The following is a 57,671-nucleotide window of genomic DNA, read 5'->3' on the forward strand; positions in this document are numbered from 1 at the left end:
GGCTGCAGGTGGTTTTCATATCCCTGGCCATTTTGTTCTTCCTCCTGGCTGCAGGAAATATAACCGGTTCCCAGACCCTGATAACCATTGCTGGATATGAGGGCATATTTACCGGTGCAGCCGCCATGTATGTGGGACTAGCCCAGGTAATAAATGAGACCCATGGAAGAGATGTTCTTCCTATTTAATTAAATTAAGATGACGCCTCCACGTCAAAAAATAGCCTGTTAATGTATTCGCGACATTAATAGGCTAATCTTTTTATTTAATGAATTTAAAATAAATTTTTTAATCTAATAATGACTTTTTTAGTAATTATTTAATAAAACATGATTTATTATACTTTGATGTGCACTCTACTCAACTTGTTTACTATTTTGAGTAGTACCTTTAATAATAATAGATAATCCAACTCATATAATCTATGTAAACTAATTACTATTATTAATTAGGAAGGGATTCTTTAATCTGACAACTGTTTTTCAAGTTGTATTTTATTCTCATAAAATGATTATTTAAAAACATTTTTTTTTAGAAAATTTCTAAAATTAAACTCACTTTTTTAGTTTTATTGAAATTCCTTAATTTGTAATATAAGAAATTCTTATTTCTTTTTTGTAATAATTTCGGATGAATCTCACTTAATAAATAATAAATTTTATTTTAGAATTTTTAAATATTCCCGGTATATTCCTTATTTTACAATGTAAATTAAGATTATCCGGCCTTTAATTATATTTAGGTTAACAAAAATTTTATAAGCTCTATATTTATATCTATAATCATGATTATTTTAGGTGAACCTAATGTCAGATAATGAATCTTTAAGTGAAAACATTGAGGAGTATCTGGAAGTTATTTATAAGGTTTCTCTGGAAGATAAAAAGCCAGTAACCACTTCTAATATATCAAAAAATCTTAATATCGCTCCAGGCAGTGTAACTCAAATGTTAAAAAAATTAGATAAACGGGGATATGTTCAATATTCTCCTTACAAAGGTGCAGTTCTTACTGAAAAAGGCCTTAAAGTTGCCAGTAAAATAACCAGGAAACACAGGTTACTGGAACGCTTTTTAAATGATATACTAAAACTCAAAAAAGATAAAATTCATTCTGAGGCCTGTCAAATGGAACATACTCTATCTGATGATGCGGAAAGGGCCCTATGTCAGTTACTGGAACAACCAGACCAGTGCCCAGATGAGGCACCTATCCCTGCTTGTGATTTCAAATTTAACACCTGTGAAGAATGTCTGGAGAGAAAACATGAAGACATAGAAGAAGTAGGTGCACGTGATGAAAACCTTATTTCAGTTACCAGCCTGGGTGAAAATGAAGTGGGTCGGGTATCATTCATTAGAGGGGATTATAAAGTAATTAGAAGACTGATGGATATGGGTATAACCATAGGTGCTATGGTCAGTGTAATTAAATTGGCCCCTTTTAAGGGACCTGTGGAAGTATCAGTCAGGGGATCCAAACTTGCTCTGGGTAGGGATATTGCCAAAAATGTCTTTGTTGAATTAATTGATGATGAAAGAAAGAATGAAGATGGAGCAATGGCCCATGGTTAAGTCCGGATTTCAAAAAGAGAAAGAATTTGATGCGTCATCCAGTTCATCTAAGGACGAATTTACCATAGCCCTTTCGGGAAATGCCAATGTGGGAAAAAGTGTTATTTTTAACCAGCTTACTGGTTCTAATCAGATTGTAGGTAACTGGCCTGGTAAAACAGTAGAAAAGGCCCAGGGAAAACTTTATTTCCAGGGACAAAAAATCCATGTAATTGATCTACCGGGAATTTATTCTTTCTCTACTTTTTCCATGGAAGAGATAGTGTCCCGGGAGTATATTGCCTATGAAAAACCTGATGTGGTTATAAATGTTCTGGATGCATCGGTTCTGGAAAGGAACCTTTTTTTCACTTTACAGTTAATGGAAATGGAAGTACCACTGGTGGTGTGTATAAATCAGGTGGATATTGCCCGGCAAAAGGGTATAATCATCGATGAAAAAAAATTGGAGAAAGCCTTAGGAGTTCCCGTAGTTTCTACAGTTGCAGTTAGAGGTGAAGGCCTTAGAAAATTAATAGAAAAAGCGGTAAAGGCTGCTGAGAATCCAGAAAATGTCCCGGAAATTATTAAATATGGGGGAGAAGTAGAAAAAAGAATTCAAAATTTATCAGAAATGATAGAATCTAAGAAAATTTCATTAAAATATTCTAATCGATGGATGGCCATTAAGATACTGGAAAATGATCCGGAAATAATAAAAAATATCAAAAATGAATCCCCGGATATCATTTCTTATGCCAACCAGCTTGCCTACCAGATTGAAAAAATTCATCAAGAGCCTTCTTTTGCTGTAATGGCTTCTGAAAGATATACTTTGGCAAATTTTATTGCCTCTGGTGCCCAAGTTCAGACTAAAATTGACATCCCCTTCTCGGAACGTCTGGATAAAATTTTAACTCATCCGGTTTTAGGATATTTTACCTCTGCTCTGGTTATAATTGGATTACTTTTATGGACCTTTACCATTGGGGATTTTCTGGAAGGGATCCTTTCCAATGCTTTTAGCTTTTTTCAACCTGTTGATCCTCAATTTTCCGGTGCCATCACCGCTATACTCTGGAATGGTGCATTTGGGGGAATTGTAGCTGGTGTTACACTAATAATTCCCTTTGTCATCCCTTTTTATCTGATGTTATCCTATATAGAAAATTCCGGCTTATTAACCCGGGTGGCCTTTATGATGGATAGCTTCATGCACAAAATAGGATTGCATGGCAAGGCACTGATACCCCTTATATTAGGGTATGGATGTAATGTACCAGCTATAGATAGTACCAGGATACTTGAAACTCGAAGAGAACGACTTTTAGCAGCTTTTGCCATAACTTTTGCTCCCTGTGCTGCTCGAACCATTTTAATACTGGGTCTGGTGGCTATATTTGTTAATATATGGTGGGCCCTGGCCCTTTATGTGCTGGATTTGATAATAATAGTTATTATGGGTAGATTAGCCCTTAAAGCAACTCCAGGAGAATCAACTGGTCTTATAATGGAGATGCATACCTTAAAATTGCCTTCGTTTTCAGTAATCCTTAAACAAACCTGGGCGAGAACCAAATCACTAATTTATCTGGTTTTTCCAATTTATATCGTGGGCAGTGCCCTGATTCAGGCTTTCTATGCTATGGGAGTTTTAGAACCTGTTAGTAATTTCATGGCCCCTCTTACAGTGGGCTGGTTAGGATTACCTGCATTTGCAGGAGTACTGCTTATTGTGGGGGCAGTTAGAAAAGAATTTATCTTATTAACTCTGGTGTCATTTGTGGGCACTGATCTCACCCTGGCTTTAAATACAACTCAATTTATCGTACTGGCTATAGTGGGCATGTTATATCTGCCCTGTTTTTCCACCATTGCCATACTTATTAAAGAATTCGGCTGGAAAGCAGCCAGTTTGATTACGGGAGCTAATTTTACAACTGCTCTTGTTGTAGGAGGTTTATTTGCCCACATATTACCCTATTTTTTATAAATATTCCCTTTGTAGGAGGAGTGATTAATGAAGAATATCAGGATAGTATCATGGAATGTCAATGGAATTAGGGCCATACAACGAAAAGGATTTTTGGACTGGTTAAATAAGGATAAACCGGATATATTATGTATTCAGGAAACTAAAGCCACCCCTGACCAGCTCCCCCGATCTTTAAAAGAAATCAAGGGGTACCATGCTTATTTTAATTCTGCTGAAAGGAAGGGTTATAGTGGTGTAGCATTGTACAGTTTTCTTAAACCAGAAAATATTGAAAATGGTTTTGGAATAGATAAATTCGATCGAGAAGGCCGCATTCAAATTGCAGATTATGGTGAATTTGTATTATTCAATATCTATTTTCCCAATGGTAAGATGTCTGAAGAACGACTTAAATATAAATTAGATTTTTACGACGCATTTTTAGACCATGCTAACCAGCTGAGGGACCAGGGAAAAAATATTATTGTTTGTGGAGATCTAAATACAGCCCACAAGGAAATAGACCTGGCACGCCCTAAAGAAAATAGCAACATATCTGGTTTTTTACCAGTAGAAAGAGCATGGATAGATAAATTTCTGGATAATGGTTATGTGGATACTTTCCGTATGTTTAATTCAGATGAGAATCAATATACCTGGTGGAGTTACCGTACCCGGGCACGGGAAAGAAATGTGGGATGGAGACTGGATTACTTTTTTACCAATAAAGAATTCACCGACCACATAGAATCATCCTATATATTATCGGAGGTAATGGGATCAGATCACTGTCCGGTGGGACTTGATATTAAAATATAGCTAAAAACCTTGATAAAATTTTATTTAGTTCCCCTAGTTTTTAGATGACATTCCTCCTAACTGATTTATGAAATGTTCCAAATAGTAGAGTGATTTTTCATGGGAACTCAAGGCAATAGCTAATTTTTTAATAACTTTTTCTCCTTCCTTTTCTCCGGACCTTAAATCAACATAAAGAACGATATTGTAATAAATTTTTTTTAAATCATATTTGATTTGAGGGGGAAACCCCCATAAATTGAGTAGTGCCCATTCCGGGCTGGATTTTCCTATTTTTTCTAAATCCAGTTCTTCATTATTAAAAACTTTATCCTGAATGAATTTTAATAAATTACGATTTTTAACGGACCAGAACTTAAAATCATCATATTTTTCATGGTAAATTGAAATTTCACCACATAAATCGTCTCTTATTTTAATAAATTCTTCTTCATATTGATTAAGATAATAAATTGAATCATCTGAAGGATTAAAATTAATATCTGCTCCGTATTTATCTTTTAACTTTTTTCCAGATTCGATATGCAGTATTTCATCATCAGTTAATTTACGATATTCTAAAAGTTCCTTTTGCATTTTTAGTTCTTTTTTCCATTCTTTTTCTTTTTTTGATAATAAAATCTTCATTTTTGACTGGAAATTCTTCTCCAATATTTTTAGAGCATATAACCTTTTCCAGCTATCATTTTTTACTAACTGATTAATCAAAAACTGCATTTCCACCGGATCATCAGAATAATTCCGGGGTAGGGATAAAAAAATATTAGCAATAAATTGGGGAAATAAAAAAGGGACTATGCTAACCATAATATAAAATAAAATAGATATCAAAAGTGAAATAATCAGGGGAATAATGAATATCTGATAATCCAATCTAATACCTTCTTCTTATAATTTTAAATAAAATTTATACCGGTTTATTCGTAATCTAAAATGGTTTTTCTTAACTCTCTTTCGGTCTCAGCTATGATTTCTATCTTTTCAAAATCCACATTATTATCTTGCAGACTTTTAGCCAATTGAGTGGGTGTTAGAGTATCGTCCCGGTCTATAAGAATAGAATTAGATTCAAAGGAAATTGATCCTGACGTGTCAGTGGAAAGAAAATCATAGGCGTTATCAATATCACTGGTTATAACACGGAAGGTTCTGATTTTTTTGGTTACCTGTGTTATGTCAATATCCATGCGCTGCAGGGCAATCAATACGTGTTTATTGAGAGCATCTTCCAGTACCTGTATATCCACCCGGTTTTTATTCATGGAAATACGGGCTGCCTGACATATTTGAGCAATATCACGAGCATGAGCATAACTGGGCTGTAAACCTTCGCCTCCGTCTTTAAATTCAGTATATACCTTTTCAAATCTTTCCAGAACTTCATCATCATAGTCTTCTTTTAATAAATCAAGATTCATTTTAAATACTTTGGAAACATTTTTTACAGGAGGATTACGCAGAAAAATATGTAAAGGAGCTCTTCTAAGGTGGGCCTCATCCATAATACTAACATCCAGATTGGTGGAAAAAGCAGGAATAAAATGGCTGAAAACCACTACTGGAACTCCCCTTACATAAATCATATCCTTCTTATTTTCCATGGGTACGATGAGACGATTTAAAATTATTTCATGGTCATCTCTTTGCCTTCCCAAATCGTCCACCAGCAATATTCCTCCATTAGCTTTAATCATGGGGGAAGTTTCATATACGCCCTTATTAGGGTCGTATACGGTTTCTAATTTATTCAGGTTCAGTTCAGCACCAGTAAAAACGAATGGGGCATGAATTTTAACCCACCTTGGGTCTGCTGGCTGTTCCGGGCATCTCCTGTGAAAATCAGGATCGTATAATTGTATAATCCTGCTTCCAAATTCAATGAATTTAGGTATAATGAGAGGTGGTAGCAAATCGGAGGTTTTACTGATAATGAATGTTTTTCCTGTACCTGGAGAACCATATATAAAAATACCTTTTCCAATAGTGCAGGATTCTATAAGACATTCTTTAGCATAATCAAGTCCTACCACATCGTCGAATGTTTTTTCAATTATATCTTCCGGGATTTCAACCGGGTGCCTTCCTTTCATTTGGCATTCCATTATTTCCCAGTAAAAATCGTAGGAAACAGGTGCCAGACCCATATATGGATTTTCTTCCACTATTCTCTTTGTTTTCTCCCTTCCTTTTTTGGTAATGGTATAATCTATACTTGAAAATAGGAAACTACCTCCTACCTGGGCACAAAGGCCATCTTGCTCCATTTTACGAAGAACCTCTTCTAAAATGTCCCAGTGTATACCTGTAACTTCATTTAATCTTTTAGTTTGCACGGTACCATAGCTAGAAATGATTTTCAGAATCAAATCTCGAACAAATACTTCAGATAATCTAAGTTCTTCCAAAGTTTTAGGCTGTCTAAGTCGCCTGATAATTATTTCCATTTGTTCATTGTGATAGTAACTCATAAGTTTACCTCTAAAAATTTATAATTTTCTAAATGGACACATGAATTAATTTAAGGTATTTTTTGCCCTGGATAAATTTTTAAATTATTAATCCCTGGATTGAAAAGTTATAAAATTTCATTCAATTCACTTATATCAGAAATAACCTTTACATCCAGTTTTTCCTTTTCAATATACTCTTCTTCTTCAGGTGTGAGCTTACAATTTACCAGAATAGCAGACATACCTGCATTAACCGCACCCATCATGTCTTCTGAAAATTTATTACCAATCATAATTGATTTTTCAGGGGTGCAACCCATGCGACTTAAGGCTACTTCAAAAATACGATGGTGGGGTTTTTCAAAACCAATTTCATCCGAGGTCACCACTTCGTCAAAAAAATGGTGTATGCCCAGACGGATTAATTTCTCCCATTGTTTTATGGTTATACCATTGGAGATAACACCCAGTCTGTAACCTTTACTTTTAAGGTTTATCAGGGTGGAGGTGGTTCTGGGAAATGGTCTAAGTAAGGCAAATTTAACATTATGATAATTGATCATTCCCAGAGCAATTAAAAGAGGTTTTTCCTCTCCAAAAACAGTTTTAGTTAGAACATTGAAATGTTTATCATAATTAGATCCTTTTTGAGCAATAATCTCTCTTAAAAGCTTATATGCTTCGGTAGAATCAAGGGGTAAACCGGCATCTATCATCATATTTAAAGCTGCCTTTCGGGCCAGCTTGGCAAAACCAGAAGTATCATAAAGAGTATCATCAATATCGAAAAAAACTGCCTTGAGCATAATTTCCACCTGAATGATTGCCACACAATCAATTTTTTAATTCTTCCTTATTAACTATCAGAATTTCTCCAACAATTAAATGAAATATATTATACTCTTAAATGGGGAACTATAAAAATTTATCTAAAAAATATTAATAGAATTAAAAAAAAGCATCTAAACTACTTTGCTGTTCATCACGGGATAATTCTAAAATTTCATCACTGGAATAGCCCAGTGAGCTCATTATTCTTGAAACAGCAGGTATAACTTGATTTTCGATGTAGTAGCCCGGGTCGTATTCTTTACCTTCTATATCTTCCAGGGGTTCGGCTCTTTGACTTATAGAATTTTTGCCCTTTACTATTACATAGCGTATAATGGAGCCTCGTTCTATTTTTCTCCCTTTAGATAGTGATTTTTGGGCAGCAACTACATGGGGTCCAATTTGTTTATATTCATTCAAATTTTTGGTGATCTGGGTATGTATAACCAGATCCTCCATTTTAATCTGACCTTTTTTAATATCCTTTATGGCATTTTTTATGATTTCTTTAGCTTTATCTGGAGAACCATCCTTCAAAATAGCCATAAGTATATTTTGCTGAGTTTTTTTAGCAATATTGGCCCAGTCCCGCCTTACCAGCTCCAGGCCTTTTACCACTATATTTCCATCCTCCAGAAGAGCATATCTTTTCTTGGTAACAAAGAAACCTCTACTATAGAAACCTTCATACTCCAGTTCCATACCTTGCGGTAAGTCAGGATTAATATATTCTAAAAATTTAGAAACCTGAACTTTAATTTCAGATTCTAATTCACTCTGCAATCAGCACACCATTTATTACACCGTCTTGACCAGGCCGGGAAGTTACACGAACTTTACCAGAGCTGGTTTCAACAACTGCACCTTTTGTAATTATATTACGTCTTACAAAGTTAGGATTAGCCAGGTTTTCAACAACATTTAAAATTTCAGCTACTTCCACCTTATTGGTTTCAGGATTAACCACATTAATTTTGGTATCAGTTGCTAATCGAACTTTTAAATTTCCTCCCTGGGTTCTGATTTTTCGGATTCTCTTAGGGCCTATTTTAGTTTCTGCAGCTTCTCTTCCCAGTTCACATTTTTTCTTACCGCGGTTCATTTTCGCTCTTCCGCCGGTAGGCTTTTTCATAGATTTACCTTGCCATATAGCCATTATTTCACCTTGTTAGTTTAATTATATAATTTAACCCATAAAATATAGGTTAATGGAATCTGAATATAATTAAGATTCCAAAATCAGTAAAAAACTGAATTTAAAGCACAACTAAATTAAATGTTTATGTAGTAACTATTCATTAGTCATCAGGCTTTAAAAAGATTTTGTTTATTCTCAAATTTAATAGTTACTAATTTATATCATATTAACCATTTTAAGATTTCTTAAATCCTAACTTGAGATTAATCTAATACTATTTTGCTAACATCATATTTAAATATTTTAAATTGTAATGATGAATTACATATAATATAATTTAAATAAACTTATTTTTAGATTTTAAAAAAACAACATTAACAATCAACAGGTGTAGCAATGAAGATAGGGATGTCTCACGGTGCTGGCGGAGAAGTAATGCAGAATCTGATATCAGATATAATTCTCAAAAACATTAAAAACAAGAGAGTAAATGGGGGAGTAGGTTTAGATGACCTGGATGATGGTGCATCCATACCTTTAGGAGACCTGGAAATAGTCCTGAGTACTGATGGCCATACCGTGGACCCTTTATTTTTTCCAGGTGGAGACATTGGTAAACTGTCTATTGCCGGTACTGTAAATGATATTGCGGTTATGGGTGCTAAACCTCTGGCCATTACTAATGGAATGGTTATTAGAGAAGGTTTCCCTGCTGATGATCTGGAGACTATTGTAAAATCCATGGATGCTGTTTGTCAGGAAACCGGGGTTTCCATAATCACTGGTGATACCAAGGTCATGGAACAGGGTAAACTGGATGAGATGATTATTACTACTACCGGTATTGGAGTGGTAAATAAAGGAGAAATAAAAAGAGACTCTTCTTTAAAGGTGGGGGATAAGATAATCCTATCGGGTAGTGTAGGTGATCATGGGATGGCTCTAATGTCCTACCGGGAAGGATTTGGATTTGACACCGATCTCCAATCAGATGTGGCCCCTATATGGGAAATTGTGGAAAAAGCACTGGCCATAGGGGGAGTTACCTCCATGAAAGATCCCACCAGAGGTGGCCTGGCCAATGCATTAAATGAGATAGCTAATAAATCAGGAGTAGGTTTGCTGGTTGAAGAAGATAAAATTCCTCTAAAAGAACCGGTAATTGCTGTTTCAGAAATGTTAGGAATAGATCCTTACGAAGTTGCCAATGAGGGAAAGGTAATTATAGGGGTTGAAAAAGAACTGGCTGATGAAACTCTGAGTGCTATTAGAAAGACCAGATACGGTGCTCAAGCCCAAATTATAGGAGAAGTGACTGAAGATAACCATGTTATTTTAGAAACTTCCTTAGGGGGAAAAAGGATTTTAGAAGCACCTATTGCAGATCCAGTGCCGAGAGTATGCTAAAACTTATCATTTAGCAAATTTTAAATACTTCTTTTAGTAATAATTTCCATATTAATCTTTTTATTTATTAATACATTTTGAAGGGGTTATAATGGAAACTATAACTAAAAAAAGAATTGTAGCTTTTATTCTGGACTTTTTAGTAATCACATTTTTTATGTGGATTCTTAACCCAATTATTTATCCACTGGTTATTGTCACCGGGATTTATGGAATTTTTAACTATAGCTTAGTTTTTCTAGCAATTATAATAATGGCTTACTTTACTTATCTGGAGAAATCTAAAACCAGCACCCTGGGAAAAAGTATTATGGGAATTCACGTAGAACCTGAACAGGGCGAATTAACCTACCAGAAAACATTTATTCGTAATTTATCTAAAATATTATGGTTCCCCTTACTTCTGGATTTGATAGGAGGATATTTATCAAAAAATGATTCCATTAGACTTTTAGATAAATATGCAAAAACAAAAGTTGTTTTAGATAAACATTAAAATTTATATTTATCTCTTAAATTGATTTTTTTATATAACCTGTACTTATTTTACATCTATCAGACTTTTTTTACATTTTTTTTATATTTAATAAATTAAATAGCAGAATTTTATATAAAGTTCTTACATAATCTATAACAATTTTTAATATTTTCAGGGGTGAAAAGATGAAAGATGAAGTTTCAGAAGTAAAAAGCCAGGTACTGGATACAATTGCAACATTAGTGACCACTGCATTTGGTTTAATTGCTGCTTTGGCCTGGAATGAAGCAATCCAAGCATTGATAACTCAATGGCTGGGTGAAACAGATGGTTTAACAGGCCTTTTTATTTATGCAGTAGTAATCACCATCTTAGCTGTTATTGCTACCATATTAATAGCCCGTTTAATTGCAAAACCAGCAGTACAGGCAGTAAGAATTGTGGAATGATTTTTATTCCACTTTCTTAATATTTTCTGTGAAATGATATTATAATTAATTGGTGGAAAAAAATTCTGAAATTATTAAAATTGAAGGTACTTATGAAAGCAATAGAGACCATAAACCTGGGGAAAAAATTTGGCAAGCTAACTGCTGTAGATAAAGTGAATCTAAAGGTAGATCAGGGGGAAATATTTGGATTACTGGGTCCTAATGGTGCTGGAAAAAGTACATTCATCTCCATGTTATGCACTATTTTAAAACCATCATCTGGAACCGCCCAGGTGGAAGGTTATGATATTATTAGTGAGGCAGCAGATGTTAGACGATCCATCGGTATAGTCTTCCAGGATCCCAGTATAGATGATAAACTTACCGGAAGGGAGAATATGGAATTGCATGCTGATTTATATAATGTACCCCGTGAGGTGATGCACTCCCGTATAGATGAGGTACTGCACTTAGTTGAATTAGAGGATCGTGCATCCAGCTATGTTAACACCTATTCCGGAGGCATGAGGCGTAGGTTGGAAATAGCAAGGAGTCTAATACATTATCCTAAAGTATTATTTTTGGATGAGCCCACTTTAGGTCTGGATCCTCAAAGTCGAGACCATATCTGGGATTATATAACCAATCTAAAAAAAAGGGAGAATATTACCATTATTCTTACTACCCATTACATGGAAGAAGCAGATAAACTCTGTGATAGGATAGCTATTATTGATAGGAGCAGTATTATCGCTCTGGATACTCCTAAAAACCTTAAGAATGAGTTGGGAGGGGAAACTATTATCATAGAGACCAGTGATAATGATATTTTAGCAAATAAACTCTCTGAAGTTGAACTTGCTGATAATATTTTTAAAACAGATAAAGAACTAAATTTGAGTGTTAAAAATGCCCATACGTCTCTGGCACGTATAGTCGAATTATCAGTCTCATTAGGGGTTTCTATAGAAACTATTTCTATTCGAGAGCCGGATTTAAATGATGTATTTATGCATTTTACTGGTCGGGAAATCCGTGATGGTGGTAAAAGTGAGGATCTTACAGGAATGGGTGCAAGAGTTATGGGGCGGGTAAAATAAGCGAATTTCGAGGTATTTATGCTTTGTGGCGCCGTGAACTTAAACGTTTTATTCGGGATCGTACACGGCTGGTTAGTTCAGTAATTACGCCTATACTGTGGCTGGTAATCTTTGGGACGGGATTGGGATTTTCTCTGGAGTTTACAGGTTTTGATTATACTCAATTTTTGTTGCCCGGTATTATTGCCCAGACACTTCTTTTTACATCCATATTTCTGGGCATATCTGTGATTTGGGATCGGCAATTTGGCTTTATGAAGGAAATCATGGTTTCACCAATTAGCAGAGCCTCCATTTTTGCCGGTAAAATGTTAGGAGTGGGCACCGCTGCTATTATACAGGGAGCCATAGTGATTTTACTGGGATTTATTATTGGAGTACCTTTGACTTTACAAGCAGTAATCCTGGCCCTACCTTTAATGATAATTATTACAGTGGGCCTTACCTGTATTGGTTTAGTTATCGCCAGTCTCATGTCCAGCTTGGAAAGCTTTGGAACTATTGTAACCTTTGTTAATCTGCCCATGTTTTTCCTGAGCGGAGCTTTATTCCCGGTTACAAATTTGCCTTCCTGGATGAGGTGGGCCTTTTATATAAACCCTCTGACCTATGGTGTAGATGCTTTAAGAGGGGTTATGATAAGTGGATGGCCCACTATTGTACCCATGCAATATAATATTTTGATTATATGTGCCTTTGATGTGGTTATGATAGTTTTGGGAACCTATCTCTTCAGTAGAAGACAATGATTTAATCTCAAAATAATTGTATTAAGGGTTATAGAATAAAAAGAATGATTTAGATGGGTATTTAAGTCCAGCTATAAGGATTAAATTCAGAAGGCGGAATATACATGACTTCTGCATAGCCTTTTTTAAGTAATTCCGCATTTATATTGGTATTTCCTACATAAACCACGGCTAAAACACGTCCATAGCGATCATTATTTTTTTTATCATCAATATCCAGATAAATCAGTTTTCCAAGACATTTACTTTTTACAAAATCTTTGGCTTCCTGATATCCAGGTTCTCCCCTTTCGGGAGTATTGACTCCCACCAACCTTATTCTACCTACTCCCTTTACATCCAGGGTATCCCCATCCACCACATAGGTACATATACCGCTTTTCTCATAATGAGGGGGTATTTGCGCTTGAGATTCATTAATAAGGTTTATTTCACTTTCAATTGAGGAATTATTTAGAAGAGATTCAGGGGATGAAATATTTAAGTCAACTTCATCCAGAGGAATTTGTGAAATACTATTATCATCTACACAGCCGGCAATAGAAATGGATAATAACATTATAATCAGTACAATATGATATTTTTTCAATGGATTTTTTGGTATCATGGACATCTACCCTATATTATTAAATCAATAACATATAATTTTTATTATTAATAAAAACAGGTAAAGCTTTCTTAAATAAAATCAGAATTAATAAGGAACTTGTTTTTTAGTTACTTTTAGCGCTATAATCACTGCTCTAATTTCATGAAATAAAACTGTTTTCTATCGATTCAAGTAATGAATATTAAATAGATTACATATATAATAAAATGAATTAGAAATCAAAAATAACATGCCGTTAAGTCAGGTTATTACATGGATTGGAAATCAATAGATTGGAAGGAACTCCTGGTTGCTTTAATCCTGGGCATATTACTGACCTTATTTCTAAGGTGGGGGTTTTAATGATATATGTTGATTATTTCATTAATAATTCAAATAACTTAAATAAAAGCTTTAAATTGAATTGAGGTATTAAATGCAGCAAATAGATGCAAAACCCCATCCTTCCATAAAAGGAGTTATGATTATAGATGGAAAAAATAATTTTCCCATCAGCTGGCTCAATAAACAGGGCTACTGTGAATACAGTATATATTTAGAGAATGTAAGGGGTATTGAAACTGAACCCACCATTGAAATGAAGCAAGGCCAGGCTATTCACCAGGAACTGGAAAATGAATTCAAAAAAGGCGCAGAAATCATAGACTTTAATGAAATGATTGACCTTTCCCAAACTCAGGAGATCCTGAGTAGAGAAATGTTTGTATCATCTCCTAAATTTGGAATCAGAGGTTTAATAGATGAAATATGGTTAACTCCCGATGAATTTATTATAATTGATGATAAACCGGGATCAATTGCTTATAATTCTTCCATTAATCAGGTCTGGGGCTATTGCCTGGCATTTAAAGATATTATTGGCTCTGATGATAGAAAAATTATGGGGGCCTTACGCCAGAGAGGAAGCAGTAAAATATTCTGGATGCAGGAATTTAATGAAAATGCTCAAAAGACCATTCAAAAATTACTGGATAGGATGCAGGACCTTTTTAATGGATCTAAACATTTTTTACCCACCAATAATCCTAGAAAATGTGCAAAATGCAGATTTAATAGCTTTTGTGAATTTGGATAAAAAAATAAAGTTCTTGCCTATAAACATAAAAATCAACAATTAAAGTTCTTAGCTATATAAATGATTATTAGATGAAAAACCCCCAAGTTTTTTTTTACAGTGTCCCGGCAATATCTGCTTGAAAAATGTGAGGTTAAATTAAATGGATTTTAATTCAGATTCCATTAAAACCGATGTTCTAAAATCAACTTTATCGGCCTTACCCTACATGGTTTTTTTAATTGATAAAGAAGGCCGAATAATATTTTTTAATCAGAAAGTAGTAGATTGTCTGGATGGGGATATGGAAGAATTTATAGGGAAAAAATGGGCTGATCTGGATTTTTCCCAGACAACCACTAAAATCAATAAAAAGATAATTAATGTACTTCAAACCCATAGAACACAATCAGGGACAATTACTTTATCCTTAAAAAAAGGTTTAAAAAGTTTCAATTACGTTTTTAACATTATTAAAGTTGATAAAGGTTCTTCAATAGGAGTTTTAGCTGTTCTGATGGATTCAAATCAATTAAAAAATATATCTTCTGATGAAAATTTGAATGAAGTTCGTTTAAAAGCAATGATCTGCCTCTATGAAATGTCAGACTGTTCTCTGGGGGAGATAACTGATTATGCTCTGGAACAGCTGGTAGAGATTACAGGTAGTAAATTAGGATACTTGAGTTTTTTAAATGAAACTGAAGACTTATTAACCATGTATTCCTGGTCCAAAGAGGCTATGAAAAAATGTGAAATAAATGATAAACCTATATATTACCCGGTTCATGAAACGGGATTATGGGGAGAAGCTATACGTCAGCGAAAGCCAATAATAATCAATGACTTTAAAGCCCCTAATAAATTAAAAAAAGGCTATCCAAAAGGCCATGTTCATTTAAAAAGGCATATGAATGTCCCTATATTTGATGGGGATAAAATCGTGGCCCTGGCAGGGGTGGGCAATAAAAAAGAATCTTATATTGAAGAGGATATTACTCAGATTAGAATTTTAATGAACTTTTTATGGAGTATAATCAAGCGTAAAAATTCAGAAAAAGCACTGAGAAATTCTCTAAATGAGAAAGAAGTCATGCTAAATGAAATTCATCATAGGGTTAAAAATAACCTGCAGGTTATATCCAGTCTCCTGGCCCTTCAAGCAGATTTCATGGAATCAAATGAAGCAAAAAATGTTTTATTAGAAGCCAGGGGGCGTGTAAAATCAATGGCCATGACTCATGATAAATTTTACCATGCTGATGACTTATCAAAAATTAATTTCTCCCAATACTTGAGAGAATTAGTTGACGATATTTTATTAAGCTCCCTGCAGGACTCTAAATTGATTAATTTGCAGATCGAATTGGATAATTCCCTATTAAATCTGGAAATAGCACTTCCTCTGGGTTTAATTGTAAATGAAATCTTAACCAATTCCCTGAAACATGCCTTTGTAGAATCTGATGAGAAGATAATATTCATCTATCTACATAAAAATTATGATGAATTTGAATTGATATTAAAAGATAATGGTGTGGGCTTTCCCGAAGATATTGATTTTAGAAATACAGATACTATGGGTATGCAATTAGTAATGTCTTTGATTATGCAAATTGGTGCTCAGATAGAATTAAATATCAATCAGGGTACAGAATTTATTATAAAATTTAAGAATGAAAGTTTAGATGAAGATTACTAACTGCTTTTTTTTAGTTTTTATAAAATAATTACCTAATTTTATCTGGAATTAAGAAGAACAGGGTATAGTTTAAATGTATTAAATACTAATATAAATTATAAGAATTAATTGATTTTGGTTATTTTGCTATTTTTAGTTATTCTAATAAATTGAGCTGAATAATTATAATCATATTTTTTTAAATAATTAAGGAAGATATTATGGATCAATTACTATTTGAAGAATTAGATTTATCTAAAGAAATGAAAAAAGCTATTGAAGATATTGGTTTTGAAGAAGCAACACCAATCCAGTCACTTACTATTCCCCATGCTTTAGCAGGGGAAGATGTTATTGGCCAGGCCCAAACCGGTACTGGCAAAACCGCTGCATTTGGGATTCCTGTATTAGAAAAGGTTTATGTCCCTGATAACTCAGTACAGGCTATTGTTTTATGTCCCACCAGGGAGCTTTGTATACAGGTAGCAGAAGAAATTGTAAAGCTATCCAAGTACATGAAAAAGGTAAAAGTACTCCCTATATACGGAGGACAACCTATAGGAAGACAGATTCGCGCCCTAAATAAAGGCGTACACATTGTCATTGGAACCCCGGGAAGGGTAATGGACCATTTACAAAGAGGTACCCTGAAACTTGATGGGGTGGAAATGGTGGTTCTGGATGAAGCAGATGAAATGCTAGATATGGGATTTAGAGAGGACATAGAAGAAATTTTAAGATTTGTTCCTAAAAAAAGGCAGACTTTACTATTCTCTGCAACCTTGTCCAAGGATATTCTCCGATTAACTAAAAAATACCAAAAGAATCCTCAATTCTTAAAAGTACCTCATCATCATCTTTCTGCTCCTAAAATAGACCAGAGCTATTTTGAAGTAAATGAGAAAATGAAAGCAGAGCTATTATCCCGTTTAATGGATATCCATGATATTAAACTGGCCCTGGTTTTCTGTAACACTAAAAGAAGAGTTGACCGTTTAGTAAAAGACCTCAAAACCAGAGGATATTTTGTGGACGGTATACATGGTGATATGAGGCAGGCTCAAAGGGACAGAGTAATGAATAAATATCGAAATGGTAAAATTGACATCCTGGTGGCAACTGATGTGGCTGCTAGAGGAATCGATGTTCCGGATGTGGAAGCAGTATTCAACCACGATGTTCCTAATGATACCGAATACTATGTACACCGAATAGGTAGAACTGGACGTGCTGGTAAACAGGGAAGATCATTTACCTTTGTATCTGGTAAAGAAATATACAAATTAAGGGATATTCAGCGTTATACCAAAACCAAAATAAAGCAGGAAAGAATTCCTTCTCTAGGGGATATTGAAAAAATAAAAATTGATCTTTTACTGGAGAAAGTCAAAAACAGTATCCAGAATGATAATCTGGACAGTTATATCCATACCGTGGAAGGTTTGATTGAGATTGGTTTCAATTCACTGGATATTTCAGCTGCATTATTAAAAATTATTAAAGAAAAAGAGCTCTAGATTCCCTCAAAATCTAATCCTGGATTTATTTTTTTCAGGATGTAATTTTTTTTTTTTTATTTTGAAGTAACTTTTTAGCCACTATTTTTTTTATTTAGAAAAAATCAGTTTTAATCTCTATTAATTAATTTTTAAGTCAAAAAAAATAAGGTATGGGTGATTAGATAAAATAACTCTTATTTTACCTTATTCAACCATTTTTTTAATATTTTAAGCAAATATAGCATCTAAGGCCGCTACTATTGTTTTACATTTTTGAAGTAAAACAGATTGTTCAAATCTCCAGTCAAGCTCTAAGAGTACTGTAGGTATTCCTTTTTGAGCTATGGGTATGGTTATTTTAGGGGGGCTGCTACCTTCGATATATAAATATCCAATAAGGCCATTACTTTTGGTAACTAGCTGATTTGCAAAACTGGTTGATAAAGCACCCTGACTGGGAGCAAATATGAAATCAGTAAGAGCATAGGTACCCCGGTTTCCATGCACATCCATGACTAATTGATAACTACTATCAATAAGAGGGACAATGTACTGACTGGCCAGATATTCTCCCTGGTTACGGCTTTCATCCATCTCTCTACCATCATAAACCACTACCTGGAATATATCCAGCTTGATATTATTGAGCTGGGCTGCTTTTATAGCATCTTCCATGGCTACATGAACTGCTAATTCATGAGGGTGTACCCCTATAATTATGGCTACCTTATTGGATCCAGTTCCATAAGATTCAATCTTTTGTACAAAACCATAGGAGGTTTGAGCTATTAAGGTGGTGGTTACCTGTGAGGGAGGGCTTGAACCGGTATTGATTTTTATGCCGGGTATGATGGTTACGGTGTTGGGTAGGTATTTGTTGGTTTGGTAGAAGTCCAGTATTCTGCTGAAGGCGTATATTTGTGTTTCGTAGCGTGTGGTTCCCAGGGTGGTGGTGGCGAAGTTGGGGGCGTGGTTGTTGTTGTCCATGAAGGTTTTTATTCTTTGTGCCAGGTCCAGGTAGGCTGTTTTTGTTATTGTGCCTTGTCTTGCGTTTTCTGATGGGTTGGGTGCTGTGTTGATGTTTTTGGGTGTTATTGGGGTGGTTTTTCCGGTGTTAAGGTTGATGGTTGCGGTGGTTAGTAGGTATAGGAATTGGTTTAGGGTTATTTGTTGGTTGTTTATGGTTACGGTGGGTGGTAGTTTTTTGTTGGTGTCGTAGTATTTTTTAACGTTGGTGGCTGCTGCGTTTATTTGGGCCAGGGTGAAGTTGCTGGTTACCGGGTCTGGTGTTGGAGGGTTTATTACTGGTGGGTCTTCAGGTTCAGGTGTTACTGGAGGTACCACAGGAGGAGTAACACCGGTATTGATTTTTATGCCGGGTATGATAGTTACGGTGTTGGGTAGGTATTTGTTGGTTTGGTAGAAGTCCAGTATTCTGCTGAAGGCGTATATTTGTGTTTCGTAGCGTGTGGTTCCCAGGGTGGTGGTGGCGAAGTTGGGGGCGTGGTTGTTGTTGTCCATGAAGGTTTTTATTCTTTGTGCCAGGTCCAGGTAGGCTGTTTTTGTTATTGTGCCTTGTCTTGCGTTTTCTGATGGGTTGGGTGCTGTGTTGATGTTTTTGGGTGTTATTGGGGTGGTTTTTCCGGTGTTAAGGTTGATGGTTGCGGTGGTTAGTAGGTATAGGAATTGGTTTAGGGTTATTTGTTGGTTGTTTATGGTTACGGTGGATGGTAGTTTTTTGTTGGTGTCGTAGTATTTTTTAACGTTGGTGGCTGCTGCGTTTATTTGGGCCAGGGTGAAGTTGCTGGTTACCGGGTCTGGTGTTGGAGGGTTTATTACTGGTGGGTCTTCAGGTTCAGGTGTTACTGGTGGGTCTTCTGGTTCAGGTGTTACTGGTGGTACCACAGGCGGATTATTTGCTGGTGTAGAACTACCTGCTTCCACTTTTAAACCAGGAATAATGGTGGCAAAACCAGGTAACTGGTTATTACTCTGATAAAAACTCAAAATTCTAGAAAATAAGTAAATTTGTGTTTCAAAGCTGATGGTGCCCTGGGTGGTGGTGGCGAAGTTGGGGGCGTGGTTGTTGTTGTCCATGAAGGTTTTTATTCTTTGAGAAGCATCCAGGTAGGCTGTTTTGGTTAAAGTCCCGCCCCGGGTATTTTCTGAAGGGTTGGGTGCAGGATTAACATTTTTATAATTTACCGATGCACTACTGCCCTGATTAACATTATTAACACTTGAAGTCATTAGATATAATAATTGGGGCATTTTAACTGCATTATTATTGATATAAACGGTTTCAGGTATTTTATTGTTGGTTTCAGTATATGTTTTTACATTTGTGGCAGCATTTAAAATATCAGCCTGGCTAAAATCAGTAACGGCATTTTCTGAAGCAATTGTGAACTGCTCATCTGTATCTTCAGCATATACAGAACCCATACTCAAAAAAAGAAAAATTGCCAGGAAAACTGTAATTGTAATTTTTTTACTTTTCAATTTATCACCAAATTAAATCTAATTTTTTAATCATAGTCTTCCATCTCCACCACATCGGGTACAGTGTGTACCACCAGTACCTCCACAACTGGAACATCTTACCCATTTACCATCATCCCAGTAACCTCCACTCCCACTACAGGCATTACATATTACCTTCCCGGAGTTACAGTTGGGGCATACTTTTCCAGTATTATCTTCTTCTGGTACTGATGGGTTTTGAGTACTTACATTGGCATTGTTTTTAGAATCAGGGGTATTTTTCAGGGTTGTATTAGATGGAGAACTATTGTTTACAGAACTATTATTTGATATAATTGGATTGTCGGCATCTTCATTAGAAAAAATAGTTATTGCAAAAGCAAAACTTCCTAAAATAGCCACTATAACTATTCCAACCAGTAAAATAGATTTTTCTTTCATTTCCTCAACTTTTATTATTTTTAATATTAAGGCTCCTTAATATTCGATATATATTATCAGTGTTTAATTAGTACTTAATATATAATTTTCGCTATTTATCATTTTCAGATAGAAATAAATTTATTTAGATCATACTTTAAAATAATCATTAAGATGGGGGCAGGTTTTTAAAATGATTGAAAAAAATAAGCTGGTGGATTTGATAGAAAAAACAGATTTAGAAAGGGTGCAATCTGAAAAAGATATCTGGGAAAAACACATCTTCTTAGAAGATAATAAAGTCCTGATAGTTGGCTATGAAGAAGAAGAAAAATTTACCAAACAAGACCCTGAGGAAGAAACAGTAAATACTTTTTACTGGTACTGGGAACTAAGAAATTCCCAAACATGGGAAGTACTATTTGAAAATCATGAGAATGATTATAGCTTCTGTGAATCCCAGCTAGAGGACTCTGGAGATAATGACCAGGTTGAAGACATTGTGGGAGATATTGATGAATCTGATATCTGCACCTGGAGTGATCATGACTGGATTGAAGATATCTCAGAGACCATTGCCCGGGAAGTATTGAAATGGCTGAATAAATAATAAAATATTTTTTTATTTATCCAGGCCCCATTTTTTTCTAAATTTCAATTTTTGACGGGCATTCATCCAATGGCTGCCATCACAGTAGGGCTTATTTTCAGACTTTCCACACTGACACAGGGTAACCCGGTTACGGGTTTCATATATGCTACCATCTGCAGATTCAATGGGAATCCCTCCCCGTACCCATATTGGACCTTCACAATTTTTTTGAGGATCATGAATCATGACAATAGATGGTTCAAACTCTTTTTCAAAGGGGGTAGCTGTCTTTTTATCCCATAGAACTAAACGACCAGAGGGGCAAAGTTTAGCTTCTTCAATGGCTAATTCCCGGGCTTGCGGATCATTTGAATTTTCAATGAGTTTTCTTATTCCCCCTGCCCTTAAACAAAAGCGTGAATGGTCGCAAAATTCATGGACATCGGTTAATTTCAGATCATCTCCTTCAAAAACTTCTGCTTTTTCCATATAGGGCTTTTTACTGGCAGTTTCAGTTCCATCAAAACTGATTTTAGTATGAGTGCCATCACAATATGGTTTATTTTTTGATGCACCACATCGACATAAAATATAAGATTCCTGGAGGGGATATTCTGATACATCATCCAATTTTACGGTGTGACCTGCTTCATCTGTTACTAATTTCTGTTTGTAGAGGGGTATGTTTCCCTGAACCAGATAAGGTCCATTTTTCATGATTTTTATTTTCATCTTATCTTTTTTTCCCACCATTTTGACTTTTCCTCCGCAATTGTCATTTAAATATTTTAATTAATTTATTTTTCTATCAAATCATTCATTTGAGTTAATATTCCCAGTAATTTATTTCCTTTTTCAGTTATCATATAATCTCCCCGGTCATGACGTTGAATAATCAAGTTTTTATCAATTAATTTCTGGAGATGGTATAATAAATTACCTCCACGAAGACCGGTAATCTGGGAAAGGTTAGAAAAAGTTTGAGTACTGGAAGATAGTGATTTGATTATTTGAATCCTTTGTTTATGGGCCAGGGGTTCTAGAACTTCTTTTACTATTGATTCTTCAGAAATCAGGGATATTCCCTCTTTATTATTTCCATTGTTTTGATAAATATTAAGGGAACGAATCAGTTTCACCTGTTTCTGGAAAAGATCAAATACTTCTGAAAAGCATATTTCACACTTATCGAAGGGGGCTTCGGTTTTCATTTTTTCTAATTCATCTCGATGATGGTTAATTTTTTCACCGGGAAGTTGATCCTCATTAATTAGTGATCTATTTTTATTTAAAAATTCAGTAAAGTTTGCTTTACAAGTATTTCTCATACCACATTTTTCTACCATACTCTTATCTAAATTAGACTCATTATCCTCACTTAAATAGCTATTAATTGCATAAATAAAGTCCTTTTTTAAATTAGAAATCACTAATTCTAAATATTGTTGATTAGATCTTTCTTTAATCAATTTTACGTCGCGATGGATTTTATTTAATTTTTTTTGTATATCTTTATCCACTGCCACAAATTCAGTTCCTGATTTCATAAATAATATTTATAAAACTTATCCTAAAAAGGTTTTTGTTCTGACTTTTAAAGTTTCATTCATCCCGGCTATTTTGGAAGAATCGTGAAAATTAAGGTAAATATATTATATTTAGTATATTTTCCTGACGATTAAGTATATAATTTTATCAGCATATAGTATGGCTGGTGATAAAAAAGGTCGATGGCCATGAAAATCTAAAAAAAAATAATATACTGATAAATTCTTAAATTTTAAAAAATGCAGTTTTTTATCTTTAAAAAATATATAGGAGTTATAAAATGAATATTAAAGAAGAAATACACAGTCAAATTGTAGGAGCACTAGCCGGTGCCACTTTTCCCATAAAAACTCCGGATGAATTATTTGATGCACTCCCTGATGGTGCTAATACCACTTGCAGAGCAGGGGATGTGGAATTAAAAGCATCTGATGCTGGAAACGTATTAAAATCTGATGATTTTCCATTTAAAAGTGCTAAAGAAGTGGCAGACATTATAGTGGATCGTGCAGGACTATAAATTTTATTCTTTTATTTTATTTTTTTTTAGAATGGCTTAATTTTCAAATATCTAAAAGAAAAAAACTTTTAAAGCTAGCCTTAGATTTTAAAAAGTTAAAGATTAACTAAATTTCAATATTCTGCTTTTTTTCTGTTTCTTTTAGCCAGGGATGCAAATATTCCAGTAAAACATAGCACGCTGAATAATATAAATGCCACCTGGGTACTTTGCAATAGAGCGGGATAAAATTGTGGGGAAATCTGCACCCGGCCTATTATAAATGAAAATATAAGGGTAACCATGCCCAAAGAGAAAGACTGGCCAATCAAACGCATGGAACTAACGGTGGCAGATGCTATTCCGTAATATTTACGCTGCACTGATCCCATTATGGCATTGGTATTAGGTGAAGAGAACAACCCAAAACCAAGACCCAGTATTACCAGGGACAAAATTATAAATGTAATACCTGTATTTTCTGAAATAAAAGCCAGGGCAAAAAGTCCGGTGGTAGTTATGCCCATCCCTATAGCGGCCAGTAATTGTGGATCTTTTTTATCAGAAAGTCTTCCTGCTAAGGGGGCTACTATGGCCATTACTCCCGGTTGGGCAACCAGTATTAAACCAGTTGTCTGGGCATCTAAACCTTTGATATATTGTAAAAATAAACTCAAAAGTAAAGCAACGGCAAAGGTGGCAGAATAATTGATTAAGGCCGCAAGACTTGAAAAGGCAAATGTAAAATTTTTAAATAATTTCATATTGAAAATGGGGCTGGGATGGTAAAGTTCCCATTTTACAAAACCAACCATAAGTACAATTCCCATTATAATTAATCCTATTCCGTTTAAATTCGGTAATGTGGAAAAACCATACATTAACATAAACAGGGCAAGGCTATATAGTACTGAGCCCACCACATCGAATTTTTTCCCTTTTTGATTGGCCCATTCTACTTTAACTTTCCCCAGAACCATGATAATAGTTAAAATACCTATGGGAATAGTTATCAGGAAGATACTGGGCCAACCAAAATTTCGGGTTAATATTCCACCTAAAACAGGTCCCAGAGATAGACCTGCATATACTACTGCTATTGTAATACCTATCGCTTTTCCACGTTCTTCAGGAGGGAAAGCTTCACTAATAAGTGCCAGAGAAGTTACAAATATCATGGCTGAGCCCACTCCCTGCACAATCCGGAATATTATCAATTCCATAGCCGAAGGAGCAATAGCAGATAAAAATGAGGAAATGGTAAAAATAATCATTCCCCATGTGAATACTTTCTTCATACCATAAATTTCAGAAATACGGCCAAAGGGCACCGCGAAAATGGCAGCTGATAGCAAATAAGATGCAGGTATCCAATTTTGCATGATAACATCTATTTGAAACTGGTTAACCATGGCTGGCAGGGCAACATTTACCGCAGAGCTCATGAAAGGGGTTAAAAATGATGCTAATGCTGATATAATGAGCACGTAATCTTTTAATGAAATTTTTTGCATTTATTTACTCCTGAATTTAGCCTTATAATGCCCTGATGGGTTTTAATAAAAAATTCATTTAATTATATGTTATAACCTATATAAATCTCTAAAATGTATAATAATATATGGAATTCAGGATTACAACTAATTTTTAAGGGATGAGTATTATGTTTAAATGTGAAAAATGCGGGAAATTATGCCTTAAAAAAGATCATTCACCAGAAAGTGGTGATAAAAAACAGGATTTATGTGAATGCGGAGGTAATTTGATTTATTTTCAGGGTTTAATGGACCATGTACTGGATGAGATGGATCCCTTTAATGAAATTATTATTTCACCAGATTATACTATTTTAAATGAAAATGAAGACAACATATCTGTATCTGATAAAAGAGAAGCATCTTCTTTGCAAAAAAAGAAAAAAAATGATTAATTTTCCTGTGGATAATTTATTTTAAAAATTAGAAAAAAAGACAGCTTTAAACTATCTTTTTTTTTAACTAATAACGGACCGGAGCTTCCATTCCTGCCATTTTTACACCGGTTAAAGCGGAGGCTTCAATACTAAGTGATCTAAGGTCGTCTTTTTCCAGGTTTACCACATTGGTATTACCTGCCTGCTGGGTGAGCATGCATAGCTCTTCGTTCATGGCTTCGATGTAACGGGCCACTTTCTTACCACCTTCCACATAGTCCAACCTTCTACGTAGCCGGGGATTTTGGGTTGCGATTCCTTTTCTACAAGTACCGGTGTAACACTTCTGGCAAACCCGGCAGCCAATGGATACCAGAGCAGAGGTAGCCACATATACTGCGTCGGCACCTAATGCCATGGCTTTTGCCACATCAGCACCATTTCTTATTCCTCCTGCTGCCACTAAACTTACATCTTCTCTTAAATTGATTTGTTTCAGGGCTTCATCAGCTTCTACAATGGCGGCAATGGTGGGAACTCCTGAATGCTCGGTAACCACATCTGGTCCAGCACCGGTACCTCCCTGCATACCATCCACTACAATTATATCTGCCCCTGCTTTTGCAGCGATTTTAACATCATCACTTACTCTTCCAGAGGTGAATTTAACCATAATAGGGACTTTCCAGTCACTTATTTCCCTTAACTGGGAAATTTTCATACTCAGGTCTTCTGGACCTACAATATCCATGTGACGGGCAGGACTTAAGGCATCGGTTCCTTCGGGTATCATCCTAATTTTAGATACCTCTGCTGTTACCTTTTCACCTAAAAGGTGACCACCCATACCTGATTTGGCTCCCTGACCGATTTTAATTTCTATGGCTTCTGAATTATTTAAATAATCAGCAGATACTCCAAAACGACCTGAAGCATATTGTGCAATAAGTTTTGAAGCATATTGACGTTCTTCAGGAAGCATTCCTCCTTCTCCGGTATTGGTAGCAGTCCCGGCCAGAGTGGCACCCATGGCCAGGGCTATTTTCGCTTCTTTACTCAAAGCACCAAATGACATGGCAGCAATCATAATGGGGGTGTCCAGTATCAGGGGATTTTCTGCATATCTCTTACCTAAAACCACCCGGGTATTGCATGGTTCCCGATATTTATCAATAGGTGGCCGGGATACCTGGGCCGGTACTATTACCAGGTCGTCAAAAGTGGGTATAACCCGGGTAGCTCCACATCCCCTGACCTTATATGATCCTTCATTGGATTTCCTTTGAATTTCAACCAGATCTGAAAATGACCAAACGTTTCTTCTATCTTCTGGAACTGCATTAACTTCTATTGCATCGTTAGGACACATTTCTTCACATATACGACATCCTACACAATTTTCATGTTTCACCGGGTATGGTTCCCCACCAATAATTTCATAAACTTCATGAGGACAGTTATTGTAACAGGAATAACAGTTTTTACATTGATTTTCATCCCGATTATCACATAAATACCAGCAACAACCGTGACGGTCAAAATTTCTCTTACAAAGTTCTGAACTTCTTTCTACTTTGAAAGGCATTTTTCCCCTCCCTATTCTATTTTTTTCATGGCTTTAAATATGGGACAGGCAGAATATTTGGTTCCTGCTGCTTTTACCACATCTTCTACATTTCTGGTGAGTTTTGCTTCAGGCTTCCAGGGTTCTTCAATATTTTTATCCACCACTAATGCTTCATCAACTACTTTATCTGCCAGAGCATAGCTCAATAAAGCGGTGACAACTCCTCCGTCCTGACCATGGATTATGGAAGCCTTTGCAGATATTATTTTGATATAATCTCCAAAAGGGGATTTTTCCCCGCGAGATGATATATTTTCAGGGACATAAGTACGGGGGCATGCCACATAACAGGCATTGCATCCTGGAGGACACTCACCACTAATTTCTGGTTTCCTATCCTTGATTTTTACGATATCTTCAGGACAGGCTAATAAACAAGCCCCACAAAGTACACATCCTCCTATATCTATCACATCACCTTTTAGATCTATAAATTGGCTATCAGATACTTCATCTAAGTAATTTTCAGAGGGCATAACTCTCCAGTATAGCACTGGCCTACTTACATTTTCTCTTTTCTTAATTTCAGATAAATTTTCAGACTTTTTCTCAAAGGCCAATCTTTCCATTAGTTTTAAACCTTTATCAGTCACAGGTTTGGTTTTTATGTAGCCCTTTTTTTCAGCATTATCCACCAGATTTCTTCCTTTTTCGCTTCGTATTATAATGGTGGACCAGCCCTCTGGTGATCCAACAGAACCCACTGAGATATCAGATTTTTCTGAAGTAAAGTCCATACAAATTTCACAGCTTTTTCTGATACATCGCTTAGCTTCATCTAATGAAATTTTAAATACCTGGTTTTCTGCTAAGTAAAACCACATAAATCCTTTTTCAATACGGCACTCCTTAACATCTTTAAGGTCAATTTCATATTCTTTTAAAAGCTCTTTCAGGTAATTATATGAGAAATTTTCCATACAGAAAAGACCTATCTTAAGATCCACATTATGCTTACCTGTATAATCAGAATATTCATTCATTAGTGTGGAGGCAGTAATCTGGCAGGGAGTGCCTACCATGGCTACTTTTTCGGCACTTTCTTGTTTAACAGAATTATTACTCATTATCCTTCCTCCGATTCCTGACCATAGAATGGCCTTTTGCTTCTGGGAACTATCTTTTTAAATTCATTATATTTGGAATCTTCTAAATGGAAATCATATGCAGGCAGGAGTTCTTTCAAGTCTTTTTTATCTTCTTTGCTGATTTCCACTACTTTGGCGTTTTTTCCCAGACTTTTAATTTCTCCCAGAACGTAAATAGCCCCTCTGATGATTGATTCTCCTGCATCTTCTGCTATATCTCCTAAAACTATTATACGTCCTCCCATCATGAAGATACCACTCATAAAACCAGAGCTACCGCCGATGATAATGGTCCCGTTTTTCATTATCTCGCCAGTTCTGGATCCGGCATCTCTTCTAACTACAACCGTACCTCCATAGATTCCCTGACCCACTCCGTCTCCAGAAGAACCTTCTATTATTAACTCTCCCTGGGTCATATTATCTCCTGCAAACCAACCGGCGTTTCCCTTAATTTTTATACTGGCCTGATCAATCATGGTCCCTGCAAAATAACCTGCTGATCCATCTATAATAACTTCCACCGGAGTGATAAGCCCGGCTGATAGATAGTGTTTGGCATTGGGATTTTTAATTATTATACGATCATATTCCTTGGCCAGGGTCTTTAAATCGCGGTTTATTTCTCGTGGGGTTTTGGATTCAGCATCAATTTCTATTTCCCGCATTAAATCACCTTATAAATTTTTATTTAAATTATATTTCATAGACCCTGACTTCCCCGGGGGATATCTGTTCCACATAAGTAGTATCCATGACCTCTCGCAGGGAAACCTCTTCTGATGCTATGGCAAAAACATCATCAGTTTCCGCCATAACTCCTGGTCTTAATCCTAATTGATCTTTAGCTATTCCTACTCCATTAGGAGTTCCCACCACATATGAATAGGGTCCATCCATATCTTTTACTGACTGCTCCAGGGTTTCCTCTAAAGAATATCCCATGGATAGTTTATCGGCAACATAGTGAACTATACATTCGGTATCATTATTGGTTTCAAAAATATGGCCTTTTCTTTCCAGAGGATCCCTTATATTCCAGTAATTGGTTATCTGCCCATTGTGGACCACGGTAATATCTGGTATTATATAACTCTGGAAAGGGTGGGCGTGATAACGATCCACAATACTTTCAGTGGAAAAACGGGTGTGTCCTATGGCATGAGTTCCCATTTTAGACCAGGTATCATATCTTTCGGCAATATCCAGAACATATCCTACATCCTTAATCATTTCAAAGGAATGACTCCCATTCAAAACCACAACATCTTTTATCTTGTCAATATCCATAATCAATGGTTTTAGTTGTGAAAATGATTTTAGAGATATCTTACAACGATAAATAATGAAATTTTCAACAGAGGGAATAATCTCTTCACTTTTAATAGGGCTAACTACTTTAACTAATTCTTTAACAGAATCCAAGAGCCCTGGCTTTTCTTTAATTTCAATGTTTAGCAGATATTCATTATCTTCCAATCCTAGCCCACCATATATTGAAAAACCAGCAGAATCTGGTCCCCGGTGTTGCAGGGCATCGAGCATTTTGGTCATGTCGCTTCCTACAGGATGGAGTTTTTTATCTTTATATACTACTCCAGCTATTCCACACACTTCAATACCTCCTTTATAAAGTACTCATGTAACCTGGTGTCTTCTGTAAGCTCGGGATGAAATGAAATGGCTATGTTATTTCCTTGCTTAACACCTATTATTTTATCTTCCAAACGGGACAGTATATGAACATCTTCACCCACCTGATCCACTGCAGGCGCTCTAATGAAGATTCCATTAAATTTATATCCTAATATATCAATTTCTTTTTCAAAGGACTCTTTTTGCCTTCCAAAGGCATTTCTTTTTACTTCCATATCAATTAAATTCAAGAGGGGTTGTTCATAATCTGTTTTTGAAGCTGATAGTACCATACCCGCACAAGTTCCAAAAACAGGTATTTTTTCATTTATTATTATATTATTAATCCCGGTTTTTTCCAGTAATTTTCCTATTACTGTACTTTCTCCACCTGAAATTATTATACCATCACAACAAGAAGCTTCTGCGGAGTTTCTGACTTTAATAACACGCGAATCATTTTCAAAATTTTTTAATGCTTTGGTGGTAATTTCAAAATGTTCACTAACATTTCCCTGTAAATCTAAAATGCCTATGGTTAACATGTGATTCCTTCAAAATTTTTATTTTAAAAATTATCTATTTTAACTTAAAATATCATATCTCAATAATCTTATATAAACCTACCGGAAACATCTTTCCGAAATGATAGATTTTCTGAATATTGAATTCCCATATCTAATTTTAATATACAATGTTCAAAAATTTAGATGTATATAAACATTTATTGAACATTTATATAAACTTTTTCTATTCTAAATTCCTTATCAAAAATATATAAAAACCATCTAAATTAAAAAAATTAAGCTACATATCCGATGAAAAAATGAATATTCAAACATTTAAATTGCTCTGTGACTGGAAATATTAATAAAATGATAATTTAATCATTTCATAATGGAATAAAATTTGTAAATAGATTTAAATAGGGAAATTATTCTCAAGATCTATCATTATATCCTTAGTTGACTCATGAATGAATTTAGCAGCATCAATAAATGCTTGTTTTTCATTTTGATCCATTTGAACAGGTACTACTCCTTCAATACCATTGTAACCTAATTTAACTGGAACCCCTAAACATACTTCATCAACACCTTCAGCGAGATCTTCTACCAGCGTGGAAACAGTAAGTATCTGATTTTCGTCGTTTAATATGGTATTGACTATATTAGCTATGGCAAAAGCAGGTCCATACTCCGTGGCACCTTTTTTACTGATAATATAACTTCCTGCATTTATTACATTTTCAATGGTGTGTTTCAGGTCAAATGATTTGTAATCTGTGAAATAATCATGGGCAGAATAGTATTCAATAGGGATTCCTCCAATGGATGTGGAACTCAGTAAGGGAACCATGTAAGGTCCGTGCTGACCAATGACTCTGGTGTGAATTTCACTTACATGTACATCAAAATGCCGGGCCATGTAATTTTTTAATCGCAGGGAGTCTAAATGATTACCCAATCCTAAAACTTTTCTCTTATCAAAGCCAGAATATTTTAATGCCACATAAGTCATTACATCAACCGGATTACTCACCACCAGAATTATTGAATCAGGAGCATATTTAGCTATTTTTAAAGAATATTCGGCTATTATTCTGGCATTTTCTTTTCCTAATTCCATACGCTCCATATCAGGGGTACGGGGAATACCGGCGGTAATGACCACCACATGGGAATCTTTAAGATTCTCCAGATTAGAGGAGGTATTAATTTTTACTCGAACACCTTTAGCAGCAAGAGCATCATTTATATCTAAAATTTCTCCTTTATTCTGCTCTAAACTACTCTTTCGGGCATGGAGATATAACTCCATAACAGACTGCTCTTCAGCCAAACAAAACGCCGCTGCCCTGCCCACTCTTCCAGTTGATCCTATGATACTGACCTTCAAATTAACACCATTTCCTTTTTTAAGATTATTGCTCTCCACCTGAATTATATCCATAACCAGAGTTACTGCTATTATTTCTGCAGCAACTAATAATGGGAGTCAGGATTACAAGGCAAATATTACATAGATAGAGTATTACAATACCTGGTAATATTATTCTAAATTTTTTAATTTTTCTGCTGCCACTTTTTTCACATACCCACTTTTATCATCTAAAGCTTTTTTCAAGGGTTCTATTGCTCTTTTATCCCCAATACTTCCTAAGGCCCAGGCTGCTCCCCCTCTAACAAAACCGCTTTCATCATTTAAAGCATCTATAAGTGGTTCCACTGCTCTTTTATCCCCAATACTTCCTAAGGCCCAGGCAGCTGCACCTCTAACTTTCCAGTCGGCATCATCAAGTATTCCTAATAGAGGATCAACAGCACTTTCACCCATTTTAGAAAGTGCACCTGAAGCTTCTCTTCTTACCCACTTGTTATCATCTTTTAAGGTTTCAATTAAGGGAGTTATAGCTCGAGGATCTTTTATTTCCCCTAAAGCTTTTGCAGAACCAATTCTAATATTTTTTTCTCCACTGGAAAGAGCTTCAATTAATTGTTCCACTGCTGGAGAACCTATTTCTTCTAAAAGCTCTAAAACTTGCACTCTTACATGCTCATCATCTTCTTTAAGTGATTCAATTAATCGTGCTACATTTTCTTCTTTTTCCATTTTTTCACCTTAACTATATGTAAGTGCATTTAGATTATTAGATTTTTCCATTCTAAGTATAATTTATTTAAATATTGATGTTACTTCCTTAATTTGACAACATTTCAATAAATTTTATGGCCTGGTTTTCTTCTTTTTTAAAATTATGTTTATGTAAAATATTCAGTGAATTTCTAAAAAACATGTACATCTCATCTTTTTTATCAAAAATGTAGTAAAGAGCACCAATAAGTAATAAGGAGATGGCCTCGCCTTTTTTATTGCTATGGTTTTCAAATATCTTCAAAGCACTCTGGAACTGCTTTAAAGAATCAAAGCTATTTTCCAGCTTCAAATAGTTTTCACCCATCATCAAATGAATTATACCCTGACCATCCCAATCTTCAATAATTTCAGCACTTTTTAAAGCTTCCTGAAGCATTTCATGACTATGAGGATCATTGTAATAAAGTGAATACAATTCAGACTGATCGAGAAGTAATATAATTTCTTCTATTTCAGATGCTAGCTTTTTCAAGTCAAAATTTAAATCTTTTTTGGGGTGAATCAAATTTTCATCATCAGAATCAGGTTTATTGTTTAAAGACTCAATAGATGTATTTTCCTTTTCTTCCAGTTCATCTATAAAATCTTCAGGAACTAAAGATCCAGTTACTTCTTTATCTGTATTTAAAGCAGTTTCTATTTGTTTGACTTCCCGAATCTTTTCTTCCATCTCACTTTCCAGGTCAGAATCAATCTCTGCATATATTTTTAAGGCCTTCTGGTAGTTTTCCAGGGCTTTTTTGGTATTTCTGGTGGTCAGGTATGTGTCCCCAATAAGATCATATGTGTAAGCTTCTCCTTCGAGGTAATTTAATTTTTCATATGTTTTAAGTGCTTCCTGAAGGTTTTGAAGTGCTTTTTCGAATTGATCATCTTCTAAATATATTACTGCGATATCTATCAGGGTCTCTGCTTCATGTTCCTGATATTCATATAATTTTTTCTGATAATTTCTCAAAGCTCCTTTTTTACCACGAAAAGAATCCATTAATCCTAAAATATGAATAACATTTTTAATGATTATTAAAACCCCCTGAATTTATAAAAGGGTTATCACCATGGTTCATTGATTTAGATGGCTGATTTTTATTCTGATAATTGTTCAACACATTATCTTTGATGTCATGGTCAATTAATTGTATATGGTTTAAAATTTTATCTGAAATTTCAGTTCCCCCAAAAGTAATTAGATTATGATGATAGTAATAAAAAAAATTTATTAGTTGCTTATGGGCCTAATAAACATTTTATAGTTATTTTATTTTTATATTATGTGGTAGTAACTTTCTACCCGCATATTACATATAATTCTTAAGAATAGATATATTTTATTATATACATTTAAAACACATTTAATTATTTTAATTTAATATCGGTGCTAAAATGATAAAAATCACGATTATACCTGGTGATGGAATTGGTAAAGAAGTCATGAATGCTGCTACTCATGTTTTAGATAGTTTAGAGTTAAACCTGGACTATATATATGCATCTGCAGGTTATGAATGTTTTCAAAAAACTGGTTCCACCATACCGGATGAAACCATCAAACTAACAAAAAAAACGAGCGCCACTCTTTTTGGGGCTGTTACGACTGTTCCAGGTCATAAAAGCGCCATAATCTCCCTAAGAAAAGAGCTGGATTTGTATGCTAATATTCGTCCTGTTAAATCCTATCCTGGTATAAACTCTCTTTTTAAGGATTTAGATTTTGTAATTATACGGGAAAATAGTGAAGGTCTCTATTCCGGTTTAGAAGATTACACCCGGGAGGGTGCTGTGGCCCGGAGGGTTATTACTCGTCGGGCTTCAGAGAGGATATCCCGGTTTGCCTTTGATTATGCTAAAAAAACCGGGCGAAAAAAAGTAACCGCGGTACACAAAGCCAATGTTCTTAAAAAAACAGACGGTGTATTCAAAGATAGTTTCTACAAAGTAGGAGAAGAATACCCTGATTTGGAAAAAGAAGACTTCTATGTGGATGCCACCGCCATGTACTTTTTAACCAAACCACAAATATTCGACGTACTGGTTACCACCAACCTCTTTGGAGACATACTCTCAGATGAGGGAGCCGGACTGGTAGGAGGACTGGGACTAATACCATCAGCCAACATAGGAGACAAACAAGGACTATTCGAACCAGTACACGGATCAGCACCTGATATTGAGGGTAAAGGAATTGCAAACCCGGTAGCCATGCTATTATCAACATCAATGATGTTAAAATATTTAAAAATGGAATACGAAGCAGAAAATTTAGAAAAAGCAATCAGCGCTGTTTTAAAAAATGGTAAAGTAGTTACTCCTGATTTAGGAGGAAATTATTCCACCATGGATATGGCCCGGGAGGTGTCAAAACAAATTAAGATTCAAAACCACTCTTAAATAATCTTTTATAAATTTGATAAGGTTTATTTTATCAAATTTATTTACTTATCATAGTTCCTATCCCTTTTTTAGTGAATATTTCAAGCAAAATGGAGTGCTGGATTCTTCCATCAATTATATGGGCTGATTTAACACCATCCTGCAGTGCCTGGGCACAGGTCATAGTTTTAGGTAGCATTCCTTCAGTTATGATCCCGCTTTTTACCAGTTCTCCCACTTCACTTATATTTATTTTCTTTATGAGTGTATCGGGATTAGCAGGGTCTTCCAGGATACCTGGCACATCAGTTAAAATTATTAGTTTTTCAGCATCAACCCGGGATGCTATTTCTCCTGCTACCGTATCTGCATTTAGATTCAAAGTCCGGGCATTTTCATCCACACCAATAGGCGAAATTATAGGTATATAATTATTTTCAGTGAGCATCTCAATTACTTCTGGATTAACCGACTCTATTTCACCTACCAATCCCAAATCCACATGTTTTTTTTCACCAGTTTCCCTATTGGTAATTACATGAGGGTCTTTTTTTCGGGCCATGATTAAACGGCTGTCTTTTCCAGATAAACCTATTCCTCTCCCGCCATGTAGACATATTTTTGAGACGATGGTAGTATTTATTTTCCCCACCAAAACCATTTTGACGATTTCCATGGTTTCTTCGTCAGTTATACGGAGTCCTTCTATGAACTGGGGTTCTTTACCCATTTTATTCATTGAACGAGATATTTCAGGACCTCCACCATGAACCACTATAGGTTCCATTCCTACATACTTCAAAAGAACCGTGTCCCGGGCGGTGGATTCCATGGCATTTTCATCTATCATGGCGTGACCGCCGTACTTAATCAATATTTTCTTTTTATGAAATTTTTTAATATAAGGCAGTGCTTCAATTAGTATGTTAACTGTTTTCATATCATAACCCCGGGTATCAGCATTCTAAAAATTTTTATTATCAGGTAGTATACTCTGCATTGATTTTAACATAGTCGCAACTTAGATCACAGCCAAAAGCCGTGGCAGAATCATTACCCTCTCCCAGATCAATCACAATTTTTATTTCTTCCTTTTGCATTATTTTTTCTGCAAGGTGTAATTCCTCTGTATTTTCAAATGCTTTTACTTTACCCTGATCCACGATATTCACTTCTTCACTATCAGATGAGAGAATAACACTTATTTTTTCTGGATCCACCCTGGCTCCAGAATAGCCCACGGCAGCCACTATACGTCCCCAGTTAGGGTCAGAGCCAAATACAGCAGCCTTTACCAGCGGAGATTTCACCACGGATATAGCTGCTTTACGGGCTTCTTCTTTATTATAAGCTCCTTTAATAGTAACCTCTATTAATTTAGTTGCTCCTTCTCCATCACGGGCTAAATCTTTTGCCAATTCAATACAAAGGAAATTTAAAGCTTTCTGGAAGTTCTCATCTATTTTTCCAGACTTTCCATTGGCCATAATCAGGACGGTATCATTGGTACTCTCATCCCCATCCACCACCACCATATTAAAGCTTTCATCAGCGGCTTTTTTTAGCGATGATTCCAGTTCCTGGGGGGTGGCCTGGATATCAGTGGTGATAAAACATAGCATGGTGCCCATATTAGGAGCTATCATACCAGAACCTTTGCAGATTCCCCCAATTCTAACTTTATTACCATCCTTTAATGTAGTTTCTACAGATAATTCTTTATAATATGTATCAGTGGTCATTATGGCTTTTGCTGCATTAGCTGATGCTTTAGCACTGTGTTCTAAAGCATCAAATCCTTCTTCTATTAACTCACCAATAATTTCCATGGGCATTTCTCTTCCAATAACTCCGGTGGAACTTACTCCCACCTCTTGAGGGGTGATATTCAATTTTTCAGCTAATTTTTCCGCCATTTCACGGGAATCTCTTAAACCTGGTTCTCCGGTAAAACAGTTGGCATTTCCACTATTGGCTACCACTGCAGATATTTCACCGTCTTGAATATGTTCTCTGGTTACAATTACTGGTGCGGCTAAGACTTTATTTGATGTGAAAATAGCCGCGGCCTTGCTGCCTGGATTTGATATTAGGGCCATACCATATTTGCCTTTACGAACACCTGAAGCTTTCACTCCATCAACTGAACATAATCCGCCTTTAATAATCTTCATAAAAATCACTATCTCTATAATATAAAATACATTAATAAAAAAGAATAAAATTCAAGGGTTTATTGCCTTATTTATAACTAATTATTTCATTCACTATTATTGCCAGGCCGGGTGGTATTTTTATTACTATTAGGTATATACACTTCTTCTGATCCAAGGTTATCCTGTGATCCTGATGGTCTTTGTTCCTGCAAATCCGTCGTTTGAGGGTTCATTACTGGCATTTGAGGGTTTTCTTCTGTAAAATTTAGTGAAAATGGTGAAGTAGTGTCATTTTGGGAAATAGCTATTACTATGCCCACTCCCGAGCCAAATCCAAATGCAATTAAGGAAATAATAAGTGCAACCATAATTTTTCCTTCAGTTTCTGGACTCATAATATCTCCCGCTATATTTTCTATAATTAACCCTTTAAATAACTTTCCTTTATGTAGTAATGGCGTAGATAACAGCTAGGATAATTGCCACTAATCCGAATTGCCAGTATCCTACATTCCACCCTATGAAGGTAGCAATAAACACCAAAAAGAATATTAAAAACATGGTAGATTTTTTATATGATAAAAATTCTATTACCGATCTGGTAAACTCAGAGGGGATGAAATATCCGTAAATACCATCTGCCAGATCAAATACTATTACGGAACTGGGGTTCCAAAGTTTAATACTATCTGCTAATTGAGCTCTTTCTCCAGCTTCTCTTCGGCTCCTTCCTATGCCTGAACGTATCTTTGCACCGTTATTTAAACCATGCCATGAAGAATCTATGGCCGCCCTTAAAGCAGCATCTTTGGTTGGTAAATTGGCAATAAGGTCATCTCCACCTTCACGATAACCCTCTATTTTACCTTTACACTCTTTTTCAATGAAAGCCTTAATGTCATTCATTATCTCCACCAGGGAGTCTCTTCCATTTTCAGCTATAAACTGGGTGGAGTCAATCACATCAATGAATAAATAATTATCATAATAAACCGGTTCACCTTTCAATTTTGAGAATTTGGAAGGGAATACTATGGCAAATTCTCCACCTAATTTAGTAAAACCCACACCTGAAACTTCACCTATTTCCTTATTTAAATTTATAGAACGCTCGATGGCAGCAGCACCAGTCATTCCTGCCGAAGCTCTTACACTTATATCTTTATCGGCCCCTAAACGAATTAATTCAATGGCCACCCTGATGGCATCATTCTTGGATAATAGCTTGGCAACTATTTCGCTGGAACTCTGTTCTATGATGGTACCATTTTCTTTTTTAATGATGTCTGCGAATTCCTGGATTATCTTACCCTGATTAAATAGTTCCACGTAAAGATAACGATCACTACCCATTACAATGTTACTTAAAAGAGCGTATTCATCTACCTTATCTTCTGCAGGCTTTAATTCAATGAATCTCCTGTTGTCTGGAATATTTTCAGGCCCTAATTCATTTATTAGATTTTCAAATATTCTATTGGTAGTTATATTGGCTTTTTCTATCTCCAGAAGCATGGTCTGGGTATAGTTTATCATTTCCACATATTCCCTTTCTGTGGAATTGGTGGGATAATATTTAGTACCAATACTCAAAACTTTGTTTTTAAGGAAAAAACTAAACAAGCCTCTTAATAAGTAGTTCACCATTAATCAGTTCCTCCCTTTTCAAGAATAATTTCATATTGACCTGGCTTTTCCATTAACATACTGGGTTTTACTGACACTATAGGAAACTTCCAGGTTCCAATTCGTGCAGCAACTGTACTGGCAATATTTCGGGAGTTTTTCTTGACAAAAGAGTAATCATGATCATTTATAGTAATATTGACATTATAGGGAGATTCTTCCACCACTTCATCAGAATAAATAATATTCAGTTCAAAACTCCCGGCTTTAGTAAATAAATCATTACGAACTGCTACTAAAGGCGCATGATCAAGTTTTAAGCGGTCTCCAACAGTAACAGCAATATTACCTGCATATTTTACCGCGTCACGATAGTCTCGTGGGTGCACCAGTACGAAAATGATGAAGTTACTGGTTTTTTCGGCTTCTTCTACCATGTTCATAACTTTTTCAAAAAGAGGCAATTTCATTAAAAGTCCTTCCAGTTTAGGTTCAATTCCCTCTTCCTGGCTGCGATTTATACGATCTATAACTTCTTTGGCCACGGCAATTCCACTAAGCTTTTTACCTCTTTTGGTGCGGTAAGAATCTACATTTTTCTTTTCAAAGTCATAAAGTATATCTGAAGAAATTTTCTGGAGTATGTTCTTAACTTTCTTGGGTTTGGAAGAACTACCTATTTCTATTTCACCATCTTTTAATTGGTAAGGTATTCTCCGGCTGTTTATATCCTGAAATTCATCAAAATATTCCCGGAAAACATCATTAGATAATATTTTAGCATCTTCCTCTTCAGCTAGTTTAAGAATATAATGATCTGCAGTAGTACCAGAAGGTACCTGTTGTACTTTACCATCATCTAGAAGCTGATTAAATGATTCTTTTTCATCTATTTCATGACGTAAAGATGCATCCGCTATGATTATTACTTCATAACCTAATTTTTTCAATGCCTCAATTGAACTTGAGATATTTTTTAAGCGAGGCTTATCATCTGCCCTTTTTCCATAATGGGCTACATTTGATGCATCAATGATTACTTTCAATTAACCACCTTCACAGATTTATAATTATTATATATAAGATTGATTCATGGTAAAATACATTTATTATCATAACTGGCCATTAAATAATTTTTACCCTGCACCTGTTTTAATTTAATTTCTATTTTATCCTCCTGGATATTATAGATATTATATGAATTAATATCCTTACCTCGAAGCTTTAAGGAGGAAACAGATCCAGCAGTAACAAAAGTGGTGTTCTCTAAATGCCAGACATGAGGCACGTGTTTATGTCCGGAAATTACCAGATCTGCGTTTTCATATATTAAAGATTGTAAAATATCTCCGGCATCAGTTAGCACATTTCTTTCCCGTCCGGTTTTAGGTACTGGAATTATATGATGATGTAGAGCTATAACTTTGTACTGCTTAATCTTATGTGCTTTTCTTAATTCGTTTTCCATCCAGTACTGCTGGGAACGACCTACTTTACCATAATCCAAATCTGGTTCACTACTATCCAGGCCAATAATCTTTATTTCACCATCATTAGTACTTAATGTACCATGGCGGTGTTTAATTATTTCTTCAAAGCTTTCATTTCCAATATGCCGTGAGTCATGATTTCCCGGTACCACCATCATGGGATTTTCAAATAGCTCCAGATATTCTGCCACCTGCAAATATTCATGATAATATCCATTTTCAGTGATGTCGCCAGTTATAACTACTGCATCTGGATTTAAATTATTAACCTGTTTTATTGCTTCGAATAAAATATCTTCTTTAAAATTTATAGCACCCACATGAAGATCTGATAAATGGGCGATAATGGCCATTAACTCAACCTCAGTATAGCTTCGGCTAAATCTCCCTTTGTTTCTTTCAATGCTTTTTCTGCTTCTTCAGGAGTTACACCTGTTTGAGTTACTACCAGCTCAATATCATCAGCAGGTATTACTAATTCACTTTTAATGGCTTTTTCTTTGGGTTTACCAGTAATCTGGTAGGTCTTTTGACCCATAAAATCCATTATATTGACTTTAGGATTTTTGATGATTATTTCCTTATTTTTCAATTTTATGATAACCTCAGTAGCTCCATGGACTTCTTTCATGTCCATTCCCATCTGTTTCATGCTTCTTTGCATTTGTTTCAATTGTTTCGGGTTCATACCCATTCCTGGTATCATCATATTCCTCCTTTTCTAGTTTTAATTGCTTGGCCTACTTTGAAATCTAGTATTTCAGCACTATTTAGTAATGACTTGCCAAATGCTAAAAGTTCATCATTTTCATTTACAATTAAAACTTCTTCACTTGCTCTAATATTCCTATCACAATCTATAACAAATTTAGCAAATATACTTTTTCCTTCCCGGGCAAATGGTTCCGAGTCTTGATTCACCACCACTCTATTTTGAGGATATTCCATTCGGGAGTGAAGCCTCCGGGCTCCTTCTTTACTTAGAACAAAAAAGCCATCTGAGGCCCGCATGGTGGCAATTAAATTTTCAGCATCATCATAAACATGTCTTATTTTTCCTGTTTTTTTACTCTTAACTATATCCAGCTTACTTTCAAATAATGCCGCACCTGCTCCTTTTCCAAATTGATAATCAGCTACAGAAGTTATTTTGTCTTTTTCATCCAGCTTTAGTTTTAATTCTTCTTTAAATTCATATTCACAATAGAGACCCAGATCAAATTTTTCATTTAAATTACCTTCAATGATAACTTCCTCATAATCCTCTGTTACCTGTTCAATCAAATTTTTTATGAATTCACAGGCGGTTTCATCGGTAATAACTGGAGATTCATTCTGAGCCAGAGGGTAAACCTCATCTAATTCCAGGGGTATTAACCCAAATGGAATATCAACAAACATTATCTGTAAATCTTCATCACCTGATTTTGTGGAGGTCCCTATATGGTATAACTTCCCCAGTTTTTCAGGCAAATAGGTTGAATAAGGCTTTCTACTGGAACTTAAAATAAGCAGTCTGCTTTTTTTAGGCATTTTATCAAGTTTATTCAAATATCGATAAACTTCTGCTCTTTTTAATGATTCAGGGCCAGAATAGAAGAATGCTGATTTTTTATAAAGCGGGTCATATTTTTCGATATCATCCACATAATTAGCTAAATGTCGGTAGGCCTCCAGTAATCTAGGATGGGCCCGGCATCGTTGTTCAACCAGTTCCATTAGATTTCCATCGGCTATGGCTTGTTTTATGATTCTTATTTCAGCAAAACTAATATTGAGATTATGTTCAGCAATTAAAAGTTTCCTTTCCTTTTTTTCCATACTTCTCAAATCATCAGGTGTGTATTTGCAGCATATTTCGCATGAACAGGGCATTTCCTGCAAATTTTCCAGTTTATACGTTCCAGATGGACTTAAAAATCGATCATCTTCTGCATAAAGTATATAAGCGGCAGAATCGAATAAATCACATCCCATAGCCACAGCCAGGGCAAATATCATGGGGTGTCCTGCACCCATCAGGTGTCGTGGTCGGGAATCTGGAAGGTGGGTTACCGAAGACATCACCACATCAACCAGATCGGTATACCGGTAACTTTCCATTAAGGGTACTACTGCTCCAATGGGATGCAGTTCCACATCCAGTTTTCCCAACTCATCCGCACAGTATGATCTTAAATCGTTGAAAGTCGATCCCTGAACCACCGAATTTAAGAGGATTTCTTTTCTATATTTTAAAGATTCCTGGGCCCTTTCTATAGTTATTTCCAGTTCTTTTTCGGCCTGGTTTCGAGTAACATTCGGTGGGGTGGGTATGTCCAGGGAAGTACCAATATCTGTTCCAATCAGTTCCTGAAATTCAATAACTTCCGGATTAGTTATATCGATATCACCGTATTCTGATAGCTGGAAAGAACCGGAATCAGTCATTATAGGGCCATCAAAATTAATTAATTTATGTACTCCCTCCAGGGAAGCTTTTTCTCGAAGTTCTTCGTTTTTATAGATTATATATGCATTGGTTATTACTATTTCGGCCCCTAACTTTTTAACATTAATTTTTTGTTTTCCTGGATGAATTACAGGCATTAACGCAGGTGTTTTAACTATCCCATTTTTTGTTTTCAGAATTCCAGTTCTTCCTAAGCTGTCTTTATTTTTAATTTGAAACATTTTATTGTCTCCTTAATGGAGGATAATCTAAAATATAAATTATTGAGCTCTTAATCCGGATATTTATACGCTGATTCATGATTATTAGAAAAAAGAGCCAGGCATTTTCTTGGTTATACTAGGTTTGCTGGTTAGATATTAAAGTTGTTGTTTTAATTAATGGAATAACCACTTTTTTAGATTCCTCCCTTACTGTGTATTAAACCAAGCTATTATGATTAATACACTACAAACTTAATATTCATAATATTTATATTTTTCTTAATACCTGAAGGTAAAAATTAAAGGTGACAACAATATTGATTCCCGGGTCTAACTAATCCCTTCACGGTGAAAAATTTCCAGAGGAGTGCAAAAACAATCTATCTTTCATCTTAATTATTCTATCTCGGGAATTGTAAATTCTAGGTTTCCCACATCCACATGCACAGTAATCATATTGAAAACAAATTAAATAAAATGCCTCTTTTGACTTTAAGTTAGCAATATTCATTTTCTTAGTATTTCTAAGTATTCGCCGGCCTAATCTGTCTTTTTCAATATCTTTTCCAAGGAATAGCGGAGTTTTCACTGCTGAAGAAAATTTAAAACTACCCCTGACGATTTTCCTTTCTTTTGAACGATTCAATATTAATTCAGATCCATTTAAATTCATATGGGGGTCACGAAAGGGGATTCCTGCATCAGAAAGTGCAATCATCCTCTCATCATCTCTTGAAATATCTTCTTTTATATTTTCAAGTGATAAAGAGGCTACTGTACCCCCGGATTTTCTACCAAAAGAGGGTCCTTCACCTATATGAAACCCTGCTTCAACAAAAGCAGCCCTGACTGGAGCAGCAGAGGTATAAGTACATATTACACCGTCATTTTTAATAATTTTCTTCAATACTTTTAAAAATTCAACAGAGTAGAGTTCCGGGGCTTTAGAGGGGCTGAAAGGGTCTAAAAAAATGGCATCATAATAACCCTCTTTTAGATTAAGTACCACCTGGCGGGCATCCTCTATAATTACATTTAAAAATAAATTAGAGGGTATTTCATGTTCCACCTCACGGGATCTGGCAAATTTTTGTTTTATAAGCTCTTCTTCATAGGCTTTCTTTATATTAAGATGAGATTGCACCGGGCTGGGAACCAACAATCCTGCAGCCACAGTTTCTGTGGAAATTTCCACCATATCCAGACTTAAAACTATATCCTCCTTTGAAAGAGGATCTAAATAGTCTATAAGAGCAGCAGCATTATATCCCAGGCCACAACATATATCCAGAACCTTAATATTCTTTTTATTTTCTAAAAGAGATGGTTTAACAAATTTTTCCACAGATTCGGTGATAGCACCGTGGTGAGTGTGCATGGTCTCGGATTTTCCTGATACTTCATTTGAATTTAAAGTATAAGAACCATCTTCAGTTTTAATTAAGAATTTTTTAATTTCTTTTTGCCCCTTAATCCGTGCAAGAGAGTCCCCTTCTATTTCCTTTTTAAAATAATGTTTTATAATATCCATGGCCTCTTTTTGAGGCGTTAATGAAGTATCAACCTGCTTTTTTGTCATTTTATCCCTAATTAAAAACCTATAAATATTATTCTAATTTTAATAAACTATAAAGTATATCTCTTAAAATAAAATTTTATCCTAAATATGATTTAAGGTTCTGGATGAGTATCCCCATGAAAATAGCCATAGTATCTGATTTTTTTGTTCCTCATTATCAAGGAGGAGGAGAAAGGCGCTACTTTGAAATTGCTAAACGTTTAGTCGCCCAGGGACATAGGGTAGATGTAATCTGTATGAAAATAGAAGGTACACAAAATCAAGAAACTATTGACGGAATAAAGGTGTATCATATTGGACCGGTTATTAAAAATCCTCCACATAGGAGTTCCCTGGATTTCATGAAATTCATATTAGCTACTTTTAGATGGATTATCCAGCATAATTATGATGTTATCGACGCACAGACCTATGCTCCTCTTTTTCCTTCTTTTATGGCTGGTAAACTAAAAAAAACACCAGTGGTGGCCACCATTCACGATGTAAGTAGTGGAGGTGATGATCAGTGGATCCAATCTTCTAAAACTGCGGCTATGGTTGAAAAATTTTTATGCAGGCTACCTTATGATAAAATAATCACGGTAAGTAATGCCACCAAAAAATCACTCATTGAAAACTATGGAACCAATGAAAACCGGGTTGAAGTAGTTTATAACGGGGTGGATCTGGAATTAATTGATTCAGTAAAAATTAGTAACCAGCAGGAGAATAACTTAATATTCGTGGGACGTCTAGTACCCCATAAACATGTTGACCATTTACTGAGAGTAATTAATTTATTAAAAAATGAAATCAGTGATATTAAACTCGTTATTGTGGGCCAGGGTAGAGATAAAGAAAATCTAATTAATTTAACCCGCCAAATGAATCTCCAGCGTCATGTTAAATTTTTGGATAACCTTAGTTATGAAGAATTAATAAAAGAGATAAAAAAATCCAGTGTTCTGGTATTACCCTCCACCAGGGAAGGTTTTGGCATGGTTTTGGCTGAGGCTGGGGCCTGTAAAATTCCAGTGGTTGCTTATGCATCTGGGGGGGTCCTTGAGGTTGTGGAAAATGGTTATAATGGTTATCTACTCGAACCTTATGATTTAGAGGGATTAGGCAAGAAAATCAAGCTCCTATGTGAAAACCATTCAAAATCCACTAAACTGGGATTAAATGGATATGAAAAGGTTCAAAGATATTTCACCTGGGATATTGTTCTTAAATCAATATTAAACATATACCAAAATTTTTAGGAGTTTTCCATGCCTGAGACTTATATCATAACCCCGGATTACAATGGAAAAAGATTTTTAGAAAATTATTTTTCTTCAATATTATATCAAAGTTATACTAATTTTAAAATTATATTGGTGGATAATTCACCAAATAATGATTCAATTGATTTTATAGGTGAAAATTATCAAGAAGAACTTCTCTCGAATAAAATTAGAATTATAAAAAACTCTATAAACCATGGATTTGCTAAAGCAAACAACCAGGGAATAAATGAAGCATTAAAAGACCCTGAATGCAAATATATTATTTGTTTAAACAACGATACTGAAATAAAAAAAGATTTTCTGGATAAAATAATCTCTTCTGCCCGTAAACACCCTCAAGCAGGAAGCATTCAACCTAAAATGATATGGGGACAACAACCGGATTTAATGGATTCTGCTGGCCTGGAATACTCCAGAAATGGACTGGGATTTAATAGAGGTGCCTATGAGAATCCTGAAAAATATGATGTTGAAGAAGAAATTTTAGGTTGCTGTGCTGGAGCCTGTTTATATCGTAGAGAAGCACTGGAAGATGTTAAAATTGATGGGGAATATTTTGACGAGGATTTTTTTGCCTACTATGAAGATTTCGATCTGGCTTTGAGTTTAAGATGGGCTGGATGGTCTTCCTGGTACTGCCCTGAAGCTGTGGTTTGGCATTACAAAGGAGGGACTAAGCTACCACAAAGTGACTTTACAGTATATCATAACTGGAGAAATTATACCTGGACACTATTTAAGAACTTACCTTATTCATTTCTCATATGGAATTTCCCCCTAATATTGATTGCAGAAATTTCCCAGATTGCTTTAAATTTAGTTCGGGGGAATTATATTATACTTAAATCTAAAAAAGATGCTTACATAGGATTAAAAAGGTTCATAGATAAAAAAAAGAGAATTAAAAGAAAACATCCTTTTAAGGAGATAAAAAAATTTTTTATTTTAAAGTGGAGACCTTAAGAATCCATTATTTATCTATTTTAATTACTTTTTTTTATTTAAAATGAAAACGCACTGGTCTCCTAAATTTTTATTATTCAATTGTTGTGCTTTCTTTTTAAACTCCCTGATTTCTTTTTTGGTGAAAATACTTTTTTTGGGATTTATTAAATAAGATTCATCATCCATAAGGGCTATACCTCTTTTATATTGCTCACTTCCATAAAAAAAGAACTCATCTGAATCATATACTATATCCTGAAATTTAAGGTTACTTTTCTTAAGGAGGATATCAAAACTCTGCCGGGTATGCAGCAGAATATGGCGTGGAGCATCAATCTGAACCCAGTTTACACCATAAATATCCCAGATATAATCATTTTTAATGGGCATGGCTATTATACATGTTCCACCAGGAGATAATAGATCATGCACCTTTTTTAGTATGCTGGAGTGATCTATTAAATGTTCAAAGGAGTGATCAAATAGTATTAGATCAAATTCTTCCGAGTTACTAATCTGGTGTATATTATTTTTTTTTATACAACCTGATTCATTTTTTACATAAGGATCTATACCTAATGCCTTTTCAAAACCCATATCATTTAATGCTATTATCAGGTCACCGCTTCCACTTCCAATATCCAGAATTCTAGTTTTTTTATCAATATTTTGAAGTGCCAGAATATCAAAAAAACTTTTTTGAAATTTTAAACTAAGTAATCTGCCTATTGAACTATTTTTAAATAAGACATACTCCACCCACTTTTTTTTGAGCAGCCGCTTTAACCTTCCGTCGTCTTTGAAGGAATAATAATCATCAAAGTTATAATATCTACTGAAATCATCAGGAGGATTTATTAATTCCAGGCATCCGCATTTAGAGCATTCCATATACTTAAAATCTTCATTAAAACCGAACATCATTTCTTTAACTAAAAAAACTTTGTTTTTTAGATTATTTTCACATATTTTACATTTCATTAATAAACCCTTCAAATTTTATTCCATTATTAAAATGAGTATATGATGACCTATTAAAATATATTGAATGTTATACTATCCACTTATAGGGCTACTAAAAAGATTAAGGGCGTGCAATGAATAAAAAAATATTATATATTCACCAGGGATCTCATCCGGTTCATGGGGCATTTGCATCTGTTATAACATCTAATTATGTTAATGCAGGTAATACTTATTTTCAAATGTTTTTAAGATTATTTAATTCAATTAAAGATATTAATTATGATATAGCTTTTTTAGAAGGTGGAATGTGTTTGCCCTATGCTTACATTAAAAAGCTTTTTAATCCGCGTATGAAGATAATTCTTTTAAATGCAGACAATTTTTTTTATATTCTACCACGTTCTAATTGGATAAAATTCAATATAATGATATTTTTCTTGTCTTATGTTGATAATATAATTGCTATTTCGGCCATGAATAAAATTGAAGCATCAAAATACTTTGCAGGAGATATTAAAGTAGTAAATTCATTTGGAGTTAATAACTATTTCCATAACAATCCCCATCTTAATTCTAATAAGTTACTATTTATTGGTAGCCATAGATTAGATAAAAGATATGATTTACTCATTAAAGCTGTAGAATTACTAAATAATGAAAAATTTAAATTTGAATTGTATTTAGTTGGTTCCTGTTGTGATAATATTGATGTTGATTTTCCTTGGCTGCATAAGGAGGGTTTTCAAAAAAATATTAAATATTATTTTGAAAAATGTTCGATGTATATACATCCTTCTGATTTTGATCCGTGTCCTGTAACAATATTTGAGGCAATGTCTGCAGGTATTTTAACATTAATCACTAAATGTACAGGACAATCCGATATTTTTAGTAAAAATAATCTGGGATGCTTAATTTTAGAAGATAATGACCCGGAAATAATAGCTGAAAAAATTAACGAAATTTACCAAAAACCATTTTCATGGAAAAAAAAAATTTCCCGGCAATGTGTTAATACCAGTAAAAAATACTCCCAAAAAAATCAAACTGAAAAATTTTCAGCAATTTTTAAAAAAATATGTCAGGATTATTCAGATTAAATAATATTTTTTCTATTCCCCTATGTTAAATGTATGAGCTTAAAAAAAGTCATTAGCTTTAAAAAAGGGTAAAAATAGGAGAGATTTATTAAAACTGATTTTATTTTAATATATTACTCCACTGTAACACACTTTGCCAGATTCTTAGGTTTATCTGGATCAATACCCCGGGCCACACTCATATAATAAGAAAGTAGCTGTAAGGGCACCACATAAGGGATGGGGGACATAATTTCATCAATAGAATCATCCACTCCAATCACATCTTCTGCTTCTGACTGGAGATTTTCATCACTTTCTGCCCCCACGGCAATTACATGGGCTCCTCGGGCTCTTACTTCTTCTACATTACTAACGGTCTTATCATGGCTTTCTCCTGGTGGAGTAACTGCAACCACAGGTACTTCGTCATCAATTAAAGCCAGGGGGCCGTGTTTTAATTCTCCAGCTGCATAGCCCTCCCCATGGATATAGGTTATTTCTTTTAGTTTCAGGGCACCTTCCAGGGCAGTAGGGTAGGAAAATCCTCTTCCAATAAAGAAAAAGTCCTGGGCATCCCGGTATTTTTGAGCTATAGCTTTAATGTAATCTTCATTATCCAGCATGTTCTGTATTATCTGGGGTATTTCGTGTAGTTTATCAACCAGATCACCATGCTTACATAATAATCCTGCCAGCATATATATGCAGGTTAGCTGACTGATATAAGTCTTGGTGGCCGCCACTCCAATTTCTGGGCCTGCCCGGGTGTAAATTATGTAATCTGCTTCCCGGGTAGCGGTACTTCCCAGAACATTTACGATAGCCAATGTTTTTGAGGTATTTTTAGCCGTTCTAAGTGCTTTAAGAGTATCTGCTGTTTCCCCTGATTGGCTGATTAATATAACCAGAGTATCTTTATCCAGAGACCCTGCAGAATATTTAAATTCAGAGGCCAGTATAACATCGGTGGGTATTCCTCCCAGACTTTCAAACAGGTATTTGCCAATTAAAGAAGCATGATAGGATGTCCCGCAGGCTACAAAACAAATCCTTTTAACATTTCCCATTTTATTAACTATTTTTTCTATATCTGTTAATTCCATAAGGGTGTTTTTAATAGCTTCTGGTTGTTCATGTATTTCTTTAATCATGAAATGATCGTAACCTCCTTTTTCTGCCATATCAGGAGTCCAATCAATTATGTGAACCTCTTTTTTAATTATTTCCCCTAATTTATTCTTAATAGTGATTCCCTTTTTCTCCAGGATTACCATCTCATCGTCTTCCAGGTATATGATGTTTTTGGTATGCTTTAGGATAGCAGGTACGTCTGAAGCAAGGAAATACTCTCCGTCTCCTTTTCCTACAATTAAGGGACTTTCTTTTCTAACCCCAATAATTTTTCCAGGTTCTAAACTTGACATTACTGCAATAGCATATGATCCATGAACATATTTTAAAGCAGCCCTTACAGAATCCTCTAAATTGCTGCCGGATTTCATGTACTTTTCTATGAGATGCGGTAAGATTTCTGTGTCTGTTTCAGATTTGAATACATGTCCCTGGGAAATTAAATCTGATTTAAGTTCCTTGAAATTTTCTATAATACCGTTGTGAACTACAGAAACCGTACCATTACAGTCGGTATGGGGATGAGAATTGGCTTTAGTGGGTATTCCATGAGTGGCCCACCTTACATGGGCAATACCCATATTTCCTGGCAAATCAGAAAGCCTTACTTTTTTATCAACTTCACTAATTTTTCCGCTGTCCTTTTTGATGTGAATCTCTGAAGTGAGCGTAGCAATGCCCACAGAATCATAACCCCTATATTCAAGTTTTTTAACACATTCTAATAATATAGGAGCTGCCTTTTCTTTTTTTAAGATACATCCAACTATTCCACACATCATTTCACCTTTAAGACCTGTTGGTCATAATTTCTGTTATTATTTGATTTTATTATAAATTTTAAATCTGCAGTGATATCAATGGATATCATTATATTTAATCAAAACCACAATATATCACTATAATTTAATTTACATCTATATAAGCCTTTGAGCACAATTAATTTAAGAAGATATGACATTAATTAGTTTTTATATTAGGATTCAGTTGCGGTGATGTTATGAAATACAATGTAGAAGTAAAGATTAGCCTAAAAAAAGGGATGTTAAATCCTGAAGCATCAACCATCCAAAGAGCACTTGCCCTTTTGGGTTATAATGTCCATGAAACAGATACTATTGATATTGTAAAGTTTTCTATGGATGAGGATAGTGAAGAACTGGTAAAAAATGAAGTAGAAGACATGTGCCAGAGACTCCTGTGCAATCCGGTGATTCATGATTATATGATAGATATTAATCCTCAAGAGGATTAAATGGATATAAAGATATAAACGAGGATTCAATAATGAAAGTTGGAGTAATAAGGTTTCCTGGTTCTAACTGTGATCGGGATGTTTATCATGCCCTGAAACTGGCTGGAGGAGAACCCGAATATGTCTGGTGGAAGGAAAATGATCTTTTGCATATGGACGCAGTGGTTATTCCAGGTGGATTTTCTTATGGTGACTATTTAAGGGCAGGTGCTATTGCAGCCATAACCCCGGTAATCGAAGGTATAAAAAAATTGGTGGCAGAAGAAAAACCAGTTTTAGGAATATGTAATGGTGCTCAAATATTATCTGAGGTGGGACTTGTACCAGGAGTATTCACCGTTAATGAAAACCCTAAATTTAACTGCCAGTGGACTCAGCTTAAGGTTAAAACAAACAGAACTCCTTTTACCCGGAGTTTTAAGAAAGACCAGCTAATAAAAATGCCGGTGGCCCATGCTGAAGGTCGTTATTATAATCCTGATCTGGATTTGCTTCAGGACCAGGATCAAATTGTTCTAAAATTCCAAGGTGAGAACCCTAATGGGTCTCTGGAAGGCATAACTGGGGTTTGTGATGAGAGTGGTTTAGTATGTGCAGTCATGCCCCACCCGGAAAGAGCATCAGAATCCATATTGGGTTCATCTGATGGATTAAACTTTTTTAAGGGAATGATAAATTATTAAATTAAAAAATTTATTCCAGAAGGAATATCCCAATCTAAAACTATTTTTTATATAGGTATAGCTAAAGAAATATAATTACTGGCTTAAAAATCTAAATTAAGATGAGTTTTAGTATGGATTATGATTATCATAATTTTGCACACGGCCCTTGCAAGGATCTTAAGCACTAAAAAATAGTTTAACCATATAACGGAATTTATATTCAAATTTCTGTCTTAAATTGAAATTATCAAAGAGGTTGAATACATGGTAGTATATTTAGTAGGAGCCGGACCAGGAGATCCGGAACTGATCACACTTAAAGCAGTAAAAGCACTGGAAAAAGCAGATGTAGTCATTTATGATCGTTTAGCTAATGAAGAGATTTTAAAACATGCTAAAGGGGCCAAATTGATATATGTGGGCAAAAAAGCAGGTGAGCATTATAAAAGTCAGGATGAAATCAACCACATCCTGGTAGAAGAAGCTAAAAATAACTCTGTTGTGGTCCGGCTTAAAGGAGGAGATCCTTTTGTATTTGGAAGAGGTGGAGAAGAGGTTTTAACTCTTTTAGATGAAGGATTAGAAGTAGAGATGATTCCAGGGGTTACCTCTGCTATTGGAGTACCCACCACCATTGGTCTCCCGGTTACTCACCGGGGAGTAGCCACATCTTTTACTGTAGTCACCGGACATGAAGATCCAACTAAAAAAGAAAAACAGGTTAAATGGGATTATACTGCAGATACTGTAGTAGTTTTAATGGGAATTGGTCAAATTAAAGAGAATACTGAAGAATTGATGAAATACAGGGATCCTAAAACTCCTGTATGTGTTATTGAAAATGGAACCAGCCCTGAAGAGAAAATTATACTGGGTACCCTGGAAAATATTGCTCAGAAAGAGATTAATCCTCCCGCACTTTTAGTTATTGGAAATGTAGTGGATGTTTTCAAACAAATAAATCAAATTAAATGATTAATTTAAAAGAGGTTAATTATGAAGGGGTTAAAAGGGAAAAAAATTGTGATTACCAGACCTGCAGAAAGAGCCACAGATTCAGTTGAAATGGTTAAATCTTACGGTGCAATCCCCATCGTAACACCTACCATTGAACTTAAAGATTCCAAGCCGGAAGAAATGTTGAAACTATGCAGCATCATTAATGAATTGAATTGGCTAATTTTTACGTCTCCAAGAGCCATAGAATCGTTTTTCAAATATTGTAATCTAAATGATGCTCCTGGCTTAAAAATTGCAGTTATAGGTCCTAAAACTGGTGAAAAATTGCAGGAATTTGGGGTTAAACCACACTTAATACCTGAGGAATATACTGCCGAGGGTTTGCTAGAGGCTTTTGAAAAAATTGAAATTGCAGGGATGAAAATTGGCCTCCCCCGGACTATGGTTGCAAGATATACACTTCCCCACGGTCTCAAAAATAGGGGTGCTGAAGTGATCCTGGCCGACGCATATAAATCAGAAATCCCTGAGGACAAGTCAAAGATCTACGAGCTGATTGATAATATATTAAACCATAAAATTGATATTATAATGTTCACCAGTCCTTTAACTGTAAAAAATCTCCTTAAAACAGCAAAAGATGAAGGCAAAGAAGAAGTGGTGGATTTATTGCGAAATAAAGAAATAATTGTTGCTGCAATTGGCCCGATTACTAAAAAAGTTCTGGATTCATATGAAATCGAGCCAGTTATGCCTGATGTTTACACCTTCAAGGACATGCTGGAGAAACTAGCCCAAGTGATGGATAATTAATGAGGTTGGTATTATGAAAACTATTATCTGGCCAGTTTATATTGATTCAAAAAAATCCAGAAAAGAGGGTAGAAAAATTCCAAAAAAAGAAGCTGTATCTTCACCTTCTTTAAGTGATATTTCCCGGGCAGCACGAAAATTGAATTTAAGTCCAAAAACTGAGAATAATAAGTCTTTTCCAGGGTCATGGTATGATAATTCAGGTCGAGTTATTGTGGAAAGGGGGGAAATATCTAAAAGGGAAATCCTTTTAAAAATAAGTAATATGATAAAAGGTACTCGTTCCTGAAATGAGCTATTTATTTTTTTAAATTAATGATGATGGGCAAGTAAAGCCTCGACATACTTATTAACCTGAAACTCTTAATAATAATAAAATTAGAATAGTTATTATGATTGCTTATAGTTATTATAAAGAAATCAAATAGTCAGGGGAATATAAAATGACTCCCATTTTACCTGAAAAAATGAATAAATCTTTTTCTAAAGCCCAGGAAATGCTTAAATCAGCAGAAGATATAAAAGTCTACTCCCACAATGATTGTGATGGAATAAGTTCCGGGGCTATTTTATCCTCTCTTCTGGACCGACTGGACAAAGAACATGAAATTGAATTTATAAGTCTGGATAAACTGAAGGATCTGAAAATAAACAATGAACTAACCATATTTTCTGATTTAGGCTCAGGGCAGAGTATTGATAAAATTTCTACATCATCATCCCGAATACTGGTACTGGACCACCATCCCCCCCTAAGGTCTTTGAATTATAATTCTAAACTTTCTGGAAGATTTTTAGAAATAAACCCCCTCTTCTATGGTATTGATGGTTCTTATGAAATTTCAGGAGGGGGAATGTGTTATTTACTTGCTAAAAAATTTGGATTTTATAATTTAAGTTGGATTGGTGTTCTTTCTGCAGTGGGAGACATGCAAAATACTCGCACTGGTAAATTAGAAGGTATTAATAAATCAATTCTCCAGGATGCTACCAACCATGGCCTGGTGGATTCTGCTGCAGATCTCTCTATTTATGGTAGACAAACCCGCCCATTAATTATCGCTTTATCCTATTTCAGCGATGTAACTCTCCCTATAACTAATAACAAAACAGAAGTAATCTTATTATTAAAAAAACTGGGTATTGATCGACGATGTGATAATAGATTACGTACCCTCTCTGATTTAACATCAGATGAGAAAACACGGCTTTTTTCTGAACTGGTTAAATTACTATCCCGGGAAGTTCCTGAAAAATATATCAAATATGTTCCTAAACTGGTAACCGGGGATTATTATGAATTTTTAAATGAGGAAGAAAAAACTCCATTAAGAGACGCTTCTGAATTTTCAACTGCAGTGAATGCATGCAGCAGAAATAAAAATCCAGAGGTGGCTCTTGATATATTAAAAGGAGATAGAGTACTGGCCATGGATGAACTGGAACGTTTAACCAGAAAGCACCGTCAATATCTGGCGGAAAAAATACGGATGATTGAAGATAATGAATTAATTGTACCTCTAAATAACCTGCAGTACTTCCATGGTCATGGAATTAAAAGTGAGGTGGTAGGTACCATTACCGGTATGGTTCTAAGTCATGGGGATTGGAGAAAGCCTATAATTGGGTTTTCTCATGTTGATAATGGAGAAGATCTTTTAAAAGTTTCTTTGAGATGTTCCCGACTTTTAGCTTATGATGGAATACACTTTGGCCATATTATACGAAAAATTGCCTCTAAAGTGGGGGGTAGTGGGGGTGGACATGCAGTTGCCTGTGGGGCGTATATCCCTTCTAAAAATCAGGACGAATTTTTAAAAATATTCAACAGCACTCTAAAAGGCATAATTAACTGATTTATTAACCACTGCATTTATTAATCTATTAAAATATAGTCTTAATATAAAATATCCTCTGTTAAACTACACTTTGAAATAAAAGATAAGGTTTTATCATGAAAATATTCAAAAAAAGAGGCGAAATGACTCATTTTCAAATTTTAGCAGAAATTGCAAAACAAGAACCTCATTTAAGACAAAAAGATATTGCCGATGAGTTAGGAATAACTGTACAGGCAGTTTCAGAAAATTTAAAGAGTTTGTTAGATGCTGGATTTGTAGAATCAGGAACAGGGCGTTCACCTTACAAAATTACCAAAAGAGGAATTGATAAATTAAAAAAACAAGCACTGGATTTGCGGAAATATTCTGAAACTGTACTGGATACCATGAATACCTACAAATCTATCTGGCCGGCCATTGCCAGTGAAAATTTGAATTCAGGAGATAGAGTAGGTCTCTTTATGGATGATGGTACTCTGTATGCTACTAAAGCCTCAACATCAGCCCAGGGTGAAGTATTAAATGATGCTCAAAAAGGAGAAGATGTGGCCTTAATGGGACTGGAAGGAATTATTGAACTTAAAACCGGTAAGGTGGTAATTCTTAATTTACCTACCATTCAGGAAGGGGGGTCCCGGGCCACAGACCTTGAAAAAATAAAAAAAATATACCACATGGGTTTTGATAGGGTGGGTATCATGGGCACGGTTTCCCGGGCAGTGGCTGATAAACTGGATATAAAGGTTGATTTTGAATTTGCAACCCCTTATTCCACACTTGCTGCAACTAAAAGAGGACTTAATGTGCTGGTATTTGCGGTAGGTAAGATGAACCGTAGTATTACTAATAAACTGGAAGAAGAAGGAATCCACTATAGTTTAGAGGATGTAAAAAAAGATATTAATTGATTTAAAGGTTTTAAAGATTGTAAACATCTTCAGAAGGCACCAGAGTTACTTCTTCCTGTTCTAAAACCTTAATAAGTAAATCCAGATCATCTGTTCTTAAAAGTAATATGGCCTTATCTTTCTTTTCATGTACAAATGCATATAAATATTCTAAATTAATATCAGAATCATTAAGGATTTTTAAAATTGAGGAAAGGCCTCCTGGATGATCTGCAAGTTCCACAGCTATTACTTCTTTGATTTTCACCACAAAATTATTTTCCGTAAGAATTTTTTCCGCCTTTCGGGGTTCTGGAACAATAAGCCTTAAAATCCCAAATTCTGAAGTATCTGCAATGGATAAGGCCCTGATATTAATTCCATTCTCAGCCAAAGTATTAAGAGCTTTCCATAATCTTCCTTTTTTATTTTCCAGAAAAACGGATATTTGTTTTATTTTCATGTTATCTTCCTGATTAATTTTTTATTTAATCACCAATAATTCCAATATTAATAACCACTAATGTATGTTTCGCTGGTCAATAACTCTTACAGCTTTGCCTTCACTTCGGGGAAGGCTTTTTGGCTCCACCAGATTAACATTAACCCTTAAACCTATTTCATTTTCAATGTAACTTTCTATTTTCTTTTTTATACTGACCATTTCTTTAACTTCATCAGAGAAAAGTTCCTGGGATGTTTCCACCTTTACTTCAATTTCATCCAAAAGATGCGGACGGGTTACAATAATCTGATAATGGGGCTGCAGACCATCAATTTTCAACAAAGCCTTTTCTATTTGAGAGGGGAATACTGCCACACCACGAACTTTTATCATATCGTCTGACCTGCCCGTTATTCTATCCATTTTTACCAAATTTCTTCCACAGTCACATGATTCATATCTAAGGGCAGTAATGTCCTTTGTTCTAAATCTAATAATAGGCATTCCCACCCGGCTTAAGGTGGTCAATACCAGCTCTCCTGTTTTATCCGCACCTAATGATTCTGTGGTTTGGGGGTTGATGATCTCTGGATAAAAATGATCTTCACAAATATGTAGTCCTGATTGTTGATTACATTCTATGGCCACACCCGGACCCATAATTTCAGTTAAACCATATATGTTAAATGCCTGGACTCCAAATCGTTTTTCTATCTCTTTTCTCATTTGAGAAGTCCACATCTCTGCTCCAAATCCAATGGCCTTTAAATCTGTATCTTCACTAATTAATCCTTCTTCCTGGGCCACTTCGGATAGGTATAATCCATAAGAGGGGGTAAAAATCATTACTGTAGTCCCAAAATCTTTCATAATTTCAATTTGCCTTCTGGTTTGACCAGTGGAAATAGGGATAACGGTTGCCCCTATTTTCTGAGCACCATAGTGAACTCCAAAGCCTCCGGTAAATAGTCCATATCCGTGTGTATTCTGGATGATGTCATCTTCGGTGACTCCCATCATGGTTAATCCCCGGGCCATCACTTCACTCCATAATTCAATATCCTCCCGGGTATATCCTGATACCACCGGCTTTCCAGTAGTACCAGAAGAAGTATGGACTTCAATGATATCTTTACGAGGGACAGCAAACATTCCAAAGGGATATACATCTCTTAAATCATCTTTAGTGGTGAAAGGGAGTTTATTAATATCTTCCAGGGTCTGGATATCTTCCGGGGATAAACTCATAGCACTGAATTTCTGATTATAATACGGTACATTATTAAAAGCTTTTTTTAC

The 57,671-nt window shown here is 35.2% G+C and carries 58 protein-coding genes (2 of these 58 only partly in view); 26 read left to right on the plus strand and 32 right to left on the minus strand.

The window, feature by feature from the left end; all coding sequences use genetic code 11:
• From HYG87_RS09975 to HYG87_RS09990, 4 genes are all read left to right on the plus strand, one after another.
• Positions 1–188: the 3' portion of an acetate uptake transporter gene (locus HYG87_RS09975; RefSeq protein WP_211533014.1), read on the plus strand. The gene continues 418 nt to the left of window position 1, outside the view; the window shows 188 of its 606 coding nt (coding positions 419–606); its start codon lies beyond the left edge, outside the window; its stop codon occupies positions 186–188.
• A gap of 618 nt (positions 189–806) precedes the next feature.
• The gene (locus HYG87_RS09980) at positions 807–1,574 is read left to right on the plus strand and encodes a metal-dependent transcriptional regulator (RefSeq protein ID WP_211533015.1); all 768 of its coding nucleotides are present in this window, start codon (positions 807–809) and stop codon (positions 1,572–1,574) included.
• Positions 1,531–3,546, plus strand: a complete 2,016-nt coding sequence (feoB, locus tag HYG87_RS09985) for a ferrous iron transport protein B (RefSeq protein ID WP_249164850.1) — start codon at positions 1,531–1,533, stop codon at positions 3,544–3,546. Before HYG87_RS09980 ends, feoB begins: the two co-directional genes overlap by 44 nt.
• A gap of 27 nt (positions 3,547–3,573) precedes the next feature.
• Positions 3,574–4,347, plus strand: a complete 774-nt coding sequence (locus tag HYG87_RS09990; RefSeq protein WP_211533016.1) for an exodeoxyribonuclease III — start codon at positions 3,574–3,576, stop codon at positions 4,345–4,347.
• Between the two features lie 33 nt (positions 4,348–4,380).
• Here HYG87_RS09990 and HYG87_RS09995 read toward each other — a convergent pair whose 3' ends face one another.
• The 5 genes from HYG87_RS09995 to HYG87_RS10015 form a co-directional block, all read right to left on the minus strand.
• Positions 4,381–5,154, minus strand: coding sequence for a hypothetical protein (locus HYG87_RS09995; RefSeq protein WP_211533017.1), 774 nt, complete (start codon positions 5,152–5,154; stop codon positions 4,381–4,383).
• A 110-nt stretch (positions 5,155–5,264) separates the two neighbouring features.
• Positions 5,265–6,815 carry an ATP-binding protein gene (locus HYG87_RS10000; protein WP_211533018.1) on the minus strand — a complete coding sequence of 517 codons (1,551 nt, stop codon included), beginning with the start codon at positions 6,813–6,815 and terminating at the stop codon, positions 5,265–5,267.
• A gap of 107 nt (positions 6,816–6,922) precedes the next feature.
• Positions 6,923–7,603, minus strand: a complete 681-nt coding sequence (locus HYG87_RS10005; RefSeq protein WP_211534309.1) for a TIGR02253 family HAD-type hydrolase — start codon at positions 7,601–7,603, stop codon at positions 6,923–6,925.
• Between the two features lie 142 nt (positions 7,604–7,745).
• Positions 7,746–8,411: a DNA polymerase domain-containing protein gene (locus tag HYG87_RS10010; RefSeq protein WP_211533019.1), complete on the minus strand. Its 666-nt coding sequence runs from the start codon at positions 8,409–8,411 to the stop codon at positions 7,746–7,748.
• Entirely contained in the window at positions 8,401–8,784 is a 384-nt protein-coding gene (locus HYG87_RS10015) for a 30S ribosomal protein S8e (protein WP_211533020.1), read from the minus strand. The genes HYG87_RS10010 and HYG87_RS10015 overlap by 11 nt, the downstream gene beginning before the upstream one ends.
• Positions 8,785–9,162: 378 nt before the next feature.
• Between HYG87_RS10015 and hypE the strand changes: the two genes are divergently transcribed.
• The 5 genes from hypE (at position 9,163) to HYG87_RS10040 (ending at position 12,931) form a co-directional block, all read left to right on the plus strand.
• The gene (gene hypE, locus HYG87_RS10020; protein ID WP_211533021.1) at positions 9,163–10,173 is read left to right on the plus strand and encodes a hydrogenase expression/formation protein HypE; all 1,011 of its coding nucleotides are present in this window, start codon (positions 9,163–9,165) and stop codon (positions 10,171–10,173) included.
• Positions 10,174–10,264: 91 nt separating this feature from the next.
• A complete protein-coding gene (locus HYG87_RS10025; protein WP_211533022.1) occupies positions 10,265–10,669 on the plus strand; it encodes an RDD family protein in 405 nt (134 codons plus the stop codon).
• A gap of 167 nt (positions 10,670–10,836) precedes the next feature.
• On the plus strand, positions 10,837–11,100 hold the full coding sequence (locus tag HYG87_RS10030) for a DUF5654 family protein (RefSeq protein ID WP_211533023.1): 264 nt from the start codon (positions 10,837–10,839) through the stop codon (positions 11,098–11,100).
• 92 nt (positions 11,101–11,192) lie between these two features.
• Entirely contained in the window at positions 11,193–12,182 is a 990-nt protein-coding gene (locus HYG87_RS10035; RefSeq protein WP_211533024.1) for an ATP-binding cassette domain-containing protein, read from the plus strand.
• Between the two features lie 23 nt (positions 12,183–12,205).
• Complete coding sequence (locus HYG87_RS10040) at positions 12,206–12,931, plus strand: ABC transporter permease (protein ID WP_249164851.1); 726 nt, start codon at positions 12,206–12,208, stop codon at positions 12,929–12,931.
• Between the two features lie 61 nt (positions 12,932–12,992).
• Here HYG87_RS10040 and HYG87_RS10045 read toward each other — a convergent pair whose 3' ends face one another.
• The gene (locus HYG87_RS10045) at positions 12,993–13,538 is read right to left on the minus strand and encodes a thermonuclease family protein (RefSeq protein ID WP_249164852.1); all 546 of its coding nucleotides are present in this window, start codon (positions 13,536–13,538) and stop codon (positions 12,993–12,995) included.
• 418 nt (positions 13,539–13,956) lie between these two features.
• Between HYG87_RS10045 and HYG87_RS10050 the strand changes: the two genes are divergently transcribed.
• From HYG87_RS10050 to HYG87_RS10060, 3 genes are all read left to right on the plus strand, one after another.
• A complete protein-coding gene (locus tag HYG87_RS10050) occupies positions 13,957–14,616 on the plus strand; it encodes a CRISPR-associated protein Cas4 (protein ID WP_211533025.1) in 660 nt (219 codons plus the stop codon).
• Positions 14,617–14,758: 142 nt separating this feature from the next.
• Positions 14,759–16,297, plus strand: coding sequence for a histidine kinase dimerization/phosphoacceptor domain -containing protein (locus HYG87_RS10055; RefSeq protein ID WP_211533026.1), 1,539 nt, complete (start codon positions 14,759–14,761; stop codon positions 16,295–16,297).
• A gap of 200 nt (positions 16,298–16,497) precedes the next feature.
• A complete protein-coding gene (locus HYG87_RS10060; protein ID WP_211533027.1) occupies positions 16,498–17,793 on the plus strand; it encodes a DEAD/DEAH box helicase in 1,296 nt (431 codons plus the stop codon).
• A 210-nt stretch (positions 17,794–18,003) separates the two neighbouring features.
• Here the strand turns inward: HYG87_RS10060 and HYG87_RS10065 are convergent, their stop codons facing one another.
• On the minus strand, positions 18,004–20,277 hold the full coding sequence (locus tag HYG87_RS10065; RefSeq protein WP_211533028.1) for a hypothetical protein: 2,274 nt from the start codon (positions 20,275–20,277) through the stop codon (positions 18,004–18,006).
• Positions 20,278–20,307: 30 nt separating this feature from the next.
• Positions 20,308–20,700 carry a hypothetical protein gene (locus HYG87_RS10070; RefSeq protein ID WP_211533029.1) on the minus strand — a complete coding sequence of 131 codons (393 nt, stop codon included), beginning with the start codon at positions 20,698–20,700 and terminating at the stop codon, positions 20,308–20,310.
• Positions 20,701–20,872: 172 nt separating this feature from the next.
• Here HYG87_RS10070 and HYG87_RS10075 point away from each other — a divergent pair, with 172 nt between their 5' ends.
• Positions 20,873–21,289, plus strand: coding sequence for a hypothetical protein (locus HYG87_RS10075; RefSeq protein ID WP_211533030.1), 417 nt, complete (start codon positions 20,873–20,875; stop codon positions 21,287–21,289).
• A gap of 12 nt (positions 21,290–21,301) precedes the next feature.
• Here the strand turns inward: HYG87_RS10075 and HYG87_RS10080 are convergent, their stop codons facing one another.
• Complete coding sequence (locus tag HYG87_RS10080) at positions 21,302–22,024, minus strand: CDGSH iron-sulfur domain-containing protein (RefSeq protein WP_211533031.1); 723 nt, start codon at positions 22,022–22,024, stop codon at positions 21,302–21,304.
• Positions 22,025–22,068: 44 nt separating this feature from the next.
• Positions 22,069–22,818 carry a winged helix-turn-helix domain-containing protein gene (locus HYG87_RS10085; protein WP_211533032.1) on the minus strand — a complete coding sequence of 250 codons (750 nt, stop codon included), beginning with the start codon at positions 22,816–22,818 and terminating at the stop codon, positions 22,069–22,071.
• A 281-nt stretch (positions 22,819–23,099) separates the two neighbouring features.
• Between HYG87_RS10085 and HYG87_RS10090 the strand changes: the two genes are divergently transcribed.
• The gene (locus tag HYG87_RS10090; protein WP_211533033.1) at positions 23,100–23,339 is read left to right on the plus strand and encodes an MTH865 family protein; all 240 of its coding nucleotides are present in this window, start codon (positions 23,100–23,102) and stop codon (positions 23,337–23,339) included.
• Between the two features lie 113 nt (positions 23,340–23,452).
• Here the strand turns inward: HYG87_RS10090 and HYG87_RS10095 are convergent, their stop codons facing one another.
• Positions 23,453–24,832, minus strand: a complete 1,380-nt coding sequence (locus tag HYG87_RS10095; RefSeq protein WP_211533034.1) for an MFS transporter — start codon at positions 24,830–24,832, stop codon at positions 23,453–23,455.
• A gap of 149 nt (positions 24,833–24,981) precedes the next feature.
• Here HYG87_RS10095 and HYG87_RS10100 point away from each other — a divergent pair, with 149 nt between their 5' ends.
• A complete protein-coding gene (locus tag HYG87_RS10100; RefSeq protein ID WP_211533035.1) occupies positions 24,982–25,248 on the plus strand; it encodes a hypothetical protein in 267 nt (88 codons plus the stop codon).
• A 67-nt stretch (positions 25,249–25,315) separates the two neighbouring features.
• On the opposite strand, the gene HYG87_RS10105 is transcribed toward HYG87_RS10100, so the two are convergent.
• The 8 genes from HYG87_RS10105 to HYG87_RS10140 all read right to left on the minus strand — a co-directional run bounded on the left by HYG87_RS10105 (position 25,316) and on the right by HYG87_RS10140 (position 33,226).
• On the minus strand, positions 25,316–26,815 hold the full coding sequence (locus HYG87_RS10105) for a glutamate synthase-related protein (RefSeq protein ID WP_211533036.1): 1,500 nt from the start codon (positions 26,813–26,815) through the stop codon (positions 25,316–25,318).
• 11 nt (positions 26,816–26,826) lie between these two features.
• The gene (locus tag HYG87_RS10110; RefSeq protein ID WP_211533037.1) at positions 26,827–27,924 is read right to left on the minus strand and encodes a Coenzyme F420 hydrogenase/dehydrogenase, beta subunit C-terminal domain; all 1,098 of its coding nucleotides are present in this window, start codon (positions 27,922–27,924) and stop codon (positions 26,827–26,829) included.
• Positions 27,924–28,613, minus strand: coding sequence for a GltB/FmdC/FwdC-like GXGXG domain-containing protein (locus HYG87_RS10115; RefSeq protein WP_211533038.1), 690 nt, complete (start codon positions 28,611–28,613; stop codon positions 27,924–27,926). The genes HYG87_RS10110 and HYG87_RS10115 overlap by 1 nt, the downstream gene beginning before the upstream one ends.
• Before the next feature lie 28 nt (positions 28,614–28,641).
• Positions 28,642–29,559 (minus strand): class II glutamine amidotransferase, encoded by a 918-nt coding sequence (locus HYG87_RS10120; RefSeq protein WP_211533039.1) that lies wholly within the window; start codon positions 29,557–29,559, stop codon positions 28,642–28,644.
• Positions 29,547–30,125, minus strand: a complete 579-nt coding sequence (pdxT, locus tag HYG87_RS10125) for a pyridoxal 5'-phosphate synthase glutaminase subunit PdxT (protein WP_211533040.1) — start codon at positions 30,123–30,125, stop codon at positions 29,547–29,549. The genes HYG87_RS10120 and pdxT overlap by 13 nt, the downstream gene beginning before the upstream one ends.
• Positions 30,126–30,501: 376 nt before the next feature.
• Positions 30,502–31,479 carry a malate dehydrogenase gene (locus HYG87_RS10130; RefSeq protein ID WP_211534315.1) on the minus strand — a complete coding sequence of 326 codons (978 nt, stop codon included), beginning with the start codon at positions 31,477–31,479 and terminating at the stop codon, positions 30,502–30,504.
• Between the two features lie 153 nt (positions 31,480–31,632).
• Positions 31,633–32,193, minus strand: a complete 561-nt coding sequence (locus HYG87_RS10135) for a HEAT repeat domain-containing protein (RefSeq protein ID WP_211533041.1) — start codon at positions 32,191–32,193, stop codon at positions 31,633–31,635.
• An 88-nt stretch (positions 32,194–32,281) separates the two neighbouring features.
• Positions 32,282–33,226 (minus strand): tetratricopeptide repeat protein, encoded by a 945-nt coding sequence (locus HYG87_RS10140; RefSeq protein ID WP_211533042.1) that lies wholly within the window; start codon positions 33,224–33,226, stop codon positions 32,282–32,284.
• A gap of 395 nt (positions 33,227–33,621) precedes the next feature.
• On the opposite strand from HYG87_RS10140, the gene aksF reads away from it, so the two are divergent.
• Positions 33,622–34,626 carry a homoisocitrate dehydrogenase gene (gene aksF / locus HYG87_RS10145; RefSeq protein WP_211533043.1) on the plus strand — a complete coding sequence of 335 codons (1,005 nt, stop codon included), beginning with the start codon at positions 33,622–33,624 and terminating at the stop codon, positions 34,624–34,626.
• A 40-nt stretch (positions 34,627–34,666) separates the two neighbouring features.
• On the opposite strand, the gene argB is transcribed toward aksF, so the two are convergent.
• The 9 genes from argB to HYG87_RS10190 all read right to left on the minus strand — a co-directional run bounded on the left by argB (position 34,667) and on the right by HYG87_RS10190 (position 44,114).
• Complete coding sequence (argB, locus tag HYG87_RS10150; protein WP_211533044.1) at positions 34,667–35,548, minus strand: acetylglutamate kinase; 882 nt, start codon at positions 35,546–35,548, stop codon at positions 34,667–34,669.
• 40 nt (positions 35,549–35,588) lie between these two features.
• Positions 35,589–36,782 carry a bifunctional ornithine acetyltransferase/N-acetylglutamate synthase gene (argJ, locus tag HYG87_RS10155; protein ID WP_211533045.1) on the minus strand — a complete coding sequence of 398 codons (1,194 nt, stop codon included), beginning with the start codon at positions 36,780–36,782 and terminating at the stop codon, positions 35,589–35,591.
• An 86-nt stretch (positions 36,783–36,868) separates the two neighbouring features.
• Positions 36,869–37,159 carry a hypothetical protein gene (locus HYG87_RS10160; protein ID WP_211533046.1) on the minus strand — a complete coding sequence of 97 codons (291 nt, stop codon included), beginning with the start codon at positions 37,157–37,159 and terminating at the stop codon, positions 36,869–36,871.
• Between the two features lie 49 nt (positions 37,160–37,208).
• On the minus strand, positions 37,209–38,411 hold the full coding sequence (locus HYG87_RS10165) for a hypothetical protein (protein WP_211533047.1): 1,203 nt from the start codon (positions 38,409–38,411) through the stop codon (positions 37,209–37,211).
• Positions 38,411–39,436, minus strand: a complete 1,026-nt coding sequence (locus tag HYG87_RS10170; RefSeq protein ID WP_211533048.1) for an NYN domain-containing protein — start codon at positions 39,434–39,436, stop codon at positions 38,411–38,413. Before HYG87_RS10170 ends, HYG87_RS10165 begins: the two co-directional genes overlap by 1 nt.
• Before the next feature lie 44 nt (positions 39,437–39,480).
• The gene (locus HYG87_RS10175) at positions 39,481–40,233 is read right to left on the minus strand and encodes a metallophosphoesterase family protein (RefSeq protein ID WP_211533049.1); all 753 of its coding nucleotides are present in this window, start codon (positions 40,231–40,233) and stop codon (positions 39,481–39,483) included.
• A complete protein-coding gene (locus HYG87_RS10180; protein WP_211534317.1) occupies positions 40,233–40,586 on the minus strand; it encodes a nascent polypeptide-associated complex protein in 354 nt (117 codons plus the stop codon). Before HYG87_RS10180 ends, HYG87_RS10175 begins: the two co-directional genes overlap by 1 nt.
• Positions 40,586–42,553, minus strand: coding sequence for a tRNA guanosine(15) transglycosylase TgtA (gene tgtA / locus HYG87_RS10185; protein WP_211533050.1), 1,968 nt, complete (start codon positions 42,551–42,553; stop codon positions 40,586–40,588). Before tgtA ends, HYG87_RS10180 begins: the two co-directional genes overlap by 1 nt.
• 325 nt (positions 42,554–42,878) lie before the next feature.
• Positions 42,879–44,114: an MnmC family methyltransferase gene (locus HYG87_RS10190; protein ID WP_211533051.1), complete on the minus strand. Its 1,236-nt coding sequence runs from the start codon at positions 44,112–44,114 to the stop codon at positions 42,879–42,881.
• A gap of 116 nt (positions 44,115–44,230) precedes the next feature.
• Between HYG87_RS10190 and HYG87_RS10195 the strand changes: the two genes are divergently transcribed.
• Positions 44,231–45,355, plus strand: a complete 1,125-nt coding sequence (locus HYG87_RS10195; protein ID WP_211533052.1) for a glycosyltransferase family 4 protein — start codon at positions 44,231–44,233, stop codon at positions 45,353–45,355.
• A gap of 9 nt (positions 45,356–45,364) precedes the next feature.
• Positions 45,365–46,345 carry a glycosyltransferase family 2 protein gene (locus HYG87_RS10200; protein ID WP_211533053.1) on the plus strand — a complete coding sequence of 327 codons (981 nt, stop codon included), beginning with the start codon at positions 45,365–45,367 and terminating at the stop codon, positions 46,343–46,345.
• A gap of 24 nt (positions 46,346–46,369) precedes the next feature.
• On the opposite strand, the gene HYG87_RS10205 is transcribed toward HYG87_RS10200, so the two are convergent.
• On the minus strand, positions 46,370–47,308 hold the full coding sequence (locus HYG87_RS10205) for a class I SAM-dependent methyltransferase (RefSeq protein WP_211533054.1): 939 nt from the start codon (positions 47,306–47,308) through the stop codon (positions 46,370–46,372).
• A gap of 116 nt (positions 47,309–47,424) precedes the next feature.
• Here HYG87_RS10205 and HYG87_RS10210 point away from each other — a divergent pair, with 116 nt between their 5' ends.
• Positions 47,425–48,393 (plus strand): glycosyltransferase, encoded by a 969-nt coding sequence (locus HYG87_RS10210; RefSeq protein ID WP_211533055.1) that lies wholly within the window; start codon positions 47,425–47,427, stop codon positions 48,391–48,393.
• A gap of 113 nt (positions 48,394–48,506) precedes the next feature.
• On the opposite strand, the gene glmS is transcribed toward HYG87_RS10210, so the two are convergent.
• Positions 48,507–50,285, minus strand: coding sequence for a glutamine--fructose-6-phosphate transaminase (isomerizing) (glmS, locus tag HYG87_RS10215; RefSeq protein WP_211533056.1), 1,779 nt, complete (start codon positions 50,283–50,285; stop codon positions 48,507–48,509).
• A 221-nt stretch (positions 50,286–50,506) separates the two neighbouring features.
• Here glmS and purS point away from each other — a divergent pair, with 221 nt between their 5' ends.
• The 7 genes from purS (at position 50,507) to HYG87_RS10250 (ending at position 55,948) form a co-directional block, all read left to right on the plus strand.
• Positions 50,507–50,761: a phosphoribosylformylglycinamidine synthase subunit PurS gene (gene purS, locus HYG87_RS10220; protein ID WP_211533057.1), complete on the plus strand. Its 255-nt coding sequence runs from the start codon at positions 50,507–50,509 to the stop codon at positions 50,759–50,761.
• Between the two features lie 32 nt (positions 50,762–50,793).
• A complete protein-coding gene (gene purQ / locus HYG87_RS10225; protein WP_211533058.1) occupies positions 50,794–51,444 on the plus strand; it encodes a phosphoribosylformylglycinamidine synthase subunit PurQ in 651 nt (216 codons plus the stop codon).
• A 246-nt stretch (positions 51,445–51,690) separates the two neighbouring features.
• Positions 51,691–52,401: a uroporphyrinogen-III C-methyltransferase gene (cobA, locus tag HYG87_RS10230; protein ID WP_211533059.1), complete on the plus strand. Its 711-nt coding sequence runs from the start codon at positions 51,691–51,693 to the stop codon at positions 52,399–52,401.
• A gap of 21 nt (positions 52,402–52,422) precedes the next feature.
• Complete coding sequence (locus HYG87_RS10235; protein WP_211533060.1) at positions 52,423–53,199, plus strand: uroporphyrinogen-III synthase; 777 nt, start codon at positions 52,423–52,425, stop codon at positions 53,197–53,199.
• Positions 53,200–53,212: 13 nt separating this feature from the next.
• On the plus strand, positions 53,213–53,488 hold the full coding sequence (locus HYG87_RS10240) for a signal recognition particle subunit SRP19/SEC65 family protein (RefSeq protein ID WP_211533061.1): 276 nt from the start codon (positions 53,213–53,215) through the stop codon (positions 53,486–53,488).
• A 154-nt stretch (positions 53,489–53,642) separates the two neighbouring features.
• Positions 53,643–55,055 (plus strand): single-stranded-DNA-specific exonuclease RecJ, encoded by a 1,413-nt coding sequence (gene recJ / locus HYG87_RS10245; RefSeq protein ID WP_249164853.1) that lies wholly within the window; start codon positions 53,643–53,645, stop codon positions 55,053–55,055.
• A gap of 98 nt (positions 55,056–55,153) precedes the next feature.
• Entirely contained in the window at positions 55,154–55,948 is a 795-nt protein-coding gene (locus tag HYG87_RS10250) for a DUF7839 domain-containing protein (protein ID WP_211533062.1), read from the plus strand.
• Positions 55,949–55,958: 10 nt separating this feature from the next.
• Here HYG87_RS10250 and HYG87_RS10255 read toward each other — a convergent pair whose 3' ends face one another.
• Complete coding sequence (locus HYG87_RS10255; RefSeq protein WP_211533063.1) at positions 55,959–56,390, minus strand: ACT domain-containing protein; 432 nt, start codon at positions 56,388–56,390, stop codon at positions 55,959–55,961.
• Positions 56,391–56,447: 57 nt separating this feature from the next.
• Positions 56,448–57,671 carry the 3' portion of a phenylacetate--CoA ligase family protein gene (locus HYG87_RS10260; RefSeq protein ID WP_211533064.1) on the minus strand. It continues 78 nt past the right edge of the window, so only the last 1,224 of its 1,302 coding nucleotides appear in the window; its start codon lies off the right edge, out of view; the stop codon is at positions 56,448–56,450.

The organism is Methanobacterium alkalithermotolerans (assembly GCF_018141185.1).
Classification (GTDB): domain Archaea; phylum Methanobacteriota; class Methanobacteria; order Methanobacteriales; family Methanobacteriaceae; genus Methanobacterium_F; species Methanobacterium_F alkalithermotolerans.

What these genes read in the sequence shown, in the direction of transcription:
- HYG87_RS09980 (WP_211533015.1), top strand. Translation starts at nt 807, where the DNA reads ATGTCAGATAATGAATCTTTAAGTGAAAACATTGAGGAGTATCTGGAA.
- feoB (WP_249164850.1), top strand. Translation starts at nt 1,531, where the DNA reads ATGATGAAAGAAAGAATGAAGATGGAGCAATGGCCCATGGTTAAGTCC.
- HYG87_RS09990 (WP_211533016.1), top strand. Translation starts at nt 3,574, where the DNA reads ATGAAGAATATCAGGATAGTATCATGGAATGTCAATGGAATTAGGGCC.
- HYG87_RS09995 (WP_211533017.1), bottom strand. Translation starts at nt 5,154, where the DNA reads ATGGTTAGCATAGTCCCTTTTTTATTTCCCCAATTTATTGCTAATATT.
- HYG87_RS10000 (WP_211533018.1), bottom strand. Translation starts at nt 6,815, where the DNA reads ATGAGTTACTATCACAATGAACAAATGGAAATAATTATCAGGCGACTT.
- HYG87_RS10005 (WP_211534309.1), bottom strand. Translation starts at nt 7,603, where the DNA reads ATGCTCAAGGCAGTTTTTTTCGATATTGATGATACTCTTTATGATACT.
- HYG87_RS10015 (WP_211533020.1), bottom strand. Translation starts at nt 8,784, where the DNA reads ATGGCTATATGGCAAGGTAAATCTATGAAAAAGCCTACCGGCGGAAGA.
- hypE (WP_211533021.1), top strand. Translation starts at nt 9,163, where the DNA reads ATGAAGATAGGGATGTCTCACGGTGCTGGCGGAGAAGTAATGCAGAAT.
- HYG87_RS10025 (WP_211533022.1), top strand. Translation starts at nt 10,265, where the DNA reads ATGGAAACTATAACTAAAAAAAGAATTGTAGCTTTTATTCTGGACTTT.
- HYG87_RS10030 (WP_211533023.1), top strand. Translation starts at nt 10,837, where the DNA reads ATGAAAGATGAAGTTTCAGAAGTAAAAAGCCAGGTACTGGATACAATT.
- HYG87_RS10035 (WP_211533024.1), top strand. Translation starts at nt 11,193, where the DNA reads ATGAAAGCAATAGAGACCATAAACCTGGGGAAAAAATTTGGCAAGCTA.
- HYG87_RS10045 (WP_249164852.1), bottom strand. Translation starts at nt 13,538, where the DNA reads ATGATACCAAAAAATCCATTGAAAAAATATCATATTGTACTGATTATA.
- HYG87_RS10050 (WP_211533025.1), top strand. Translation starts at nt 13,957, where the DNA reads ATGCAGCAAATAGATGCAAAACCCCATCCTTCCATAAAAGGAGTTATG.
- HYG87_RS10055 (WP_211533026.1), top strand. Translation starts at nt 14,759, where the DNA reads ATGGATTTTAATTCAGATTCCATTAAAACCGATGTTCTAAAATCAACT.
- HYG87_RS10060 (WP_211533027.1), top strand. Translation starts at nt 16,498, where the DNA reads ATGGATCAATTACTATTTGAAGAATTAGATTTATCTAAAGAAATGAAA.
- HYG87_RS10070 (WP_211533029.1), bottom strand. Translation starts at nt 20,700, where the DNA reads ATGAAAGAAAAATCTATTTTACTGGTTGGAATAGTTATAGTGGCTATT.
- HYG87_RS10075 (WP_211533030.1), top strand. Translation starts at nt 20,873, where the DNA reads ATGATTGAAAAAAATAAGCTGGTGGATTTGATAGAAAAAACAGATTTA.
- HYG87_RS10080 (WP_211533031.1), bottom strand. Translation starts at nt 22,024, where the DNA reads ATGGTGGGAAAAAAAGATAAGATGAAAATAAAAATCATGAAAAATGGA.
- HYG87_RS10085 (WP_211533032.1), bottom strand. Translation starts at nt 22,818, where the DNA reads ATGAAATCAGGAACTGAATTTGTGGCAGTGGATAAAGATATACAAAAA.
- HYG87_RS10090 (WP_211533033.1), top strand. Translation starts at nt 23,100, where the DNA reads ATGAATATTAAAGAAGAAATACACAGTCAAATTGTAGGAGCACTAGCC.
- HYG87_RS10095 (WP_211533034.1), bottom strand. Translation starts at nt 24,832, where the DNA reads ATGCAAAAAATTTCATTAAAAGATTACGTGCTCATTATATCAGCATTA.
- HYG87_RS10100 (WP_211533035.1), top strand. Translation starts at nt 24,982, where the DNA reads ATGTTTAAATGTGAAAAATGCGGGAAATTATGCCTTAAAAAAGATCAT.
- HYG87_RS10105 (WP_211533036.1), bottom strand. Translation starts at nt 26,815, where the DNA reads ATGCCTTTCAAAGTAGAAAGAAGTTCAGAACTTTGTAAGAGAAATTTT.
- HYG87_RS10110 (WP_211533037.1), bottom strand. Translation starts at nt 27,924, where the DNA reads ATGAGTAATAATTCTGTTAAACAAGAAAGTGCCGAAAAAGTAGCCATG.
- HYG87_RS10115 (WP_211533038.1), bottom strand. Translation starts at nt 28,613, where the DNA reads ATGCGGGAAATAGAAATTGATGCTGAATCCAAAACCCCACGAGAAATA.
- pdxT (WP_211533040.1), bottom strand. Translation starts at nt 30,125, where the DNA reads ATGTTAACCATAGGCATTTTAGATTTACAGGGAAATGTTAGTGAACAT.
- HYG87_RS10135 (WP_211533041.1), bottom strand. Translation starts at nt 32,193, where the DNA reads ATGGAAAAAGAAGAAAATGTAGCACGATTAATTGAATCACTTAAAGAA.
- HYG87_RS10140 (WP_211533042.1), bottom strand. Translation starts at nt 33,226, where the DNA reads ATGGATTCTTTTCGTGGTAAAAAAGGAGCTTTGAGAAATTATCAGAAA.
- aksF (WP_211533043.1), top strand. Translation starts at nt 33,622, where the DNA reads ATGATAAAAATCACGATTATACCTGGTGATGGAATTGGTAAAGAAGTC.
- argB (WP_211533044.1), bottom strand. Translation starts at nt 35,548, where the DNA reads ATGAAAACAGTTAACATACTAATTGAAGCACTGCCTTATATTAAAAAA.
- argJ (WP_211533045.1), bottom strand. Translation starts at nt 36,782, where the DNA reads ATGAAGATTATTAAAGGCGGATTATGTTCAGTTGATGGAGTGAAAGCT.
- HYG87_RS10160 (WP_211533046.1), bottom strand. Translation starts at nt 37,159, where the DNA reads ATGAGTCCAGAAACTGAAGGAAAAATTATGGTTGCACTTATTATTTCC.
- HYG87_RS10165 (WP_211533047.1), bottom strand. Translation starts at nt 38,411, where the DNA reads ATGGTGAACTACTTATTAAGAGGCTTGTTTAGTTTTTTCCTTAAAAAC.
- HYG87_RS10175 (WP_211533049.1), bottom strand. Translation starts at nt 40,233, where the DNA reads ATGGCCATTATCGCCCATTTATCAGATCTTCATGTGGGTGCTATAAAT.
- HYG87_RS10180 (WP_211534317.1), bottom strand. Translation starts at nt 40,586, where the DNA reads ATGATACCAGGAATGGGTATGAACCCGAAACAATTGAAACAAATGCAA.
- tgtA (WP_211533050.1), bottom strand. Translation starts at nt 42,553, where the DNA reads ATGTTTCAAATTAAAAATAAAGACAGCTTAGGAAGAACTGGAATTCTG.
- HYG87_RS10190 (WP_211533051.1), bottom strand. Translation starts at nt 44,114, where the DNA reads ATGACAAAAAAGCAGGTTGATACTTCATTAACGCCTCAAAAAGAGGCC.
- HYG87_RS10195 (WP_211533052.1), top strand. Translation starts at nt 44,231, where the DNA reads ATGAAAATAGCCATAGTATCTGATTTTTTTGTTCCTCATTATCAAGGA.
- HYG87_RS10200 (WP_211533053.1), top strand. Translation starts at nt 45,365, where the DNA reads ATGCCTGAGACTTATATCATAACCCCGGATTACAATGGAAAAAGATTT.
- HYG87_RS10205 (WP_211533054.1), bottom strand. Translation starts at nt 47,308, where the DNA reads ATGAAATGTAAAATATGTGAAAATAATCTAAAAAACAAAGTTTTTTTA.
- HYG87_RS10210 (WP_211533055.1), top strand. Translation starts at nt 47,425, where the DNA reads ATGAATAAAAAAATATTATATATTCACCAGGGATCTCATCCGGTTCAT.
- glmS (WP_211533056.1), bottom strand. Translation starts at nt 50,285, where the DNA reads ATGTGTGGAATAGTTGGATGTATCTTAAAAAAAGAAAAGGCAGCTCCT.
- purS (WP_211533057.1), top strand. Translation starts at nt 50,507, where the DNA reads ATGAAATACAATGTAGAAGTAAAGATTAGCCTAAAAAAAGGGATGTTA.
- purQ (WP_211533058.1), top strand. Translation starts at nt 50,794, where the DNA reads ATGAAAGTTGGAGTAATAAGGTTTCCTGGTTCTAACTGTGATCGGGAT.
- cobA (WP_211533059.1), top strand. Translation starts at nt 51,691, where the DNA reads ATGGTAGTATATTTAGTAGGAGCCGGACCAGGAGATCCGGAACTGATC.
- HYG87_RS10235 (WP_211533060.1), top strand. Translation starts at nt 52,423, where the DNA reads ATGAAGGGGTTAAAAGGGAAAAAAATTGTGATTACCAGACCTGCAGAA.
- HYG87_RS10240 (WP_211533061.1), top strand. Translation starts at nt 53,213, where the DNA reads ATGAAAACTATTATCTGGCCAGTTTATATTGATTCAAAAAAATCCAGA.
- recJ (WP_249164853.1), top strand. Translation starts at nt 53,643, where the DNA reads ATGACTCCCATTTTACCTGAAAAAATGAATAAATCTTTTTCTAAAGCC.
- HYG87_RS10250 (WP_211533062.1), top strand. Translation starts at nt 55,154, where the DNA reads ATGAAAATATTCAAAAAAAGAGGCGAAATGACTCATTTTCAAATTTTA.
- HYG87_RS10255 (WP_211533063.1), bottom strand. Translation starts at nt 56,390, where the DNA reads ATGAAAATAAAACAAATATCCGTTTTTCTGGAAAATAAAAAAGGAAGA.